39 protein-coding genes, 3 pseudogenes and 2 riboswitches are annotated in these 43679 nt (G+C 39.0%); of the genes and pseudogenes, 34 read left to right on the top strand and 8 right to left on the bottom strand.

The annotated features are described in order from the left end of the window. The first annotated feature begins 170 nt into the window (after positions 1–170). Complete coding sequence (locus LI074_RS12530; RefSeq protein WP_173698248.1) at positions 171–896, top strand: AlkZ-related protein; 726 nt, start codon at positions 171–173, stop codon at positions 894–896. Between the two features lie 8 nt (positions 897–904). Then, entirely contained in the window at positions 905–1132 is a 228-nt protein-coding gene (locus LI074_RS12525; protein ID WP_173698247.1) for a hypothetical protein, read from the top strand. Between the two features lie 87 nt (positions 1133–1219). Here LI074_RS12525 and fliB read toward each other — a convergent pair whose 3' ends face one another. Next, complete coding sequence (gene fliB, locus LI074_RS12520) at positions 1220–2368, bottom strand: flagellin lysine-N-methylase (RefSeq protein WP_173698246.1); 1149 nt, start codon at positions 2366–2368, stop codon at positions 1220–1222. Positions 2369–2387: 19 nt separating this feature from the next. Next, complete coding sequence (locus LI074_RS12515) at positions 2388–3206, bottom strand: putative hydro-lyase (RefSeq protein WP_118587586.1); 819 nt, start codon at positions 3204–3206, stop codon at positions 2388–2390. Positions 3207–3388: 182 nt separating this feature from the next. Here LI074_RS12515 and LI074_RS12510 point away from each other — a divergent pair, with 182 nt between their 5' ends. Next, the gene (locus LI074_RS12510; RefSeq protein WP_330380932.1) at positions 3389–4780 is read left to right on the top strand and encodes an MATE family efflux transporter; all 1392 of its coding nucleotides are present in this window, start codon (positions 3389–3391) and stop codon (positions 4778–4780) included. Here the strand turns inward: LI074_RS12510 and LI074_RS12505 are convergent. Together LI074_RS12505 and LI074_RS12500 are read right to left on the bottom strand one after the other, a co-directional pair. Next, the gene (locus LI074_RS12505) at positions 4768–5493 is read right to left on the bottom strand and encodes a LysR substrate-binding domain-containing protein (RefSeq protein ID WP_173698245.1); all 726 of its coding nucleotides are present in this window, start codon (positions 5491–5493) and stop codon (positions 4768–4770) included. The two genes, LI074_RS12510 and LI074_RS12505, sit on opposite strands and share 13 nt — an antisense overlap. A 53-nt stretch (positions 5494–5546) precedes the next feature. Continuing rightward, on the bottom strand, positions 5547–6482 hold the full coding sequence (locus LI074_RS12500) for an AEC family transporter (RefSeq protein ID WP_173698244.1): 936 nt from the start codon (positions 6480–6482) through the stop codon (positions 5547–5549). A 143-nt stretch (positions 6483–6625) separates the two neighbouring features. Here LI074_RS12500 and LI074_RS12495 point away from each other — a divergent pair, with 143 nt between their 5' ends. Continuing rightward, positions 6626–7555: an AEC family transporter gene (locus tag LI074_RS12495; protein ID WP_008704291.1), complete on the top strand. Its 930-nt coding sequence runs from the start codon at positions 6626–6628 to the stop codon at positions 7553–7555. A gap of 241 nt (positions 7556–7796) precedes the next feature. Continuing rightward, positions 7797–8480, top strand: coding sequence for a GGDEF domain-containing protein (locus LI074_RS12490; protein WP_173698243.1), 684 nt, complete (start codon positions 7797–7799; stop codon positions 8478–8480). Between the two features lie 34 nt (positions 8481–8514). On the opposite strand, the gene LI074_RS12485 is transcribed toward LI074_RS12490, so the two are convergent. Both LI074_RS12485 and LI074_RS12480 read right to left on the bottom strand, forming a co-directional pair. Then, positions 8515–9000, bottom strand: a complete 486-nt coding sequence (locus LI074_RS12485) for a hypothetical protein (protein ID WP_173698242.1) — start codon at positions 8998–9000, stop codon at positions 8515–8517. Positions 9001–9030: 30 nt separating this feature from the next. After that, positions 9031–9756, bottom strand: a complete 726-nt coding sequence (locus LI074_RS12480) for a hypothetical protein (RefSeq protein ID WP_118338402.1) — start codon at positions 9754–9756, stop codon at positions 9031–9033. A gap of 153 nt (positions 9757–9909) precedes the next feature. On the opposite strand from LI074_RS12480, the gene LI074_RS12475 reads away from it, so the two are divergent. The 20 genes and pseudogenes from LI074_RS12475 to LI074_RS12380 all read left to right on the top strand — a co-directional run bounded on the left by LI074_RS12475 (position 9910) and on the right by LI074_RS12380 (position 29760). Then, complete coding sequence (locus tag LI074_RS12475; protein ID WP_118338403.1) at positions 9910–10089, top strand: hypothetical protein; 180 nt, start codon at positions 9910–9912, stop codon at positions 10087–10089. A 238-nt stretch (positions 10090–10327) separates the two neighbouring features. Further along, positions 10328–10816, top strand: a complete 489-nt coding sequence (locus LI074_RS12470; protein WP_055058995.1) for a leucine-rich repeat domain-containing protein — start codon at positions 10328–10330, stop codon at positions 10814–10816. Between the two features lie 326 nt (positions 10817–11142). Then, on the top strand, positions 11143–13296 hold the full coding sequence (locus LI074_RS12465; protein WP_173698241.1) for a hypothetical protein: 2154 nt from the start codon (positions 11143–11145) through the stop codon (positions 13294–13296). 99 nt (positions 13297–13395) lie between these two features. After that, complete coding sequence (locus LI074_RS12460) at positions 13396–14706, top strand: transglutaminase-like domain-containing protein (RefSeq protein ID WP_243868829.1); 1311 nt, start codon at positions 13396–13398, stop codon at positions 14704–14706. Between the two features lie 290 nt (positions 14707–14996). Then, complete coding sequence (locus LI074_RS12455; RefSeq protein WP_173698240.1) at positions 14997–15656, top strand: IS607 family transposase; 660 nt, start codon at positions 14997–14999, stop codon at positions 15654–15656. Continuing rightward, entirely contained in the window at positions 15604–16767 is a 1164-nt protein-coding gene (locus tag LI074_RS12450) for an RNA-guided endonuclease InsQ/TnpB family protein (RefSeq protein WP_173698239.1), read from the top strand. Before LI074_RS12455 ends, LI074_RS12450 begins: the two co-directional genes overlap by 53 nt. 412 nt (positions 16768–17179) lie before the next feature. After that, positions 17180–19102 carry an ATP-binding protein gene (locus LI074_RS12445; protein WP_173698238.1) on the top strand — a complete coding sequence of 641 codons (1923 nt, stop codon included), beginning with the start codon at positions 17180–17182 and terminating at the stop codon, positions 19100–19102. Positions 19103–19295: 193 nt separating this feature from the next. Then, positions 19296–19430, top strand: coding sequence for a hypothetical protein (locus LI074_RS12440; RefSeq protein WP_265107675.1), 135 nt, complete (start codon positions 19296–19298; stop codon positions 19428–19430). Next, the gene (locus LI074_RS12435; RefSeq protein WP_008371604.1) at positions 19418–19588 is read left to right on the top strand and encodes a helix-turn-helix domain-containing protein; all 171 of its coding nucleotides are present in this window, start codon (positions 19418–19420) and stop codon (positions 19586–19588) included. The genes LI074_RS12440 and LI074_RS12435 overlap by 13 nt, the downstream gene beginning before the upstream one ends. A gap of 24 nt (positions 19589–19612) precedes the next feature. Beyond that, positions 19613–19897: a hypothetical protein gene (locus tag LI074_RS12430; RefSeq protein ID WP_173698237.1), complete on the top strand. Its 285-nt coding sequence runs from the start codon at positions 19613–19615 to the stop codon at positions 19895–19897. A 16-nt stretch (positions 19898–19913) separates the two neighbouring features. Continuing rightward, positions 19914–20825, top strand: coding sequence for an ABC transporter ATP-binding protein (locus LI074_RS12425; protein WP_120062653.1), 912 nt, complete (start codon positions 19914–19916; stop codon positions 20823–20825). After that, entirely contained in the window at positions 20825–21727 is a 903-nt protein-coding gene (locus LI074_RS12420; protein WP_055057976.1) for an ABC transporter permease, read from the top strand. The genes LI074_RS12425 and LI074_RS12420 overlap by 1 nt, the downstream gene beginning before the upstream one ends. A gap of 239 nt (positions 21728–21966) precedes the next feature. Beyond that, a riboswitch (cyclic di-GMP riboswitch) is annotated at positions 21967–22042 on the top strand. Between the two features lie 178 nt (positions 22043–22220). Continuing rightward, positions 22221–25079 (top strand): response regulator, encoded by a 2859-nt coding sequence (locus LI074_RS12415; RefSeq protein ID WP_173698236.1) that lies wholly within the window; start codon positions 22221–22223, stop codon positions 25077–25079. Between the two features lie 179 nt (positions 25080–25258). Further along, positions 25259–25561: pseudogene (locus LI074_RS17940) on the top strand (Hpt domain-containing protein); the annotation flags it as partial. Positions 25562–25840: 279 nt separating this feature from the next. Continuing rightward, positions 25841–26053: a DUF6219 family protein gene (locus LI074_RS12405; RefSeq protein WP_120062651.1), complete on the top strand. Its 213-nt coding sequence runs from the start codon at positions 25841–25843 to the stop codon at positions 26051–26053. A 3-nt stretch (positions 26054–26056) separates the two neighbouring features. Then, positions 26057–26512 carry a peroxiredoxin gene (locus LI074_RS12400; RefSeq protein ID WP_173698235.1) on the top strand — a complete coding sequence of 152 codons (456 nt, stop codon included), beginning with the start codon at positions 26057–26059 and terminating at the stop codon, positions 26510–26512. After that, positions 26512–27273, top strand: a complete 762-nt coding sequence (gene yaaA, locus LI074_RS12395; RefSeq protein WP_120062650.1) for a peroxide stress protein YaaA — start codon at positions 26512–26514, stop codon at positions 27271–27273. The genes LI074_RS12400 and yaaA overlap by 1 nt, the downstream gene beginning before the upstream one ends. Before the next feature lie 42 nt (positions 27274–27315). Next, positions 27316–27498 (top strand): annotated as a pseudogene (locus LI074_RS17935) (transcriptional repressor); the annotation flags it as partial. Between the two features lie 48 nt (positions 27499–27546). Further along, positions 27547–28599 carry a GGDEF domain-containing protein gene (locus LI074_RS12385; protein WP_161234089.1) on the top strand — a complete coding sequence of 351 codons (1053 nt, stop codon included), beginning with the start codon at positions 27547–27549 and terminating at the stop codon, positions 28597–28599. Positions 28600–28977: 378 nt separating this feature from the next. Beyond that, the gene (locus LI074_RS12380) at positions 28978–29760 is read left to right on the top strand and encodes an EFR1 family ferrodoxin (RefSeq protein ID WP_144137116.1); all 783 of its coding nucleotides are present in this window, start codon (positions 28978–28980) and stop codon (positions 29758–29760) included. Between the two features lie 280 nt (positions 29761–30040). On the opposite strand, the gene LI074_RS12375 is transcribed toward LI074_RS12380, so the two are convergent. Further along, entirely contained in the window at positions 30041–30244 is a 204-nt protein-coding gene (locus LI074_RS12375; protein WP_020993865.1) for a hypothetical protein, read from the bottom strand. An 83-nt stretch (positions 30245–30327) separates the two neighbouring features. Between LI074_RS12375 and LI074_RS17930 the strand changes: the two are divergent. Then, positions 30328–30411 (top strand): annotated as a pseudogene (locus tag LI074_RS17930) (ATP-binding protein); the annotation flags it as partial. Between the two features lie 175 nt (positions 30412–30586). Beyond that, positions 30587–31726, top strand: a complete 1140-nt coding sequence (iadA, locus tag LI074_RS12370; RefSeq protein ID WP_008704262.1) for a beta-aspartyl-peptidase — start codon at positions 30587–30589, stop codon at positions 31724–31726. 78 nt (positions 31727–31804) lie between these two features. On the opposite strand, the gene LI074_RS12365 is transcribed toward iadA, so the two are convergent. Continuing rightward, positions 31805–32647, bottom strand: coding sequence for a MurR/RpiR family transcriptional regulator (locus tag LI074_RS12365; protein ID WP_008704261.1), 843 nt, complete (start codon positions 32645–32647; stop codon positions 31805–31807). Positions 32648–32845: 198 nt separating this feature from the next. Between LI074_RS12365 and LI074_RS12360 the strand changes: the two genes are divergently transcribed. The 7 genes from LI074_RS12360 (at position 32846) to LI074_RS12330 (ending at position 42612) form a co-directional block, all read left to right on the top strand. Continuing rightward, a complete protein-coding gene (locus LI074_RS12360) occupies positions 32846–33094 on the top strand; it encodes a hypothetical protein (RefSeq protein ID WP_020993867.1) in 249 nt (82 codons plus the stop codon). Then, positions 33095–34573 (top strand): sodium/pantothenate symporter, encoded by a 1479-nt coding sequence (locus LI074_RS12355; RefSeq protein ID WP_120062647.1) that lies wholly within the window; start codon positions 33095–33097, stop codon positions 34571–34573. Positions 34574–34594: 21 nt separating this feature from the next. Next, on the top strand, positions 34595–35356 hold the full coding sequence (locus tag LI074_RS12350) for a creatininase family protein (RefSeq protein ID WP_120062646.1): 762 nt from the start codon (positions 34595–34597) through the stop codon (positions 35354–35356). 292 nt (positions 35357–35648) lie between these two features. Next, a complete protein-coding gene (locus LI074_RS12345; protein WP_243097850.1) occupies positions 35649–35834 on the top strand; it encodes a hypothetical protein in 186 nt (61 codons plus the stop codon). A gap of 15 nt (positions 35835–35849) precedes the next feature. Then, the gene (locus tag LI074_RS12340; protein ID WP_120062644.1) at positions 35850–37535 is read left to right on the top strand and encodes a recombinase family protein; all 1686 of its coding nucleotides are present in this window, start codon (positions 35850–35852) and stop codon (positions 37533–37535) included. 98 nt (positions 37536–37633) lie between these two features. Continuing rightward, positions 37634–38923 (top strand): SANT/Myb-like DNA-binding domain-containing protein, encoded by a 1290-nt coding sequence (locus tag LI074_RS12335; protein WP_008704252.1) that lies wholly within the window; start codon positions 37634–37636, stop codon positions 38921–38923. Positions 38924–39240: 317 nt separating this feature from the next. Then, the gene (locus LI074_RS12330; protein ID WP_120062642.1) at positions 39241–42612 is read left to right on the top strand and encodes a hemoblobin-interacting domain-containing protein; all 3372 of its coding nucleotides are present in this window, start codon (positions 39241–39243) and stop codon (positions 42610–42612) included. Positions 42613–43077: 465 nt separating this feature from the next. Then, positions 43078–43168, top strand: a riboswitch (cyclic di-GMP riboswitch). Positions 43169–43679 lie beyond the last annotated feature (511 nt).

The raw sequence follows: 43679 nt of genomic DNA, 5'->3' as shown, positions 1-43679 counted from the left end.
CTTTTTGTTAGACCCTTAAGACTAACTAAGGGTATAGATTATCTAAATACCATTGGTGTATGAACAGTAACAAAAATGTCATCAATTTTTTCGATAAAAATATATATCTTTGTCTTGCCTTGTCAATGTGTGGTATACTTAAGACAGCAAAATACAGAAAGGAGAAAGTCATGGGAAACGAAGCAGGGGAATGGATCATTCATGGAGTAACATGGGATGATCCGAAATGCATCCACGATGTGGATGAAGCAGTCGAATATATCAACCGGGTTGGTTTTCTTCCTCTTTTTAAGAACGAAATTCCGGGGTTTTCTCTGGAGGAACGGACAGTGGCAGAATATTGGTGGTCTGATGATCCGGTGAGGGATCCGTGGAGATGGAGGATTGCCATTGCAAAAAAGCATGATGTTCTTTACGGGAAATTTTTTGCCAAAAAAGCCGGGTTTATTTCCAAAAAATGGCTGCCGGTATTTGCCAACTACCGCAGGGACGGCTATGATTTTGATGCTCTGTTTGAGGATGAAAAAGCACCGATCAAACATAAGAATATTATGGATCATTTTATGGAAAATGATGCAGAAATCTACTCCTACGAATTGAAAAAATTGGCTGGATTTGGAAAAGATGGCGAAAAGGGATTTGACGGAGCCATTACCAGCCTTATGATGCAGACATATCTGTGTAACTGCGACTTTCGGAAAAGGATCAATCAAAAAGGCGTGGAGTACGGCTGGGATGTGGCTGTGTATTCTTCTCCGGAACACATTTATGGATATGACCATGTTACTTCCTGTTATAAAGAAGATCCGCGGACATCCTGGGGAAAAATTGTTGATCATATGAAACAGCTTTATCCAAAAGCCGCGGATACGCAGATAAGAAAGATTCTAAAATAGGAGAGAATATGTGCAGCAGATATTATATAGAGCTCGGTATGATGGATGAAATTTCCAGAGTGGTACAGAACATAGATGGGAGGATCCGGCTGGCACAAGGCGATATCCGTCCGACCGATGTCGCACCGGTCATTGGACAGTCAGAACATGGACTGGAACTGGGTATATGCAGATGGGGATATCGAGCAGGAGAATATACGCAATTTGGGGTGAATGCAATTTATAGAAGGCGATGATTACCAAATCCGAAAGAATACAAGTTTTTTATATCAAATAATGCAATTGTAAAAAGAATAAGAAATGAGCAGCAAGTTTTTTGTCATTCAGCATATCTTTAACAGATTTTCAAAGGAGAAAATATTATTTTCAGACATCAGTTCTTGAAATTTATTCAGATTAAGATCCGAATGCTCAAGCTCTCTGGAGAACTGATAACAGATCTGAATCTGATCATTCAGGTTAAAATGATGTTCGTTTTTCAGATATGTTCCGACATCAAGCTCATGGATAAACAAAGTACAGACGACAGCCATTTTAACCTTGGTAAAGATTTCATCGTCATAGACTGCACCACAGAAATAAGTATAAATCCAGTAAACCAGAAGCTGTTCTTCCTGAATCTGCCAGTCCGGACAGTAGAAATCAAATTCGTTTTTCTGATATATATAATCGTTTTCTCCTGAAGAAATATATAAGGAATCAAGACGTTCCTTCAGAAATTCTTTCCATCCGGGACGAAGAACTTCCATTTCCGGAACAATAGTTTTCCACATGTTTTTAAATAGATCCTTTGATGTGTCAGAAGTATTCATTCTGGAATGAACTTTATCACAAAATGTTTTTCCGAATCCGGAATCTTCATGACGTTTCCGAATCTCTTCCCATTTAAAAAGTTCGTTTTTATTTAAACACAGCTGAAAATCATGTGTGATGGCAAGTACTTTCCACAGGCGTTTCCGTATGGGGACATTTCTGTTCTGGATGATTTTTATCAGAAGATCTCTGGTATCCATCAGTGCAGTAAATAAAAAGTAATTAAAATCATCATAGGTTTCTTCAGCGGCTTCCTTTTCGATGGTAACAAAATGAACTTTTTCTTTCTGAGACAGCAGAATTCTTGCTGCTTCCGGGCAGGAAAGGGACAAAGAAATCTCACGCAGGCTCTCAAATTCTTCAATGTGTCGTGGATAATTTCTGCAGGTGTCGCAAAGCATTTTCGGACCTGCTTCTGTGTAAATATCACACAGATTTTCTTCGTTCAGAAATGCACACCGTCGGTTGTACTGGCGGAAGACATGTTCCTTCCAGTCGATATCGTTGTGCAGTCGATTGTGAAAAGGACCTTTGAAATGCTGATATTTCTTCAGGGTTTTATTGTCAATAACAATTTGCCATCCTGCACAGCAGGTATCCGGACAGGACCCGGCAATGCAAGAAAATTCTTTATAATAGTTGGGAAATGTAAATTCCATGGTTTCTGCTGCTTTCTGATTATTTCTTTTTTGCTTCCAGATAGTCGTTTAACTCTGCATTCGGAATATCTGTAATGAACATATGTCCGGGAGCATGAGTGATAACGATTGGCGGTTTGGCATTCTCAATTGCTGCCTGCGGAGTTACGCCGCATGGCCAGAACACAGGAATTTCCCCTTCGTAAATATCCACTGCTTCACCGTAATCAGGTTTCATAACGTCATCAACACCGACCTCTTTCGGATCTCCCATATGTACAGGGGCACCATGAACATTCGGCATTTTGAAAGTAATGTCATAAGCTTTTTTTGCGTTTTCCGGTGTCATCGGGCGCATGGAGCAGACCATAGGACCGGAAAATGGACCAACAGGAACTGTCTGAATGTTAGTTTTGAACATCGGTACATTTCGTCCCTGGGCGATATGACGGATTTCAATCCCTTCTCTGATCAGTGCTTCTTCAAATGAGAAAGAACAGCCGATAAGAAATCCAACATATCCCTCTTTCCAATACTCGGAGGCGTCAGTAATTTCTTTTGTAAATACACCGTTTTCATAAATACGGTATTTCGGGATATCCGTGCAGATATTTCCGCCCTCACCCATGTCATGAGTTTCAGGAGTTCCTTTGATAATCTCGAGAATTGGACACGGAAATGGATTCTTGTGTGCAAATTCTTCAAAATCTGCAGCATATTCCGGTGGCAGAATTACCAGATTTGCCTGCGCATAGCCACGGCACATTCCTGCAGTGGGGAAATCAATAACTCCCTTGCGGATTAGTTCACGAACTTTTTTTGGGGACATATCTACATAAGGTGTGATATCAAAAGCCATAATAAATTACCTCCTGTTTCGTACTTTACAATATAAAAGTATTGTACAGTAAACTGACAGGAAATGCAATGCTATAAATAGTGGCGGCTTGATTTTTATATAAAATATTTTATAATAGGAATGCCGAAGGGTGCTGCCGGACGCGTTGTGAACAGCAATAATATATGAATGGGGGAATGAGAGTGGCAGCATATGAAAAGAGTAAGAGTGTGAAGTTAAAATCGATCAGTACCATGACAGAAGGGACCATCTGGAGACAGATCCTTCTGTTTTCTATTCCATTGATACTGGGAAATCTGCTCCAACAGATGTACAATACAGTGGACTCAATTATTGTAGGAAATTTTGTGGGCAGCAATGCACTGGCTGCAGTTGGTTCCAGTACGTCGCTGATTTGTCTGCTGATTGCATTCAGTATGGGGGCATCTGCAGGTGCGGGAGTTATTGTATCCCAGTTTTATGGAGCAGGAGATGAGAATGGCGTTCAGCGTTCTGCACATACAGCCTTGATGCTTGCGCTTATTCTGGGAATTGTTCTTACTATCGCTGGAATTGTATTTTCACCTGCAATTCTCAGGTGGATGAGAACTCCGGAAGAAGTAATGAATCAGTCAGTTCTGTATTTGAGAATTTATTCTTATGGACTGGTTTTTAATGTCATCTATAATATGGCAGCGGGGATCCTGAATGCAGTAGGTAACTCCAGACGTTCGCTGATGTATCTGGCAGTAGCTTCGTTTTCCAATATTTTTCTGGATTTATGGCTTATCGGCGGAATGCACATGGGAGTCGAGGGTGCTGCAATTGCAACAGATATCAGCCAGGTACTTTCCTGCATTTTTGCATTATGGTTTTTGATGAGAGTTCCGGATATTTACCGCATAAATCCGAAGAAACTTTCCATTGATAGAACAATGGCAGGACGGATTATCCAGGTAGGTCTGCCGACTGCAATTCAAAACACGGTAATCTCCTTTTCAAATGTACTGGTACAATCTGGTGTCAATGGATTCGGAGCCAGTGCAATGGCGGGTTTTGGTGCATACCTGAAAGTAGATGGGTTTAACATTCTGCCGGTAATGAGTTTTAGTATGGCAGCAACGACTTTTACCGGTCAGAACTATGGTGCGGGAAAAACAGACAGAATCAGGAAAGGATTGAGAGTAACTCTTGGAATGAGCGTGCTTTATACGATCGTGACAGGAATTCTCCTGCTGACCTTTTCCAGACCGATCATAGGGATTTTCAGCAGTGATAAAGAAGTAATCTATTATGGGGCACAGGCAATGAAATATTTCTGCCCGTTCTATTTCCTTCTGGGAATTATGCATTCCCTGGCAGGAACCATTCGCGGAACAGGAAAGACGGTACCTCCCATGGTAGTGATGCTGCTTGCATTATGTCTGTTCCGTATTCTGTGGATTCAGTTTGTGGTTCCACATTTCACCAGCATTGATATTATATATGTACTGTATCCTGTTTCATGGGCTGTAGGAATGGTACTCATGCTTATCTATGCATGGAAGGGAAATTGGATGCCAAAAAAATATCAGAATATTAATCAGACTGTCTGATAGTATTCTTTTATATAGTGAATGAACTGGCGTACATGGGATTTCAGAATTCTGTTTTTACTGTAAACAATATAAAAACTGCGTTTGTGAGCAGATTCTTCTAATGGAAACAGAAGAATCTGCTTTGTTTTTTGCAGGTCAACGACAGATCTGGCAGAAAGAATGGAAAATCCAAGCCCGTTTACAATAGATTTTTTAATTGATTCCAGGTCATTCATGCGGGCTACTACATTCAGACTGGAAGGTTCAATACCGGCATTTTCCAGAAAAATATCCATTTCCTTTTTGGTTCCGGAGCTTTTTTCCCTGATGATAACAGGATCCTTGATAAAGTCCTGAAAAACAACAGGTTGTTCTTTTTGTTTTAAGTTTAAATAATGATCATTCACAGGGGTAGCAATCACCATATTATCCTGACAGAAGGGAATAAATACACAGCTGTCGTCTCCTGTATTCTGTCCTGTCAAAGCCAGATCTACGGTCCCATCCAGTACACGGTTAATAGCGCCGGAACTGTCTGTCTGCCAGGAATGGAAATATACATCAGGATACATTCTGCCAAAACCTGCGAGAAGTTCAGGAAGGAGATAAGAAGAAGGAATGGTGGAGGCTGCCAGATCAATGATCTGCTTTCTGGAACCGGTGAAATTTTCCAGAAGATTGTTGCGGATATCCAGAATGCGGAAAGCGCTGTCGTAGAGTTGGTATACCACACTTTTTTATAAATGAAATTTATAAATATTTATAAAAAAGTATTATATTTAAATCATCCGATAAAATGAAAAATCCAGTAAATAAATGGAAGTGTAAAAACAGAACAGATAGTTGTAACAAGAATTCCACCCATTGCATAATCGCCATCTGATCCGTAGGCATTTGCCATCATTACCACAGAGGACATAACTGGCATTGCAGAAGTCAGAGCCATGGTAGTGCGGATTTCTGAAGAAACCGGAAGATATCCAAGTAATACATAGAAGAAAAGCGGAAACAAAAGCATTTTTAGGATGACAATTCCATAATAATCCAGTCTCCGGATATTTTTCAGTACATCGATACAGGCGAAAACACCGCCAAGATAGATCATTGCGAGAGGTGTGGCGGTCTGGCCGATTTTCTGAAGGGAATTGTTCAGAACTTCAGGAAGCCGGATTCCTGTCAGCACACAGATCACAGCAAGAAGGATGGAAACAGTAACAGGATTGATCAGCTTCCGGAAATCAAAACGGTTTTTTTGACTGTCTGTACCTGAAGTAAGGCGTACACCTGCTGTCCACAGCATGAGCTGATCAATAATGGTAAATACACAGATGTAGAGCATACCGTTTTCCGGATAAATACTGGTTACTATGGGAATACCCATAAATCCCACATTTCCGAATACGCTCATGGCACTGTAAAGCTGCCTGTGGTTACCATGCAGATGAAAAAAAACACCAGATATGTAGCTGAGTAAAAACAGACATATATACATAATTCCCGCAATCAGAAAAATGCTCAGTGAATGAAAAAGAGTTTTACGTTCCACTCCGTTTACAGTATTGATAAAAATCATTACAGGAAGCGCCAGTTTTATTACAAATTTTGAAATGACTTCAAGATTTTCTCTGTTCATAACCCGTGTGCGGATCAGGATTACGCCTGCAAGCATGTAGATCACGAACATTCCGATCTGAGCAGTCAGAATGCTGAAAGTATTCATTTGAGTTCTCCTTTTTTTTCGTAAATTCACATAAAATTATAACTGTAAAAAAGTGAAAATACAACAGAAAGTATAGGTGGCGAAAAATGGTTTTTTGAGTTACAATAAACAAAGCTGAGTTATATATTGGGAGGAGTAAAAAAGTGAATGTATTAGAAATTGTTCTGCCTGTACTGGTTATGATCGTGGTCGGTATGCTGTGCAGAAAATGGAAGATTCTGACCAGAGACGGAATCAATAACATGAAGGTGCTTGTAACGAATGTTATGCTTCCGGTTGCTATTTTTCATGCTCTGGCAACAGCGGAATATAATAAAGAAACCGGAATCCTGATTTTGATCATGTTTGTAATGCTGGTAGTATCCTTTGGTCTGGGCTTTTTGCTGAAGCCATTTCTGAAAGGAACCTATCAGAAATATCTACCGTTTATGGTAAGCGTATATGAAGGGGGACTTATGGCCTATCCGTTATATACAAGCCTCTGTGGCAGTGAAAATCTTTCCCGTATTGCAGTTCTGGATATTGCCGGACTGTTGTTTGGATTCAGTGTATATATGGGAATGCTGGGACAGGTGGAAAACGGTGAGAAGATTGATGTGAAAAAACTGTTTTTCAGTGCATTAAAGACTCCGGCATTTATTGCAAGTATCCTGGGAATTATTGCAGGATTATCGAAGGTGATCCTTGCAGTTTTAGACAGTCCTTTCGGAGGCGTGTACCAGAGTGTGGAAAATATTCTCACCACATCTGTGACTGCCATTATTTTACTGGTAGTGGGATACAGCATGGAACTGAATGCGAAATTATTAAAGCCATGCATTGCCACGATCATCTTACGTGTATTGCTTCAGGCAGTGATGATCGCAGGAGTTCTTGTTGCTGTACATTATCTGGTAGGTGATGATCGGCTGGTCAATCTTGCAATTATCAGTTATATGTCAGCACCGGCCACATTCAGTATGCAGACTTTTATGAAAGATGAAGAAGGAAGCGCTTATGTTTCCACAACAAACTCCATGTACTGTCTGGTATCTATTCTTGTATATATAATTATGGCAGTGACAATCTACTGATCATGAAATCTGAATAACAGAAAATGAAAATTACCGCGGATTGAAATAGACCTGGCGGTAATTTTTGTATGTCGCAGGAAATTACTTCGTAATGTACCTGTGATATATAGTGCTCCGCATGAGGCGTAGAATCCTGTAAACGGGAAAGGGGTTGCAGATATTTAAATAATTTGGTAAAAACAACTAAAATATATTGAATGATGGCAAAAAATATTGTAAAATAAAACGAAAACAAAGACTTGTGGAAAGGGAGCATACGTATGGAATTCTGATAGCAGAGATTGATCCGGCTTATCTGTCTTTATTTTATCTGATCAGCAGACAGATTGGAAATATGCTCCGAATGTATCAGATGTCAGAAGAACAGAAGACTATGCAGCGGAAACTGGAAATACTGGTCAGAGAAATACAGGAGAAAAATGAAGTTCTGAATTTTATTTCCGAATCAGATGCACTGACAGGGTGTATGAACCGCAGGGGATTTATAGAAAAAACTCTTCAGATGAACAGAGACCATGAGGGAGAAGAACTGCTGATCTTATTTGCAGATCTGGATCATCTGAAAGAAATCAATGATTCTTTTGGACATATCGAAGGAGATTTTTCTATCAGACATTGTGCAGAGGTTTTAAAGAAGGTTGTGGGAGCAGATGGTATTGTGGGAAGAATCGGCGGAGATGAATTCTGCGTTGTCACGTTGGGAAATCTGAAAGATGGACAGCAGATCATAGAAAGGATTAGAGAAGAAAGTGATGCTTTTAACTGTACTTCAGATAAAGAATATTATGTGGAATTGTCAGCGGGATGTACTTCTGTGATCTGCAGAAACGGTCTTGTGATTGCCGATGCATTGAGGGAAGCTGACAGGGCACTTTATGAGGTGAAAAAACTGAGAAGAAATTCCGTAAAAAAAATCCGGTTATGAAAACATAGAACCCTGTTCAGGTTCTCTTTTTAAATTACTTATGTCTTACCAAACTGTCTGTTCCACTATATCCAGATGTACTGTATGGATTTCCGTTTCCCATTGTTACCAGTGTAGACTTGTCTTTTAAATAAAGTCTCCATCCATCATAGCATCCTTTTCCCAAGTATATTCTGTAATAATATCCATAGCTGGTCTTTGTTACTTTATCAATCTTGTAGCGGTACAATACTTTTTTTGAACCGGGAGCGTAAAGCTTAACTGTTTTTCCAGAAAAAACTGTTTTATTATGATAAGGAACGCCTCCTTGCGTATACCAGGTTCCCTTGATAAACTTCAGGGCTTTCTTTTCTGCTACACTGTTTTTCTTCAGAACCCCGTCCATTCTGTTAAACTGAATAGAATCAGTCATTGTCTGGGTTGCCGCATATACAGATGCTGATCCGGCAAAAACAGGAACGCTTAATGCCATGCACAATGCAGTTACAACTGCGATCAGTTTACTTTTCCATTTTTTCATGTTTTTGTTCTCCTTGTAATATTTCTGAGATTACTTGACTCTTATATGGAATTCATAATTAAAAGGTGACATTTTGGGATTTTCCATGTTTTTGATATTGAAATATGCCGGTGTCTTAACCGGATGGTAGTATACGTAGATAAACATTAAGTCTTTTAAGGCTACCTTAGCCCCATTTTTAATCTTCCTGCTTTCATCATTCTCTCCGCCATGCCAGTAATAAGCAACGATCTTATCAATCTTATAACCGGCAGCAGGTGCAACCTGGATTTTTGCAGTCTTACCTTTTATCTGTGCTTCAGTTCCCCAGTATCCTGCAAAATCAGAAGCATACTCTTTATTTCCGATCTTAAAACTTTTGAATACCTGGTCAAATCTTTTAAAAGTGATCCTGGATGAAAGCTTGTAGGTTTTTCCATTCTGTTTAACTTTAAAACTGATGGTCGTCTGCTCTCCATCCTTGATGCGACGACCGGAATCTTTTTTGTCGATCCATATGGCATTGTAACAGAGCCTGCCTAACTGTGCCTTTATATTTTTGTTGGAGGATCTTATCCCTGTCACTTTGGCAGAGCGGGATAAGTTCCCGATGTAGAGACTCTCCATGATAACCGTAGTGCCTACGCTGTACTGATAATGCAGGGTTGTTGCTTTCTGACATACCGGCTTAGCAGCGGCTTCGGTCACTACCGGAATTGACGTTGCTATGAGCAGGAATGCCAGCAAGCTACATAATACAAAACGTAATTTTTTCAACTTCTTTTCCTCCTTTTTTTAATACTACAATTATACGCTTAATTTTTCAAATTTCCAGTCCTACATGCTATTTTCCTCTCAAAAATTCCTTTTTTATTTTTTCCTCAAAATCTTCATATTCCTTTAAGACGAAAAACGAAAGGAGAAATTACTATGATCAATGATTTTGGAGAAAAAATCGGAGGAGCAAGAAAGGATGTTTGGAAAGAACGCGGTCTGATGGTCGAAGATCTGGATGGCATGACACAGGGAGAAAAAGAGAAGTATGTAAAAAAAGACTGTGTCTGGCCGAAAGAGGACATGAAATCCTTAGTTGCAGACGGGATCATCTGATATTTTGCAGTCTCTCTGTAATTTTCCTTTGCATTGGGAAGATATATCGGTTTCTTCTTTCCCTCTTCCTGTTCGAATGCATTTACCCAATTATTAAAAAGTTCCGAAAATATACTTCCCATCCACGGCTCCTCCTTTTGCTCGTATTTAAGAACAAAATGATAAACAGACGAATTTTTTAATCCCTATGACGTTCCTCATATTTTTGTACGAACAAAAACGAAAGGAGAGGATTCTTATGTTAGAACAATGGATCAAAGAAAATGCAAATATGAAGGATAGAGGAAGCGTAGCTGTCATTAACGATGACGTATGGATACTGCCACCCAGATGTTTTTCTAACATGCCTGGATTAAAAAAAGTGATCCTTCCATACAATCTTCGAAAGATAGGAGCTTTTTCATTTGCTGGATGCAGGAGCCTGGAAGTGATCGACATTCCGCGGCAGGTTGTCCTCATTGACTATGGAGCCTTCTATGGCTGCTGCTCCTTAAAGGCGATCAACCTTCCGGACAGGGTGGTCGGGATCGGTTCGATGGCGTTTGCCGGAACTAATCTTAGTACCATTACGCTCCCCAAGAGTGTCCGGTATATAGATGACGGAGCATTTGCTGATTGCCCGAGAATCAACCAGATTTCTTTGCCAGAAAATCTCTACGACATACCGTATGAAAAACGGAGTATGATCTTTGTCTCAAATCCAGATATCATACCATCTTGCGACTAAGGATTACCATTAGTGCTCTGAGATCCCATATACATCCGCGGCTGAAACTGCTGCGGATTTTTTTATGAAAATTTTATATGAAAGCCAGAATATATCGATGTGTCCGTTTTTTTCACAGATAGATCAAATCAGATTCCGCAAATGTTTTTCAGATAATTCAGCGGTGGAAGAAAAAATAATCAAAAACATCATTGAAATGACCGAGACTGTGTAATATACTTTTCTTATAAGACATTGAGAAAAACTTCGTATTTTATGAATATGCATTGGCAAAGCAGCCGTTACATATGGAAATGAAAATATTTATTAAAACGGAGGAAGTACAAATGAAAAGAAAAAGGATCATTGCTGCACTGTTAACCGGCGCCATGTTATGCATTTCTATTCCTATAACTACATGGGCCTCTGACCTGGATGCGGTATTCGATGACGGGGAGACTGCTGCGGAGGATACAGATGGACTTGTTGCCGAATCCAATAATACAGATATGTCTGATGTCTCGGAAGAAAACCATGATACAACAGATTCCTTTACAGATGATGATGTATTTGAAGCTAATGCTGACGCTGAGTTCTCAGACTCTGTTGATATAGAATCCTTGGAGGAAGCGGATGCAGGACAGATGCGATACGTAAACAAGTCCAAAATATACGATGACGTCAAATGGCTTATGCTGAATACAGATTACGCTTCCTATCCTTTGCTTGAATATGACGATCCGGTCAATCTGGCTGCAGGATTCAGTAAAACACCAGGAGGAGTTCTGCAGACATTTATTAAAACTTATGGAGATATTAATACAAAAAATAACCTCTGGGAACAGGAGTACGAAGAAATACTGATCGATCTGCTGGCAGATAATTCCATGCTGAAGGGAATAACAGATGTATGGGATGAGGACCTTGCTGGTATAGTCTCAGATCTTGAATATGAAGTACTTTCCAAAACCAGTGATACCATGAATATCTACATAGTTGGCTTTACAGACTCGATTCGTAACGATATCAAAGATGATGTAGGAAAAATCCTGGTTCTGTCATCCATAGCAGATAATACTGATGACAAAAACCTGAAAAAAGCTTGTCAGGTATGTATGGCAGATTCCTTTAATGCCTCTATCAGAGCAATCGGAGATTTTGTGCTCGGAGAAGTAGTTGATAAAGGAAAAGATTACCTTGCCTCAAAACAGACAATACAAAATCAGATACTCTCGTCATCCTTAAAAAAAGACTATCTTGGTTTCATCTGTACAAAATTCCAGCTGGGGACGGCTGCTACTCTGGTAGGCGAAATCCTTCTTGTCAAAGACATTGTGTCCTTTGCTTCAGGAATTAATAAAAGAGTGGACAATTACTTAAAAACCGTTTCCTTAAGTTTTGTATGTGATGCTTCCATGAAAGCTTATAATAAAAAGGTATCTGCTTTGAAATCCGGGGATACAAATACAGCTTCAGATATCTATATCCTGTTTCAATTTATCCTGAAAGCAAAACAGATGTCTTATGAAACCATGGAAGGAATGTTTACCGGATCTACCTGGGATAAGATTATCGAATCTGACCAGTACCTGAAGATGAATACAGAAAAGATACCCGATATCAGAATTAGAAACTATACGAAAGTAAAACTTGCATTCCTGAAGCCGGATACGGATACCACAAAGATCACACTGAAAGTAAAGGAGAAAAAAGAGTTCCCTTGTACAGGCATCAGTTATTTGTCAAACGTAAAGTATTCTTCTGATAACAAGAAGGTAGCAAAAGTCAATTCTTCCGGCGAGATCCAGGCAAAAAAAGCCGGTACAACTTATATCAGGTGTAAAGTTAAACAGTATGGCGATACTTACAATCTCGTCTGCAAGGTAACGGTCAAAAAAGAAGGAAATACCAAAGATCCAACTTCAGCTTACCGGAATCTGATACAAAGTTATGAGAAAAAATATGGGGAAGCTCAATTAAATGAGCAGAAACAGTTTTGGACGGGACTATGCTATGCCAAATTGTTGGATTTCAATAATGACGGCATCAACGAACTTATCCTGACATACCAAACAGAAAGGTATAACAAAGACAAAGTTCAATATCATGTAGAATTGTGGAAGTATGGCGGAAAATCTGCAAAACGGGTTACCTCACGTATTTCATGGTCTGGAAACAATATGCCATATTTTGGAGGTTTGGGTATATGTAAATACAACGGAAAATATCTGTTAGAGCTAACTGGTAATGCGTGTGGGGATAATTATTACTATGGAACCAAAAAAGATGGGTCTGTTGGACTGGTCCACAAGTTCATATGGAAGGGGGATGCAATGGAAGGAGACTGGTATATGGACGGCAAGAAAACCTCAGGAAATATGTATGAAACTTATTACAAGAAATATCATGCAAACGCTACATGGTATAGCTTTGCTCAGTCATCAAATAACAACTTAATAAGAAAAGAACTTTCAAATACCAAACAGAAATTAGGAATGTAATTTCTGTCTGGTCGTTGCAGGACATGAATCCTTTTCAAGCCTAAGTTGTATCTACCGGGCATTCTCAAGGAATTACATCAAAATAAAAGAGGGAAAACCATGAAATTAGAAGAAAGAAAACAAAACTCATTTATACAGAAATCAATATTTTTGCTGATAATAATGACATTATGGATATGTCTCGGAACAGGTTTTACGGTAAATGCAGCGCAAAGAGAAGATACAAAACTCTTGAAAATATATGACGGAAAGTCTATAGAGGCAAGTCAGATTCAGTTTAAGGCAGAGGTAGCCACTCCAGACTCTAATCGAATAGACATCTATCGTTCAGAAAAGCCGGTATCTCAAGGTGGAAAATTAGAAAAACTGGATAGTTTCAGGGTAATAGGAGACTTCTGGGAAGTCCTCGGTGACAATCTGTATATGAACTACGGGGATAATTTCAAGGTACAGTGCTATTCCCATGATACATGCGTGGAGGGAAATCTGACTTTTGTAGATACTACGGCAAAAGCCGGACATCAATATTCCTACAGACTGGTCTATGGCGACATGGTGTATGATCCGGACAGCGGAGAATATAGCGTGGAGATTGTATCAAATATCATTGATGTAAAGGCCAATCTGCAGACACCGGAGCTTTACAAGTGTTACTCCACGGACAATAAAACCGTAAATCTTTCCTGGAGCTATATCGCACAGGCAGACGGCTACAGGGTGTACCGATATGATAACGGAAAGTGGTCATTTCTGAAAAATGTCAAAAAAAGAAATGTAATCTCCACAACTGACAAAAATGTACAGTCCGGAAAGACTTATCAGTACAGAGTGCTGGCGTACAGAGTCATAAAGGGCAAAAATATTTACAGTTCCAAAAGCAAAGCCCGAAAGATCACCTTAAAAACAGCAACTGTAAAAGGTGATTATCAGTATGGCAGCGTCTACGGTCCGTATCTGGACGCGCAGCATCTGGCACAGGTCCGGAGTGTTGTCCAGAGTTTCAAGATCAATTACATCCGTAAAGGAATGTCAGACTATGACAGGGTACTGACTGCATATAATTATCTCCGCAGCAACTGCAGCTACGCTTATAAAGGCTGGCAGTATAATTATGCAAACACCGCCTGGGGTGCATTGGTATATGGAGAAGCACAATGCTCCGGATATGCCAGAGCCATGAAAGCACTCTGTGATGCAATCGGAGTAGACTGCAGATATGTACACGCAGACTCCAAGGCAAGTAACCCAAGCCATCAGTGGAATCAGGTAAGAGTTGGCGGCAAATGGTATATTCTGGATGCGCAGTCTGGCGGATTCCTGCTTGGCAGCCGGACATGGAAGAAAAAGGCAGGTATGTCATGGGATACCAAAGGATTACCAACCTGCAGCGTGACGGATTACAAAAAGTGATCAGAATGGAAAGAGACTTCAGTTAATATGACTGGAGTCTTTTTTGCATCTCAAAATACTTTTATTCTCCGCGGAAAACCACTTTTGCATATCCATTTATCCAATTTTTCCTGGGACAATGCCTCCGCGGAGGAGAAATGTTCTTAATTTTTCTTCCTATTTTTTTCATATTATCTCCAAATGAATTTCAGGAGGTTATTAACAGTTAAATATAAATTATAAAATCATATAAGTACATGTTGAGTGTTATAAGATATTAGAGTAGAATATTATTGAAAGGAGTTGATACTTTGAGTAAATATTATTCTATACATGAATTTTCAAAAATTATAGGCGTATCTGCCCAGACATTACGAAATTGGGATGCCAATGGAAAACTTCATCCGCATCATACTACAGTAAGTGGCTATAGATATTATTCTGATGAGCAACTCAACCAGGTAATAAATGTAAAGCCTAAAAAACGCATTACAATTGGATATTGTCGCGTTTCTAGCCATAAACAGAAAGATGATCTGGAACGACAGATCGATAATGTTAAGACATATCTTTTGGCAAAAGGACAGCCATTTGAGATAATAAGTGATATCGGTTCCGGGATTAATTATAAGAAAAAAGGACTTCAGGAATTGATCAGGCGAATATCTCAAAATCAGGTTGAAAAGGTTGTTGTTTTATATAAAGACCGGCTATTGCGATTTGGTTTTGAGCTGATAGAATATATCACTTCACTTTATAATTGTGAGATTGAGATCATTGATAATACTGAAAAATCCGAACAGCAGGAACTTGTTGAAGATCTGGTTCAGATAATCACAGTATTCAGTTGTAAATTACAAGGAAAACGAGCGAATATAGCTAAGAAACTTGTCCGTGAACTGATACAGGAGGAAACAGATGGTAAAAGCCAAAAAAGTAATGTTGATACCAAACAATGTACAGAAAACTAAGATGTTTCAGTACGCAGGTGCTTCAAGATTTGCTTATAACTGGGCTTTGGCCAGGGAAATAGAAAACTATGAAAAAGGCGGAAAATTCCTTTCAGATGCAGAACTCAGAAAAGAATTTACAAAGCTTAAACATTCTGATGAATATGCATGGTTACTGAATATCTCAAATAATGTAACCAAACAGGCGATCAAAGATGCCTGTACTGCTTATAAGAACTTTTTCAGGGGCTTGCAAAAGTTCCCAAGATTCAAGTCAAAAAAGAGATCAATGCCGAAGTTCTATCAGGACAACGTTAAGATACGCTTCAGTAATACACACGTTAAATTTGAAGGCTTTTCTTCCAGCAGGAAAGCAAATAAACAAAAAATGAATTGGGTAAGACTTGCAGAACATGGACGTATTCCGACAAATGCTAAATATATGAACCCGAGAATATCCTTTGACGGATTGAACTGGTGGATCAGCGTATGTGTAGAATTTCCTGACTGCAGGGAAACACTTAATGATGACGGGGTCGGCATAGACCTGGGGGTCAAAGACCTGGCTGTCTGCTCTGATGGGACTAAGTATAAGAACATCAATAAGAGTCAGAAAGTAAAGAAATCAGAAAAACAGAAACGCAGGTTACAGCGTAGTATCTCTCGTTCTTACGAGAAAAATAAAAAAGGAGAAAGTTACTGTAAAACAAATAATGTAATCAAAAAGGAAAAACTTTTATTAAAACGAAATCACAGATTAACAAATATCCGTAAAAACTATTTGAATCAGACCATATCGGAGATCATAAATCGAAAACCAAGATTTATATGTATTGAAGATCTGAATGTCAGCGGAATGATGAAAAACAGACATTTATCCAAAGCAGTCCAGGCACAGGGATTTTTTTGGTTTAGAAAACAGCTCGAATACAAATGCAGCGATAAAGGGATCCAGCTTATTGTGGCTGATCGGTTTTATCCATCATCAAAGCTTTGCAGCTGTTGTGGAAATATCAAAAAAGATCTGAAGTTATCTGACAGAGTTTATAGATGTGCGTGTGGGAATATGATTGACAGAGATTTCCAGGCATCTATAAATCTCAAGACTTATGGAGAAAAATTTGCAGGCTGACACTGAAATGTTAATGCAAATATGTACGGATACGTTAGTTCGGAATTTACGCCTATGGAGAGTACAAGAACTTGTGAGTAGATAGATATTTATATCATCAAAAGCATACTCTTTGAAGTAGGAATGGAACATAGAAGTTTATAACTTTTTATAAGTTTTCAGTAACGGTATGCAGACCATGCGGAATCTTGCACGAAACATGATATGGATGATGCGCTGTTTTAAACTTGGAAGAGAGAGTGGTATTCTGTATCCGGAAACAGAAACTGATGCTTGTACCAATTTCATAAAACGAAGTGATACGTTACGTTAAGCCGATGGCTTTAATTGGAAGTTTTGGAATTAAAAACTGTATGAAAATGTGCTATGATAAAATTGATAAATTAGGATTTAGAGGATGTGAATGAGCAGCATGAAGAAAACAAAAGAAGGAATTAATTTGAAAAAACTCCTTAGGCTGAAGAATACAGGCAGTATCTTTGTGATTGCGGGGCTTTTGATGATTTTTGTAATAGCGTCGTACACATATATTCTGCAAAGTTCTTACACTAAGACCGCCCTTGAAACAGAAATCACACGTGACACAGCGAGTGCAGATGCAGTACACAAACTTGTGAATGGAAGAATCGGCAAAGAAGATTTTGATCAAATCAAAGATCAATCTGATGAAAAGAAGCAATTATATAAGGATATTTCTTCATATTTCAATGAAATCAGAACACTGAATTCTACTCGATATATTTACACCGCTAAAAAAAATGAAGAAGGAAAACTCGTTTATGTGGTAGACGGTTTGAATCCGGATGCGGATGATGTAAGACACCCTGGAGATTATATTGAGGAAGAAATGGTTCCGTATATTGATAGGGCTATTTCTGGGGAGAATGTGTACTCTCAGGATATCATTGATACAACATGGGGTCCGATTTTTACGGCTTGCTATCCTGTAAGCGCAAATCTTGATGGGACAGGAGAAATCATTGGCGCATTTTGCATTGAAATGGATATGCAATCAGCTTATGGAATGGTTGAAAAGACGAATCATATTTCCATCATCTGCGGTTTAGTCGCAGGAGCTATATTGCTTTTAATTTGTCTATATACCTATTATGTTTACCAGAAAAGCAAGGCAGAAGAGCAAAAACAAAAACAATTATTAATGACCGCCGCTGAGGAAGCAGATGCTGCCAACAAAGCAAAATCTGCGTTTTTGCTTAGTATTAGCCATGACATCAGAACGCCGATGAATGCCATTATTGGATTTACAAACATTGCGCTTCACCAGAACACGGTTTCAGATATTCATGGTAGCTTGGAGAAAGTTCAAAAAAGTTCGAATCATCTTCTCTCTTTGTTGAATGACGTTCTGGATTTTACTCGCATTGAAAGTGGAAAAGTTACTATTTCGCCCGAGCCAATGGACATTACTCAATTGACAGATAACGTCCAGGCGATTATGAATGGACTTCTTTATAATCGAGATCTTAAGTTTGAAGTACATCGAGAAATCTCAAAGAACCCATATGTCCTTGCGGATGTTGTGCGTATCCGAGAAGTTTTGGTGAATCTTCTTGGCAATGCTGTGAAATTCACAAAGGACGGCGGAAAGATTACTTTGGATATCAGCAGTTACCCAGGAGCGGATGAGAAACATATCATAACTCGTTATGTTGTTCGAGATAACGGTATTGGCATGAGCGAAGAGTTCCAGAAAAAATTATTCGATCCGTTTTCACAAGAAGATGATGCTAATGCCAGAACCCAATATAAGGGAACCGGTCTTGGTATGGCCATCACAAAAAAATATGTGGATATGATGGGCGGTTCAATTGCTGTTGAGAGCAAAAAAGGTGTAGGTTCTACATTCACAGTGGAGATCCCACTGGAGTTGACAGAACAGGTTATTCAATCAGAACAAAAACAACATCTACATAGAGATTTGACGGGTATTCATGTTCTTATGGCTGAGGATAATGATTTAAATGCTGAACTTGCTACGATAATGCTGGAAGATGCTGGTATGACCGTAACACGCGCATCAGACGGAAAAGAAGTTGTGAATTTGTTTAAAAATCATCCACGAGGCACATACGATTTTATTTTGATGGATATTATGATGCCAAACATGGATGGACACCAAGCAGCAAAAGCCATTCGAGCCTTGGGTATAGAGCGGTCTGATGCAGTTACGATTCCAATTGTAGCTTTGTCTGCAAATGCTTTTATAGATGATATTCAGGAATCCCTGGATTCAGGCATGAATGACCATATTTCCAAGCCGATTAACATGGAGGAATTAATCGATACTATCACTAAATACATTAAACACGATTAGGAAAACAAAGAAGTTAATTCTGATGAAAAGTTTGCACTGGTCTTGCACTGACTTTTCTATTTCGATGTGATATTATTATAATCGCCAGAAAAGCAATGAGGGTCTACGGAGTTTTCCGTAGGCTCTTTTTTCTTGGCCGGATGCGTCTTTCATCCTTTCACGCATCCGTACATACGAAAGGAGGATTTTTTTTGTGAAAATCTTAGAAAACAATAACAAATCAAACAACCTAGAAGAAAACTTAATTTTGGTTGAAACTATTCCGATAAAAGAATATACTTATAATAGGCTTGTTGTATCGTTTGGAGGAAAATTATGGATTATATAACAACGATCGAAATGTCAAAAATATGGGGAATTTCATCTAGAAGAATTTCTCTTTTATGTAGCCAGGGAAGAGTGCCTGGAGCAGAGAAAAAGGGAAAGACTTGGCTAATACCAAAAGATGCGGTAAAGCCAACAGATCCTCGAAAGAAAAATAGATGACGTATTGGAGGTTATAATGCTTATGTGAAGACCAGAACATTGGTATATTTTAAGGATAAAATTTGTGAAATAAAGAATAAGCTTGTGAAGGCTATTTTTTATTATATAACAGTAATTATGCTGGTATTGGATCCAATATATTTGTGTTTACTCAGTGGAGCATTTGGTGGTGGAGATGTAAACGGAATCCTTTATTTAATGCCACAGGCATGGATATGGACGATTTTCGCCTTCATATTACTTTTTAACATATGGATTCTATTAAAAAAGGTAAATCCAACGTATACTGCGTCATTTAAGGAAAGATGAAACAAAAGGAGAAGATATGGAATCAGATATCATTAAAATCAGTCATCTGAATAAAAGCTTTAGCGAAGTAAAAGCGGTAAATGATTTGAGCTTTCGTGTGAAAAAAGGAGAATTGTTTGCGTTTCTTGGAGTAAACGGTGCAGGGAAAAGTACAACCATTTCCATTCTCTGCGGATTGCAGAAAAAAGACAGCGGAACGGTTCAAGTAAACGGAATAGAAACTGACAAAGTCGGCGCACAGACAAAAAGAATGCTTGGTGTTGTGTTTCAGGATAGCGTACTTGATAAACCGCTTACGGTGAAAGAAAACCTAAAGAGCAGAGCTGCTTTATACGGCATTACAGGAAATGCCTTTGATAAGAGATTACAGGAGCTGGTCGAGATTCTGGATTTTGACGAGTTTTTAAACAGACCTGTAGGTAAGCTGTCGGGAGGTCAGAGAAGAAGAATTGATATTGCCCGTGCATTATTGCACAGACCGGAGATTTTGATTCTTGACGAGCCTACTACAGGGCTTGATCCGCAGACAAGGCAGTTAATCTGGAATGTTATCGAGAAACTTCAGAAAACTGAAAATATGACAGTATTTCTGACTACACACTATATGGAAGAGGCTGCTAATGCCGGGTATGTTGTGATTCTTGACAAAGGAAGTATTGCAGCGGAAGGTACACCATTTGAACTTAAAAATGATTATGTACAGGATATAGTGTCTGTTTATGGTATTTCCGAAGATGAAATAAAGTCATTGAACAGAGAATATAAAAAAATACGTGACGGATATCAGATAAAAGTAAGAAATACGAAAGAAGCTACGAAGCTTATTGTAGAGCATCAGGACCTATTCACGGATTATGAAGTAGTAAAAGGCGGTATGGATGATGTATTTCTTGCAGTCACAGGAAAGAAGCTTGGAGGTGAACGCTGATGAGAACAGTATTGGCATTAATGGACAGGAACAGGAAACTGTTTTTTAAAGATAAAGGTATGTTGTTTACATCAATGATCACACCAGTTATTCTAATTGTTCTGTATGCTACATTTCTTGCAAAGGTTTTCAAAGATTCTTTTACAGCAGCAATTCCGGATATGATTACAATTTCGGATAAGCTTATTAATGGAACCGTGGCAGCACAACTGACAGCATCACTTATGGCAGTGAGCTGTATCACTGTAACATTTTGTGTGAATCTGACTATGGTGCAGGACAAGGCAAATGGAACAAGGAAGGATTTTAATGTTGCACCGGTCAGCAAGGAAAAAATTTATTTGGGATATTTTCTGTCAACAGTAGCTAATTCATTGATGGTCAATGGACTTGCGTTTGTATTATGCCTGGGATATTTACTTAAAATGGGATGGTATATGAATACAGCAGACATATTATGGGTTTTATTTGATATGATATTGCTCGTCCTATTTGGAAGTACGCTTTCAAGTATCATTAGCTTTCCGTTGACAACACAGGGACAGCTTTCGGCTGTAGGTACAATTGTCAGCGCAGGATATGGTTTTATATGTGGTGCTTATATGCCGATTTCAAATTTTGGACCAGGTCTTCAGAAGGCACTGTCTTATCTTCCGAGTACATATGCCACTTCATTGATTAAGAATCATATGCTTCACGGAGTTTTCAGAGAGATGGAGAGAAAAAATTATCCGGATGAAATGGTTGAAGCGATAAGAGACACGCTTGATTGCAATCCGGTATTTCATGGAAATGTGGTGAGTATAAATCAGATGATTGGCATTATGATGGGAAGTATAGCTGTATTTGGAATTATTTACTATGTGGTTACATTGTTGTTAGCGGGTGAAGGCAGACGATAGGAAATATTGTTTTTAGCGGGTGAAAGTTCTAGGGATATGGAACGATCTGAGTACAAATGAGCAGGAAACAGTAATGTCAATGCTGCGTGGTCTTCGGAAGTAGAAGAACAGTTCGAGTATATGTATCGGCTGTTCTTTTTTTTATTTTTTGGCGTTAAAACGGTAATGTTTTTCTTGTGTACAGTAGAGTGCTATAGTATAATAAAACCAGTTTTTTTGCATAAGTATTAAAGCTATAATATGGAAATTGGCAAACCAGATGAAAGTCTGGGACGCAAAGCTACAGGGCCTGTAAAATGGCAGCCAGTTGCATGAAATGAGGTGCACTGTCTGTTTGACAGTGCTTTTTTATGGTAGAGCACTTGAATAAGTAATACAGAAGCTGTTTGGAAAAATATTGTGAAAAATAGTGTGGAGGTTATTGATAATTAATGAATGTAAAATTAAAATCTGGAAGCAAGCAAGCAACTGTAGCCTAGAGGAGGGGAGAAAGATGAAGAAGTGCAAATTAGTACAGAATATAATGAATTTCAAATTTTGTTACATTATATTTTGCACAATTATATGTTTTATTGTTTTATCCGTTCCTGCATCTGCCAAAGAAAACTCTGACAATGTTATCCGGGTAGGATCTTTTGAGGAAACTTATAATGTAGTCAATGAAAAGGGAGAAAGAAGCGGCTATGGTTATGAGTATCTTCAAGATATTGCAGGTTATGCAGGATGGACATATAAATACATAACAAGTGATTGGAAAAACTGCTTTACACAGTTGGAAAATGGAGAGATTGATATTCTTGGTGGCATTTCCTATACAGACGAACGTGCTGAAAAAATGCTTTTTTCCGATATGCCTATGGGGGAAGAGAAATATTACATCTATACGGATGCATCCAATATGGATCTTACAGCAGGAAATTTGGATTCTTTTGAGGGAAAAAATATTGGTGTGTTTAAAGATAATATAGTGGAGGATGTGCTTAATGAATGGGAATCAAAATATGGTCTGTATACGAAGCATATCAATGTTTCTACAAACACAGAAATTATGGACAAACTGTCGAACCATGAAATTGACTGCTTCGTTTCGCAAGAAGACCCCCGTTGGGAAGAATCGGATATTTCACCGCTTACAAGTATTGGAGAGACAGAAATCTATTTCGCTATAAATCCAGAACGTCCGGATATCAAAGAATCACTGGATAGTGCTATGCGCAGAATCAAGGATGACAACCCATTTTACACAGATGATCTCTACAGGCGTTATCTTTCTGCACAGAGCAGCTCGTTTCTTTCAAAAGAAGAAAGTGAGTGGATCGGGCAGCATGGTGCAATCCGGATAGGGTATTTGAATCAGGATGGAGGTATCAGCAGTGTAGATCCATCAACAGGTAAACTGACAGGTGTTATTACAGATTATGTGGATCTTGCAGAAAATTGTCTGCAAGGTCAGACTCTGGAATATGAATTAAATGAATATGAGACAAGAAGTGAACTGCTTCAGGCATTGCAGGATGGAAAAATAGACCTGATTTTTCATGCAAACCAGAATCCATACTTTGCAGAAACAAATGGATTTGCTTTGTCGGATACGCTATTGACTCTGAATATGGCAGCAATTACGGCAAAGGATTCTTTTGATGAAAATAAAGAGAATATAGTTGCCGTTGAAAAAGATGATTTTGCATTGAAAGCATATCTTTCATACAATTATCCGCAATGGAAGGTTGTGGAATATGAAACATCAGATGCAGCAGTAAAAGCAATGCAGAAAGGGGAGACGGATTGTATTGTAAGCAATTCAGGTACTGTTTCAGACTATTTGAAAAATAATAAGCTTCATAGTGTTTTCCTGACAAAAGAAGCTGATGTTCCATTTGCTATTCAGCAGGGAGAACCGGTTCTTTTGTCCATTCTGAATAAAACACTGACATCTATGCCTACAACTCAATTTTCAGGTGCAGTAGTTTCGTATAATGTTTCCTCACGAAAAGTTACAGCGAAGGATTTTATTCAGGACAATTTACTGACAGTATTACTTATCGCTGGAATTTCTTTTTTCGTTGTCCTGTGTATAATTCTTGATTCTTTGAAAAAATCAAAACGTGCGGAAGAAAAATCCAAGAAGTCTGCTGAGCAGGCATTGAAGCTGAATCAGGAGCTTGAAGAAAAACAGCAGGAATTACAAAATGCACTTGTAGGAGCACAGAGTGCCAATAAGGCTAAGACTTCCTTTTTAAATAACATGTCTCATGATATCAGAACACCGATCAATGGTATTATTGGTATGCTTACGATTCTTGAGAAAAGCGGAAATGATGCTGAGCGGGCAAAGGATTGCATGAATAAAATATATGAGTCATCGAAGCTGCTACTATCATTGATAAATGATGTTTTAGATATGGCAAAGTTAGAATCAGATACAGTGGTTTTTGGTGATGAATCCATCAATCTGGATCAGGTATGTCAGGAAATCACGGAGTCACTATCTTTTCAGGCAGAAGAAAAAGGACTTCATGTTATAGGAGAACATGATGATTACAGTGGTATATATGTTTGGAGCAACGCAGTTCATCTGAAAAAAATATTGATGAATCTGTTTACAAACAGCATGAAGTACAATAAGGTGAATGGTTCTATTTACATGAGTATGAGAACGATTGAAAGATCAGAAGATCACATGACATGTGAATTTAAAATAAAAGATAATGGAATTGGAATGTCAGAAGAATTTATAAAAAATGAATTGTTTACTCCATTTGTACAGGCAGATAATTCCCCACGTTCTGATTATAATGGGACAGGTCTGGGAATGCCTATTGTGAAACAACTTGTAGAAAAGATGGGCGGAACCATAACAGTTGAAAGCAAGCTTGGTGAAGGGAGCTGTTTTACTGTAGTACTTCCATTTAAAATTGATACGAATGCACGGCCGGAAGAAAAAGAAGATTTCAATGCAGATATATCAGGTGTCCGGATATTATTGGTTGAAGATAATGAGCTGAATGCGGAAATAGCAGAATTTATACTGACGGAAAATGGGGCTAAAGTAGAAACAGTGAAAAATGGGTTAGAAGCTGTTCAGCACTTTGAAGCCTGCGAATCAGGAACATACGATGTTATTTTAATGGATGTCATGATGCCGGTGATGGATGGGCTTACTGCCACAAAAACAATAAGATCCCTGGAACGGCAGGATGCAAAAACAATCCCTATCATTGCTATGACTGCAAATGCATTTAGGGAAGATGCAGAAAAGTGTATGGAAGCAGGAATGAACGCACATTTGTCAAAGCCGATTGTGATTGAGGAAGTTATAAAAACGATTTTAAGGTATGTTCATAATGATTAGCAGAGGTTCATGAATTAGTGGAATACAATTGACAGGGCTAAAAGATGACAATGCAGGAGTGCTATAAAGCTATCGGAGGAAACTATGAGGCTGTTTTGGGACGCCTTCACAGCGAAGCACTGATTTAGAGATTTACATTAAAGTTCCTTGAAGACCAGAGTTATCTACAGTTAAAACAGGCATTGGAAAATAAAAATTATGAAGATGCTTTCCGCAGTGCGCACACATTGAAAGGGGTGTGTCAGAATCTTTCCTTTGACCGTCTGTATGAGGTTAGTGATAAATCCTTACCGAACCAGATTTATTCACAGAATCTTATCAAGGTTATGCAGGAAAAAATCGATTTCTTCAAATCGAACAGTGGCATAAATTCGATTGATTACAATGCAAGTTCGGGGCAATTAACTATAATAAATGAAAAACAGAAGATAATATACCAGAGAGAAGATCCGGGATTTGATGTATTCAAAGTGTTTGAATAACTGCGCGTCGCATTCTCGTTACTTCAGTAATAGATAAGATTCTATAAAAGATAATACTATCTGATTTAAAATAATTCAACTACTTTCGACATTACTATAAATCAAAACAAATTGATTGACAAAGAAAACCTAGAGTTTATGCGGGATTAATGGACTTTATAATCGATGTAACTGTCAAAGACCCGGCTGCCCTGATTGTTTCATTATCAAATTGACATCTGATTATTGTATAGTATAATTACAATTAAAAACACCGAAGATAAAAGACGGAGGAATTATATGAAAGCACATAAATATTGGTCAGTAGGAGCATTGATCACAATGATTGGTACTTTTTACACTGGACATAAAGGGTTAAAATCAAGCCACAAATACTTTGCGTTAAGCTCTATACTATGTATGACAATGGCGATATATACAGGGCATAAAATGATTTCCGGGAATAGGAAGAAAAAGGTGAATAAAGAGAAAGTTACAGAGAGGGAGGAATAATTAATGTTGGAAGTAGGGGTCAAGGCACCTGATTTTGAGTTGCCAGATCAAAATGGAAAAATACACAGATTATCGGATTATGCAGGAAAAAAAGTAGTATTATATTTCTATCCCAAGGATAATACAGCGGGATGTACGAAACAGGCATGTGGTTTTTCCGAGAGATATCCTCAGTTTATTGAAAAAGGTGCAGTTATTCTTGGGGTCAGTAAGGATTCTGTATCCTCTCATAAGAGATTTGAGGAAAAATATGGACTGGCATTTACACTTTTAGCAGATCCAGAGCGGAAAGTTATTGAAGCTTATGATGTATGGAAAGAAAAGAAAAATTATGGCAAAGTCTCTATGGTTGTGGTAAGAACTACATATCTTATCGATGAACAGGGAGTTATCATCAAAGCCAATGATAAAGTCAAAGCAGCAGATGATCCTGAAAATATGCTTAAGGAATTAGATTAATGAAGATAATATTATCCCCTGCTAAAAAGATGATTACAGATACTGACAGCATAGCGCCGGATGGATTGCCTGAATTTATTGAAAAGACGACAGAGATACAAAGTTGGTTGAAAAGCAAGTCAAAAGAAGAACTGAAGACTATCTGGAAATGTAATGACAAAATTACAGAACAGAACTTCAATAGATTGGAAAACATGGATCTTTATCATTTACTTACTCCAGCTGTCTTATCATATGAAGGAATTGCTTTTCAATATATGGCTCCATCCGTGTTTGAGGACAGTCAGTTTGAGTATGTACAAAATCATTTGAGAATACTATCTGCGTTTTATGGCGTTCTAAAACCGTTGGATGGCGTGACACCTTACCGCTTGGAAATGCAGGCAAAAGTCGGCATAGGAGATGCAAAAAACTTATATGAATACTGGGGAGATATGTTGTATTGTTCAGTGATCGACAACAGTAGGATTATAATTAACCTGGCATCAAAAGAATATTCCAAATCTATAGAAAAGTATCTGACATTACGGGATAAGTATATTACAATTGTATTTTGCGAGTTATCAGGAGATAAACTGGTGACAAAAGGTACATATGCGAAGATGGCTCGTGGTGAAATGGTTAGGTTCATGGCTGAAAATAGTATTGAAAATCCTGAGGATATAAAAAAATTTGACAGACTTGGCTATGCGTTCAGGTATGATCTATCGTCAGATACGGAATATATTTTTGAACGCAGAATAGAGATAACATCTTATTAAAAAGGTACTTATTGTAGGTATTTTTTTAATAAAGTGATTCGATTTAACTTAAAAAATCATTACAATGTCAGGTGTGTAAAATGCGGTGAGGTATCAGGTGTAGACGTGGATGAAATATCAGACTTGATAGAAATGATTCATGACACGAATGGAATAAAATATTTAGATTATGATATTTCATTTAAAGGTATTTGCCCAAAATGCAGGGAGAAAGTAAAGGAATAGCATAGTTATTGAAATGAATATTATTTAAGGTTCAGGATAAATTGCAAAATGCAGACAAACAAGAAAAAAGGTAAAAATATAATAGGTATTATACAGAGTTTCCTTATATTGATATTAGTAGTTCTTATTATTTTTATGATGATTCAGATTAGTAGGCTACAGGGGACAGCACGCGTAATAAATTATGCAGGCCTAGTACGTGGAGCTACACAGCGCGAAGTAAAATTAGAAATTACAGGAAACCAAAATGAAGAATTAATTAAATATTTGGATGATATTTTTCTTGGATTAAGATATCAGGATGGACATTATGATCTGGTAAAACTCAATGACGAAGAATATCTGGAAAAATTGCAAATTCAGAGTGATTACTGGGATAAATTGAAAAAAGAGATTGAAGCAGTAAGAAACAAGGGATACGAAAATACAGACATTGTTAATATGAGTGAAATATATTTTACGATGGCAGATGAAACTGTCTCTGCCGCAGAAAGCTATTCAGAAAAGATTGCTATAAAGATTCGTACCATAGAGCTTCTGTCGGCACTTGATATGTTGAGTCTGGTGATATTGGTTATTATGCAGACTCTAAGGGCAATGCAGATGGCAATGCAAAACAGACTGCTGGAACAGAAAGCATTCATAGATGCCTATACTGGACTGCCAAATAAAAATGCCTGTAATGAGCTACTTAATAAAAAAGATATAATTACAGATCCTACAGCATGCATAATGTTTGATTTAAATAATCTAAAAACTGTAAATGATACAATGGGACATTCCGCAGGAGATCAGTTAATATTGAATTTCGCAAAGCTTTTGCGCAGTGTTATTCCAGAAAAGGATTTTGTTGGAAGATATGGCGGAGATGAGTTTATAGCAGTCATTTATCATACAAGCGAGGCGGAAATTAAGGTGATATTAAAATCATTGTACAGAGAAAAAAACAGATTAAATAGTTATGAAAATCAAATACCAATCGACTATGCCTGCGGATGGGCATTATCCTCCGATGATATGTCGGGTACAATGCAGATGTTATTGGATGAGGCAGATGCTTATATGTATAAAAATAAACAGTTATGCAAGAAATATAATTAGCTTTCAGCTCAGAGTAGATGAATCTTCTTAAATGAGTAATCGATAGAACCCTGTTGGAAAAACCAATAGAGTTTTTACTATGTTATTGTGTGATAATATCACGAAAGTCAGTTTATAATACAGTCATAAATTAAGCAAGTAAGACTCCGAAAGATTTTTGAACAATTCCGTATTGGTATGAAGATTTGTCATGAAGTTATCGCTATACTTCCGGGCTGCACCGCAGAGAAATCTGTGGTGTTTTTTGACTTTCTGTATATGGTGAGTTTGATGGAAAACAGATCAATGATACTGGAGCAGGGCTTCCGCGGATATTGAGAAAACGGAACGAATGTGATATCTTTTTATTAGGATAAAACGGCGCGAGGAGGAAATGACATGGTTGTTTATTTTTCAGGAACGGGAAACAGTAAATATGTAGCAGAGAGGATTGCCGGCAGCTTGCAGGAAAAACTGATCTGTATGAACGAACGGATCAAATCGGGTGATACCGGGTCTGTTAAGACAGGAGAGAATCTGGTAGTGGTGGTACCGACTTATGCATGGAGAATCCCGCGTGTGGTTTCTGACTGGATCGGACAGACAGAATTTGTCGGGGCGAAGAACGTCTGGTATGTGATGAGCTGCGGAAGCGGTATTGGTGGCGCAGATATATACAATCGAAAACTGAGTGAGAAAAAAGGATTAAAGCATATGGGGACGGCACAGATCATTATGCCGGAGAATTACATTGCCATGTTTAATGCTCCTGATGTGGAGAAAGCAAAGAAGATTGTTGCGGCAGCAGGTCCTGATATTGCTAAAGCTGTGTTGGCAATCAAACATGGAGAGAAGCTTCCATCAAAAAGTGGCTTCGGTGCATCTTTTGAGAGTGGTCTGGTGAATGATATCTTCTATGCGGCATTTGTAAAAGCAAAGGCATTTTATGCAGATCAGACCTGTACCGGATGCGGCAAATGTGTAAAAGTCTGTCCGTTAAACAATGTGACAATGAAAAATAAGAAACCTGTATGGGAAAAGCATTGTACGCATTGTATGGCCTGCATCTGCTATTGTCCGGCTGAGGCAATCGAATATGGCAGGAAGAGTGTTGGAAAGCCCAGATATTGTTTTGAGAATCTGGGGCTTGAGAAATATGACTATAGCAATCCTCTAAAATAATGCATCTTAATCCAGTCCATCAGAGTGTGAAATCTGCGTCAGATATTTTTGCCTTGCGTCAGCACGCCTGCAGATATCTTCCTTGTCTTTCGCACTCTGCTGAACTGTCTTAAATGCATTATTTACGAGGATTGCTATAGACGGTCGTAAATTGCAGGCAAGATATGGAACATAAAAAAGTATCTGATAAGGGGGTATTAGATCATGTCTGCTTATCAGATACTTTGTTTATGCTTCTGGCTGTGTTCGTGTCATCAGTTGATTAGTTTGATATTTACGATCAATTCTCGAAAAATGTGACAGTAAAACCATCAGTTCCTATAGTTACGTCAGAAATAGTATCATTATCCCAGAGAGCATCCGTAATGACAGACTTTAAGGCTTCGTCCAGAATAAGATTAAATTCTTCTTCGATAAGTGAGAATGGAACCAATTTCTGGACTTCTGCACATTCCAGAATAAAATTAAGTATTTTTTCTTCCATGATAAATCCTCCTCGTAAAATTCCATACAGCATATATTACAATAGACAAAGCAATCTGTCCACCTTAGATTTTATTTTTGATAATTCATTATGGTACGATACAGGTGGCGGTATATGACAACCGATTAGAAATTACTTCTCCAGGAAAGCTGCCAATGGGACAAACATTTATATCGGATGTACCTTGATGGTGGAGATATATAGCTAATTATTCAGAACTTTCATAGACAAAACGGATTCCATCGTATATACTTTGAGTAGAAACGAAAAAAGAAAAGTAACTGTTCATGATAGTTTAGAGTATCTGCGTAATGAACAGCTACGGGAAAAAGGGGAACAGTTATGTTATTGGTAAAGAATGCAGAGATTTACGCACCGGAATATCTCGGTAAAAAGGATCTTTTGATTTGCGGGGGAAAGATTGAATGTATACAGGATTCCATCAGAGAATTGCCTGTGGAGTGCGAGGTGCTGGATGCAGAGGGCAAGATTCTTACTCCTGGATTTTTAGATCAACATGTACATATTACCGGAGGCGGTGGAGAGGGAAGCTTTCATACGCGGACACCGGAATTACAGATGTCAGAACTGGTAGAGAACGGTATCACAACAGTGGTGGGACTTCTGGGTACGGATGGTATCACCAGGAGTGTGGACAATCTTTATGCGAAGACCCGGGTACTCTGTGAGGAGGGCGTGAGTGCTTATATGCTCACAGGTGCTTACGGATATCCCAGCCCGACTATCACAGGTGAAACAGACAGGGACATCGTATTCGTGAATGAGATTTTGGGTGTGAAGCTGGCGATATCTGATCACCGGGCACCTAATGTGACTGGTGATCAGTTGGTTCAGATTGCAAGTAAAGCTCGTGTGGCGGGAATGCTCAGTGGAAAGCCAGGCATTGTGGTGCTTCACATGGGAGATGACAAAGATGGTCTTGCACCGGTATTCCGGGCATTGGAGGTGAGTTCTGTTCCTGTACGGATTTTCCGTCCCACTCATGTCAACCGGAATGAAAAGTTGCTGGAAGAGGGCTACGAATTTCTGAAGCGGGGAGGTTATATTGATCTGACCTGCGGTATGCACACTTCACCGGGAGAATGTGTTCTGGAGGCTAAAAAGCGGGGACTGCCCACAGAGCATATCACAATGAGCTCTGACGGACACGGAAGCTGGTCTAATTATGCTGAGGACGGCAGCCTTCTGGAGATAGGTGTATCTGGTGTGGATGCACTTTATAAAGAGTTGAAATATATGGTACAGGTTCTGGGAATGACTCTGGAGGAAGCACTGCCTTATATGACCTGTCAGGTGGCAGAGGGGCTGGATTTACTGGGAATCAAGGGAACTGTGGCAGAGGGGGCCGATGCGGATCTGTTGCTGTTTGATCAGGATCTGACGCTGGATACTTATGTAGCCAGGGGAAAGATCTTTATGAAGCATGGAGAGGTGATTCGAAAAGGCACCTATGAGAAGTAAAAAGAAAATAAAAACGAAACCGGATATATGGCTTTCTGTTGGAAACCTGTATATCCGGTTTTGTTTTTGGGCTAAAAATCAGGATGGCAAAGTGTCGATAAAAATCTGCCGTTCAGATGGTGATACACTATCGATGACAAGACAGGATGCCAGAATATTGAGCATAGCCATAGGTGCAGTCATAGAGTTATAAAACAGCTTCGTAGATGTGGGACAGAGAAGCAATAGTGTGCTGTGCGCAGCTGCCGGTGAAGTATCACTGTCTGTGATGGTCAGAATCGGTACCCCTGATTTAGCTGCTTTTTTAGCAATATTTCCAATCGGAAAATAATAGCGGGGGAAAGAGAAAAAGATTACCAGGTCACCATCCGTCAGCTGTTGGATAATCTTCTGGGTGACTTCCAGATCCGATAAATCAATCAACGCAGAATTCAAGTACAGAATTTCCAAACGGCTCTGTAAAAATTTGCCGGGAACCAGAGAAATATCATGGGCAAAGATGTAGATACGGGTGCTTTTCCGGATTTCATCAGAAGCCTTTATGACAGATTCCAGATTGATGTTGGTAATAAAATCAGAGAAAACTGCGGCCTCTGTATTGCAGATTTCATGAAGCATTTGTTCCCGCTCGGTGTCTTCGCCTGAGGTACGCTCTGGCAGAAAAAAGGAAGAAGAGGAGGCCTGCTTAATCATTTTTTGGGTATAGTCCCGAAACTGCTCCTTTAAGTCCAGAAAGTTGGAGTACCCCAGTTTTTGACAAAAACGAAGCAAAGTCAGCTCGGAGGTACCGGTCTGATGGCTTAGCTGTGCCAGTGTAATGTAGCTGATTTCCTCCGGATTAGCAATTAGATAATCTGCGATTGTTTTCTGCTTTTTTGTCAGGGCAGGATAAAGTTTTTGAAGATGCTCTAAAATATCCATAGATATTACACGATGTCCTTTCTTTGCATGGCGCATGCAATGTTTTATATTTTTTTCATAAAAATATAAGTAAAAACTTTACAAATTTATTATAGCATGTATAATGGAAAATATAAAGTAAAGTATATACTTAACAAAAAATCGAAAGAAAATCATAGTATATAGATTTTCTTTCGAAAGCAAAGGAGGAAAAAGGCTATGAAGAAACTTTTTGAGAAACACTTCGAACGGACATGGTTGATTATTTTTCTGATTATGTTTGTATTAATTATGATTCCGTTCCCGTTTTTCTACAGCGAGACGTATATTCCCGCATTTGGTGGTGTTCCACTCTATATATTCGGATGGATTGTTCACACTGCCATTACATTTGTGCTGATTATTGTTTATTATCGCATGTGTATGAAGAGAAAAGAATATCACACTTATGATGAGGAGGACAAATAAATGAATGGAGCAGCAGTAATTCAGCCAGCACCGATTCCTTTCTATACAGTTCTGGTACTTTATCTTGGAATTATGGCATTTATTGGTTGGTACGCAGGACGTAAGACGAATAATATTGGCGATTTCTTTGTATTGAGTGGAAAGGCTGGCGTGGTAGTAAGTGGTATTGCATATTTCTCAACCCAGTTTTCCATGGGAACATTTCTTGGTACACCGGGAACCATTTACGGTGTAGGCTATGCAGGAATGGCTATCTCTGTACCTGGAGCTGTGTTCTGTATGATTCTTCCGGCTCTTCTTATTGGCCGTAAGCTGATTACTCTTGGTCATAAATATGGTTTCCTGACTATGGCCGATTACCTGACAGACCGTTATCACTCCAAGAAGATGAGCGGTGTTTTGGGCGTGATGATGCTCTTCTTCCTGGTTCCGATGATGGGCGCACAGATTATCGGAGCAGGTGTTATTGTACATGTATTTACCGGACTGCCTGAATGGGTAGGTGTTGTGGGAATGGGTATTATCGTTATTCTCTACTGTATGAGCGGTGGTATGAAAGGTGCCATGATGACGGATGTTATCCAGGGATCTCTGATGATTGCTACTGCAGTGGTTACATTTATTGTATCTGTAGTAATGGGTGGAGGTTTCTCTAACATTAACCATACACTTCAGAGTATGAATGAGGCTTATCTGACCTTCCCGGGTGCTAACGGTTATATGCCTTGGACTTATTATGTATCCAACATTGTGCTATGGTCGTTCTTTACCATGGGACAGCCTCATCTGTTTACCAAGTTCTTTGCCATGAAGGATCATAAGACCATGTTCAAAGCAATTCTTCTTGGTACTGCAGGTATGTTTTTCTCTGCAACTCTGATTGAGTGGGCCGGTGTAAATGGTATTGCTTCCATTCAGAATATTGAGAAGGCAGATCAGATTATTCCTATGATTCTGCAGAGAGGCATGAATCCTTTCCTGGCTTCCATTTTCATCGCAGGTATTGTGGCAGCAGGTATGTCCACAATCGATGGTATTCTGGTAACGACTACCGGTGCTGTTACCCGTGATATTTATCAGAAGATTATCAATAAGGATGCTACAGATGAGAATGTTATGAAGTTGTCCAAGGTAGTAACTGTAATCATCGGTATCATCGTAATTTGCTTTGGTGTATTCCAGCCAGGCAGTATTTTTGAAATTAACCTGTTTGCATTTTCAGGAATGGCAATTTTTGTAGTGCCGATTCTGTTTGGAATTTACTGGAAGAAAGCAACAGCGAAGGGAGCAATCGCATCGGTTATAGTAGGTATTATTTCACTGTTGCTCTTTACACTGAATCCGTCTGTCAAGGCGTTGGCTATGGGATTCCATGCACTGTTCCCAACTACGATCATTGCTTCTATTGTAATGATTGTAGTAAGTAAATTTACAGAAACTCCGCCGCAGGAGACTATTGATCGTCATTTTACAGTATAAAAGTTAGGAGGCGTATTTAAAATGTATCTTGCAAAAATGACTACAGCACAAGCAAAAGAGGCTTTTGAGAAGGATCCGATTATTGTGATTCCGGTGGGAAGCACCGAGCAGCACGGAACACAGGGGGCGTTGGGAACGGACTTTATGGTACCGTCCTATCTGGCGGATCATGTGGAGGATGTAGATAACGTAATCGTAGCACCTACTGTTCCATACGGTGTATGTCCTTATCACTTAAGCTTTGAGGGAAGTATTAATATTGGTTATGAGGGACTGTATATGGTTCTGCATGGCATTATGGACTCTTTGATGCAGCATGGCGCAAAACGTTTTGTAGTTCTGAATGGCCATGGCGGCAATACTCCATCCATTGATCGGGCGGCTCTGGAGGTATATCACAAAGGGGGCGTATGTGCAAGTGTAGACTGGTGGAGTCTGGTGGCTCAACTTGACAAGAAATTTGATGGCGGCCATGGTGATGTTCTGGAGACCTCAGCTATGATGGCAATTGCTCCGGAATCAGTACATCTGGAACTTAGCAAGCCTATCAATGCACAGGATCCTTCTGAGAATATGAAAGCGGCTTATATCCAGGCAGTTAATTTCAAGGGTGGTATCGTACGTCTTGTGAGAGATACCAAAGAAATTGCTCCAAGCGGCTGGTTTGGACCTTTTGATCCGAAAGATTCTTCCGCAGAATTTGGACAGGAGGCCCTTGATTTGGCAGTATCCTATATCCGTGATTTTCTGGAAGAAATGAAGCAGATAGAACTGTCTTCCTGATATATATCTGAAGGGATGGGGGTGTCGTAAAATCATCAAATTAGATGATTGAGCGATGCCCTCGCTTTATATGTGTAAAAAACCGGAAAGAATCTTTTGAACTGTTAGATCTTTCTGGCTTTTTACGTACTTTAAGCAGTTAGTCTATGAAAAATAGGTTAGCTGCTTTTTTTCGTCTCAAAAACAATTATCTTTGAATCAGTTATAATAATTTTGTGAAATTCATCATATTACCGCTGGATAGTTCTATGCCAAATTGCACATTATAACATACAGAACAGGAGGAATGCTTATGACATTGGAACAGGTTGTACTGACAATGATTAATGACAAAATGCTTGATAATGGACAGATTTCCGAAAAACTGCACAGCAGTATCCAGAAAGACATTATAACCTTGAGTACATTCAATACAGCAGCCGCGAAGAATGGAGAACAGATGGACAGTTCAGATGAATATTGCCAGCGAATCAGTTGATTGGAAAGGAATAAGATGGATATTTATGCAACACGTGAGGAACTGAAATCCCGGCAGAAAAATATATTTGATCTGAAACTGAATGTGGCGTATTATGCCCGAGTCAGTACGGATAAGGAGGAACAGAAAACCTCTATTGAGCATCAGTGGACTTTTTTTGAACAACTGATTTCAGACGTAAAGAATTGGACGCTTGTGGATGGTTATATAGACGAAGGAATCTCCGGTATTACCGTAACCCACAGAGAGGAATTCCAGAGAATGCTCCAGGATGCAAAAGCCGGGAAAATTGATCTTATCATAACTAAAGAGATTACCCGTTTTGCCCGAAACGTATTAGACAGTATACGATATACAAGAGAGCTTCTGGACTGTGGAACTGCTGTCTGGTTTAGGAATGACAATATCAATACATTAGATGAGGATTCGGAACTCAGGCTGTCAATTATGTCCGGTATTGCACAGGAAGAAAGCAGAAAACTTTCAAGTCGTGTGCGTTTCGGTCATGCAAGATCCATACAGAACGGTGTGGTTCTTGGTAATTCACATATATATGGATGGGACAAGCGAAACGGAAAATTGTTTTTGAATCCCGAAGAGGCAAAAATGGTACAGCTTATTTTTGAAAAATATGCTCTGGGAAACTGGTCTACCCATTCACTGGAACAATTTTTATGGGAATGTGGATACAGAAATTATAAAGGGGGAAGGATTGACAGCCATGTGATTGCCAATATTATCCGAAATCCTAAATATAAGGGTTACTATGTTGGTGGAAAAGTAAAAATAGTTGATCTCTTTACTAAGAAACAGAAATTCCTGCCTGAAGATGAATGGGTGATGTATAAAGACGATGGTACCCATGTCCCTGCAATTGTGGATGAAAAACTGTGGGAAGATGCAAACAGGATTCTGGAAGAAAGAAGTAAAAATATCAAGTTGAAAAAAACTTCCTATAAGCAGGACAACCTTTTTACCGGACTTATACATTGTGCGGAAGATGGAGCTGCATACTGGCTGAAAGTCAGAAATGTCCGCGGAAAAGCTGCAAAGACCTGGGTATGCAGTCATCGCATAAAACAGGGCGCAGTTTCCTGCAGATCAAAACCGGTAAAAGAAGAAATCCTGCTGGAGATGATATCGGATGTTTATAACAATCTGGCTCAAAGCAATAAAAGTATATTGCATAAGTATCTGGAACTTTATGAGAAAGAGATTAACAAAACAGAAGGAACTGAAGAAAAAATTGACAACATACAGCATGAAATAATCGTACTGGAACAGAAGAGAGATAAGCTGCTGGATTACAATATGGGCGGCTACATTTCTGATGCAGAATTTTTAAGCAGAAACAAGGTTTTTACACAGCAGATAGCAGAGACAAAAGCGAATCTGGAACAATTGAAAAGCATGAAACCTCTTTCAAAAACAGAATTGACAGATCAGATGGACAGGATATTAGACTATGCAAAGGAATATTCCTGCGTAAAACCCAAAGATATCACCAGAGCCATGATTGAAAACACAATCAATAATATAGAAATAACTCCGGTTAATGAAAAGAAAGCAGAAGTGATGATCGTATTTAAAAGTGGAAGTCTGCACAGCTCTGAATCTGTTATTCCGGCACTGGGACAGGAAAAAACTTATACTACGGAGACAGGGTATGAATATGTTGTACATTCAGGAATTTCTATGTAGATATTGCACTCACATATGGAATTCTTTTGCGAAGGTTACGAAAAGTAAGAAGTAGTGAATATTTCAGTTTGAAATAATATATAAAACAGGTGTAAGACATGGCAAATACGAAAAAAAGATGGACAGCCGATGAAATCGAAATATTAAGAAAGTACTATCCCGCAGAAGGAGATCAGGTCTGTGAAAGATTATCCGGAAGAACTGCAAAAAGCTGCAGGATCCAGGCATCAAAAATGGAAATATCCAAAAACATTTCCTCTTCAGCAACTGTACAGAATGATGTTAAATATGTCAGATTATGGACAGAGGCAGAGGATAAAATACTCAGAGAGTATTATGCTGCGGAGGGCAGTAAGGTACGTTATCGCTTAAATCAGAGATCAGCAGAATCCTGCAGAGGAAGAGCTGCTGCATTAGGACTTACTTATTCCGGGGCAAACAGAAAATGGAGCAGCAGCGAAGATGAAATTCTGAGAAATTATTATCCGACAGAAGGTGCTGAAGTTCAGAAAAGACTGGAGGGAAGATCCAAAGAGGCATGTAATAAAAGAGCTGCCAAATTAGGTCTTTGCATACAGGGAAGAAAAGAATGGACTGCAGAAGAAGATGAAATTATAAGAACATATTACAAAGCGGAAGGCAGGAAGGCAGCAGAACGATTGGAAGGGAGAACTCTGACTGCCTGTCAGTCCAGAGCTAAGTACTTAAATGTCAGATCAGACAATAACAGACTTCCATGGACACAGGAAGAGGATGCGATCATTTCCCGATATTATGAAGAAAAAGGTGCCGGATATGTGCATACTCTTATTCCTGAAAGATCTCTTCAGGCATGCAAATACAGAGCGATGATTCTGGGATTAAGCAGGAAAACCAATGATCCATGGACAAAAGCCGAAGAGAAGATACTGAAGAAATACTACCCGGTTGAGGGCAGCAATGTTTATAAACGTCTGAATAACCGTACCAGAAATGCCTGCATCAGCAAGGCAGCCCAATTACATCTGCAATATGGACTTCCTATGTATAAAGGACCTGTATTGGATGAATGGATCATACTGGCAGTGAAACAGGGGATCACAAAAGTAAGACAATCTATGACATACAGTGAGATAACCTTTAAACCCGGAAAACTCCCTGAACTGCATCTGAGATTGGAATGTGATGAAACCGGAAAATTCAGGGTTTATGAGAAGTCTGTTCTTTTGGATGAAAAAGAATATGACAGGCAACGGGTTGAGAATCTCGCGGATACAATGGGGCTTCAGATAGAAGGAAACAAAATTACTTTAAACAGCAGCGAAAAAGAGATAGAAGATGATATTTTCAGACTGATAGCAGGATGTTACCTGATTTATTACCTGCATTATTTTATGGAATTGCCATAATTGCTCTATTCTGTCTTATCTTGCTGTGAAATGATAAAAATTTGTCAACAGGATACTGCTTGATTTATGAGATACTTTCTCAACAGATGCAGAATAATTCTCTTGCATTTTCACGCAGGTTAGAATATACTAACCAACAGAGTTAACCAAAGCAAACTATTGCGTGATTTGATCATTTAAATTTCCACTGCAGAAATGGGGTGAATCGGATGATTTTATCCGCTTCATCTGAAATGAGATGATACACAGATAGCTTCAAGTCAGGGTCGAAACATCTTTGGCCCCTGATATCATATTACAGGAGGATAAAGAAACAGATGAAGAAAAGAATGGCAATTCTGATGTCTATGGCAATTGCGGCAAACATGATTGCTTCTGTACCGGTATGTGCAGCAGACATATTTACAGATTCAATGACTACGGATTCAGCGATCACACAGGAGGCAGATGATGATTCCTTTAGTGATGGATCGGGAACACCGGATTTTGCGGATGAGCAGGAGAATGTACAGGTGGCTCAGGATGAGGGTACACAAAGTGTGAAAGAACCGCCGGAGGTGATAGCAGAATATGAAAGTGGTTCTTTTGCGAATGTTTGTAAACTAAAAACTTCTCTTAACTCAAGGTATGTTGAGCAAATTACAGGAATATCTATTAATGGAACAGAGTGGAATGAAGTAACTTATTCGTGGAATCTTACAGGAACAACATATATTAAAAAAGACTCAGACGGTTATGTTGGACTATCTCCAGATAGACTTGAAGTGGGTAATGAGATTGTAATCACCAGTACCGGATACAAGGATCTTACTTTAAAGGTAACAGGAACCGGAAAACACTGGAACGTTGAAAAAGTAACTTCACAGTCTGAAACTGAACAGACCAAAGATGCGCCAACATTTGCGGGAGATCAAGTGGAAATTTCAGGTACAGACTACAAGATCATTAAACCAGCTGATGAAAATAATGTTTCTGATTATATCAGTAAAATCAAAGAAATATCTGTAGATGGGACAGTATGGGATAAAACAGATTATGCAATAGCATTATATGGCAGAAAAGCATATTGTCCAGACAGCAGTAATAATCGTGTTGTATTTGATTCAACTGTACTTCATACTGGAAATGTCATTACAATAAAAAGTGATGGATATAAAGAACTTTATCTTAAGGTAACTGCAGAAGGAAATGACTTCAAAGTTGTTACAGCTGATTCCGGTGAAACTAATATTAACGGTGCATCTAACGGAGTGAACACTCTTCATGTCAGATTAAAAGGATACTTCGAAAGCGCTGTTACAGGGCAGCAGAAATACGATGCAGTTTCAGGGGCATCCACTTCTGTTTCATCCAACAAAAACAGTAATGTAGTTGTGGAAGCAGCTGATCTTCCGGATGGGCAGGAACCTGTTGAAGCTGACTGGAAGGAGTTAAAAGAAACAGGTGTAAAAATTGACACAAAGAATACAAAGGTAAACATTGACAGTGAAAGTGGGATGGCAGGGATGTATTCCACATATGACAGTTCTCTGTCTCTCAGCGGAACTCCTGCTAAAATCGGTACATATCCTGTCAATGTTACAGTAACTGATGAATCAGGGCGTACAGTAACAAGTAATGAGCTTACTTTCAAGGTTTACAGTACTAAGGAAAAACTGGCAGATCATCTGAAGCTTGAAAATGCAACCAAGACTGCAGATGGAAAATACATGTATGATATGGATCCATGGGTAATTCCTGATTTTAATGATACAGATGATATTGTAACAGTCCCGGCAGAGATTAAAGCCTGGTATGGCTCTCACACCAGCGGTACATATGGAGAACTGGGATATGCTGTTTCAGAGGGAGAAGCTACAACCCAGACATTGATCATACCGGCTGGATGTGATCTTACAATGGTCAATATGAAGGTTCTCAGCAGTGTGAAGATAAAAGTAGAAAATGGCGGAACATTGAATCTGAGAGATTCTTCCATATATGGACAGATTGAAGTAGAAAATGGTGGAACAATATCTGTCAATCACGATGATTATAGCGGAAAATTCCTGACAGGTACTTCCATTAATGGACAGCTGATTCTGAATGATGGAGCGACCATAAAGAATTCCATGATCTACTCCAACACTAATTTCCTTCCCAATGGAACACAGGCACGTCACAATACATCACCTGTTGTTGTGATAAGCGGAAATGTAAAGGTAGAAGGAAAAGTATATATCAAAGGTGATGAAGCTGCCACAGGAACAGATCCTGCCACAGGAAAAAGCTACAGCGGACAGCCGGCCTTGAAAGTCAGCAGCGGAACACTTACTATTGGCGAGGGCAGCCAGCTTGCAGCATACGGCGGAGGAAACATAGCAACTACTTCAGTTGGCGGTGCAGCGGTGATTCTTGACAACGGAACGATTTCCGGAGCAGGAACGTTGATTGCTGTTGCAGGACGAGGAGATGGTGATAACGGTGGCAATGCAGTTGAGGGCACCGGAAATGTAGAAACAGCAAAAGCATATCTGGAGGGGGGTTCTGCTTATTCATTTATGAACAAAAATGCGGAGCCAGGTAAAGCGTATACTGAATCTGTCACTATATCTCCTTCTACAAAAGGAACAGCAGTAAATGGTAAAAAAATAACTTCCAACAGTGAATCTGCTCCGGATACATATTGGAGTGACATTACAAAAACACCAGATGATAAAATTCAGAACTGTACTATATCAGATACCACAATCATACAGACCGTAAATCCATCACCATCGGTAAATCCATCACCGTCGGTAAATCCGTCACCATCAGTGAATCCAACAGTAACGCCGGTACCAACTGTTACTCCGATACCGGATGCTTACCCGGAGGGAACTGAGAAAGATAGAAATGGAAACCTTGTTACACCGGAAGGAATCGTGATCAGTTCAGATGGAACTGTAACACTTCCGGATGGCACGAAGCTGACACCTGATGCAGATGGTAAAAAGCCAACTGTAAATAAAGATGAAACTGTAACAGATACAAAAGGAAATACCTACAGTACAGACGGAAGTATCACAGATTCAGACGGAAATTATACCAGACCTGCAAAAGCAGTTATAAAGAATGTATCTGTTTCCCAAAACTCCGTAAAAATGGTGCTGAATGAAGAGTGTAAGGGTGCTCTGAAATATGATTATGTGATCGGCACCTCTGAGGATATGCTCAAAACAGGACAGTATACAAAGGTCCTGAAAAATCAGGAAGAACTGAAGTCTGCATTTGCATATATGGATAAGGGAACCTGGTATGTAGCATGCCACGCATGGCTTAAGGGTGAAGATGGCAAAAAAGTATTTGGACAGTGGTCTGAGATCCATAAAGTAGATGTGAGTGCCATTACGCCACAAGCACCTGTGATCAGTAAGGTAACTGTTAAAGGCTCCACAGTGACAGTAAAATATACGAAGAGCAAAAACGCTCAGGGCTATGATGTAGTTCTCAGTGATACCCTTACCAAAACTAACGGACAGAAATGCCCTGCTGTTTCCGGAGAAAATTATTATGTAAAAAAGATAAAAGGAAATACAGTAACTGTTACATTTAAGAATGTTAAATCAGGCACTTATTATATTGGTTTACATGCATGGAACCGTACTTCTGAGGATAATTCAAAAACATTCAGTGAATGGTCAAATGTCAGAAAAGTTAAAATGAAATAAAAAATTGTGAATAATGGTTGAATAAATCAGAGGGGATACCGGCAATGCACATTATACATTGCAGTATCCCCTCTGATTTGTCAGGAATGTTGCAGAGATTTCGCTTTTAAGAAAAAAGATACCAGTTTTACTAGCAGTTTATGTGGAAAACCGGAAAGAACCCTACGGAATAAAAAGTGTGTATTGGAACCGTTACTGTTCAGGGGTTAGCTGGACAGTAACTTTCCATGTTTATAGATTCGATTTTATCGGCGGTATGAAAGATGGTATGTTGGAAATGGCGAATGGGCATTTTTTCCGTGGGATTAGAAAAATAAACAGCAGGTCCTCACCCACTGCTTATTGCTTTTCGTAACCTCCACAGGGGAGTTACTTGATTCGGTTAAAATATATGTAAATTTTCCACCAAAATATTATTGACGTAAGAAAAGCCACATGGTATTTTATTTTTGGAAAAACTGAAAATTATTTTAAAGGCAAACCTGTTGAAAGGCAGGGACGCAAAGCCAGAAGGGACTAAAGTCAGAAAGCTTGACCATGTCAGCCGGTTGCCACTGTTTCCATATCATCATAATATATGGAAAAGCTGTTTGAACAGAAGAGATTCCGATACCTTTTATACTATATAGATGTGTGATTTTAAAGAAATATAGTAGGGACACTGGCAGAGATTTTGGCAGGTGTCCTTTTTGTATGCAAAAATGGGTAACAAAACTAGTGTACCAACAAGTTGATTTCTAGAACAATCTTGCGTCTAAATTTCTTATTTCCGCGTTGTCGTCGGTCGCCGTAGCCACCGCTACGCCGCCTTCCTCCGCCTTGAAATAAAAAAATTTATCCTGCAAGATTGTTTCAAGAATCAACTTGTCGGCACACTAGCAGGGACAAGTTTTCTGTATACAGATAAAAGAAGGCATAAGACAGAGAGAGGATTTTTATAAAATGAAAAATTATGAAGACAAAATATATTCTTTAGGATAATAAGCGGGAATCCTCGGCAATTCAATTACCGAGCCTGCAAATAAAAAGTCAATAGCAAATTGATGATTTCAGGCAAAAATTTTTGC

The organism is Blautia sp. MSK18_10 (assembly GCF_020553185.1).
In the GTDB taxonomy this organism is placed as follows: domain Bacteria; phylum Bacillota; class Clostridia; order Lachnospirales; family Lachnospiraceae; genus Blautia_A; species Blautia_A wexlerae.
The sequence above is the reverse complement of the archived record's forward strand: the minus strand, read 5'-3'. Positions and strand labels throughout refer to the sequence as shown.

What these genes read in the sequence shown, in the direction of transcription:
- LI074_RS12485 (WP_173698242.1), bottom strand. Translation starts at nt 9,000, where the DNA reads ATGAAAAAATGGAAAAGTAAACTGATCGCAGTTGTAACTGCATTGTGC.
- LI074_RS12460 (WP_243868829.1), top strand. Translation starts at nt 13,396, where the DNA reads ATGAAATTAGAAGAAAGAAAACAAAACTCATTTATACAGAAATCAATA.
- LI074_RS12385 (WP_161234089.1), top strand. Translation starts at nt 27,547, where the DNA reads ATGCAGACAAACAAGAAAAAAGGTAAAAATATAATAGGTATTATACAG.
- LI074_RS12330 (WP_120062642.1), top strand. Translation starts at nt 39,241, where the DNA reads ATGAAGAAAAGAATGGCAATTCTGATGTCTATGGCAATTGCGGCAAAC.
- LI074_RS12345 (WP_243097850.1), top strand. Translation starts at nt 35,649, where the DNA reads ATGACATTGGAACAGGTTGTACTGACAATGATTAATGACAAAATGCTT.
- LI074_RS12335 (WP_008704252.1), top strand. Translation starts at nt 37,634, where the DNA reads ATGGCAAATACGAAAAAAAGATGGACAGCCGATGAAATCGAAATATTA.
- LI074_RS12425 (WP_120062653.1), top strand. Translation starts at nt 19,914, where the DNA reads ATGGAATCAGATATCATTAAAATCAGTCATCTGAATAAAAGCTTTAGC.
- LI074_RS12530 (WP_173698248.1), top strand. Translation starts at nt 171, where the DNA reads ATGGGAAACGAAGCAGGGGAATGGATCATTCATGGAGTAACATGGGAT.
- LI074_RS12445 (WP_173698238.1), top strand. Translation starts at nt 17,180, where the DNA reads ATGAAGAAAACAAAAGAAGGAATTAATTTGAAAAAACTCCTTAGGCTG.
- LI074_RS12375 (WP_020993865.1), bottom strand. Translation starts at nt 30,244, where the DNA reads ATGGAAGAAAAAATACTTAATTTTATTCTGGAATGTGCAGAAGTCCAG.
- LI074_RS12340 (WP_120062644.1), top strand. Translation starts at nt 35,850, where the DNA reads ATGGATATTTATGCAACACGTGAGGAACTGAAATCCCGGCAGAAAAAT.
- LI074_RS12435 (WP_008371604.1), top strand. Translation starts at nt 19,418, where the DNA reads ATGGATTATATAACAACGATCGAAATGTCAAAAATATGGGGAATTTCA.
- LI074_RS12415 (WP_173698236.1), top strand. Translation starts at nt 22,221, where the DNA reads ATGAAGAAGTGCAAATTAGTACAGAATATAATGAATTTCAAATTTTGT.
- LI074_RS12470 (WP_055058995.1), top strand. Translation starts at nt 10,328, where the DNA reads ATGTTAGAACAATGGATCAAAGAAAATGCAAATATGAAGGATAGAGGA.
- fliB (WP_173698246.1), bottom strand. Translation starts at nt 2,368, where the DNA reads ATGGAATTTACATTTCCCAACTATTATAAAGAATTTTCTTGCATTGCC.
- LI074_RS12500 (WP_173698244.1), bottom strand. Translation starts at nt 6,482, where the DNA reads ATGAATACTTTCAGCATTCTGACTGCTCAGATCGGAATGTTCGTGATC.
- yaaA (WP_120062650.1), top strand. Translation starts at nt 26,512, where the DNA reads ATGAAGATAATATTATCCCCTGCTAAAAAGATGATTACAGATACTGAC.
- LI074_RS12380 (WP_144137116.1), top strand. Translation starts at nt 28,978, where the DNA reads ATGGTTGTTTATTTTTCAGGAACGGGAAACAGTAAATATGTAGCAGAG.
- LI074_RS12420 (WP_055057976.1), top strand. Translation starts at nt 20,825, where the DNA reads ATGAGAACAGTATTGGCATTAATGGACAGGAACAGGAAACTGTTTTTT.
- LI074_RS12405 (WP_120062651.1), top strand. Translation starts at nt 25,841, where the DNA reads ATGAAAGCACATAAATATTGGTCAGTAGGAGCATTGATCACAATGATT.
- LI074_RS12365 (WP_008704261.1), bottom strand. Translation starts at nt 32,647, where the DNA reads ATGGATATTTTAGAGCATCTTCAAAAACTTTATCCTGCCCTGACAAAA.
- LI074_RS12515 (WP_118587586.1), bottom strand. Translation starts at nt 3,206, where the DNA reads ATGGCTTTTGATATCACACCTTATGTAGATATGTCCCCAAAAAAAGTT.
- LI074_RS12355 (WP_120062647.1), top strand. Translation starts at nt 33,095, where the DNA reads ATGAATGGAGCAGCAGTAATTCAGCCAGCACCGATTCCTTTCTATACA.
- LI074_RS12525 (WP_173698247.1), top strand. Translation starts at nt 905, where the DNA reads ATGTGCAGCAGATATTATATAGAGCTCGGTATGATGGATGAAATTTCC.
- LI074_RS12400 (WP_173698235.1), top strand. Translation starts at nt 26,057, where the DNA reads ATGTTGGAAGTAGGGGTCAAGGCACCTGATTTTGAGTTGCCAGATCAA.
- LI074_RS12360 (WP_020993867.1), top strand. Translation starts at nt 32,846, where the DNA reads ATGAAGAAACTTTTTGAGAAACACTTCGAACGGACATGGTTGATTATT.
- LI074_RS12475 (WP_118338403.1), top strand. Translation starts at nt 9,910, where the DNA reads ATGATCAATGATTTTGGAGAAAAAATCGGAGGAGCAAGAAAGGATGTT.
- LI074_RS12450 (WP_173698239.1), top strand. Translation starts at nt 15,604, where the DNA reads ATGGTAAAAGCCAAAAAAGTAATGTTGATACCAAACAATGTACAGAAA.
- LI074_RS12350 (WP_120062646.1), top strand. Translation starts at nt 34,595, where the DNA reads ATGTATCTTGCAAAAATGACTACAGCACAAGCAAAAGAGGCTTTTGAG.
- iadA (WP_008704262.1), top strand. Translation starts at nt 30,587, where the DNA reads ATGTTATTGGTAAAGAATGCAGAGATTTACGCACCGGAATATCTCGGT.
- LI074_RS12465 (WP_173698241.1), top strand. Translation starts at nt 11,143, where the DNA reads ATGAAAAGAAAAAGGATCATTGCTGCACTGTTAACCGGCGCCATGTTA.